The 41,800-nt window shown below is 73.1% G+C and carries 35 protein-coding genes, 1 tRNA gene, 1 pseudogene and 1 riboswitch (1 of these 38 running past the window's edge); of the genes and pseudogenes, 15 read left to right on the top strand and 22 right to left on the bottom strand.

Features of this window, described 5'->3' with window-relative positions; all coding sequences use genetic code 11:
* Window positions 1-1,063 precede the first annotated feature (1,063 nt).
* From ACFCZF_RS08205 to ACFCZF_RS08195, 3 genes are all read right to left on the bottom strand, one after another.
* Window positions 1,064-1,303 (bottom strand): hypothetical protein, encoded by a 240-nt coding sequence (locus ACFCZF_RS08205; protein WP_375910018.1) that lies wholly within the window; start codon window positions 1,301-1,303, stop codon window positions 1,064-1,066.
* 117 nt (window positions 1,304-1,420) lie between these two features.
* Window positions 1,421-2,536 carry a caspase family protein gene (locus tag ACFCZF_RS08200; RefSeq protein ID WP_376670955.1) on the bottom strand — a complete coding sequence of 372 codons (1,116 nt, stop codon included), beginning with the start codon at window positions 2,534-2,536 and terminating at the stop codon, window positions 1,421-1,423.
* Complete coding sequence (locus ACFCZF_RS08195) at window positions 2,533-3,693, bottom strand: hypothetical protein (RefSeq protein WP_376670954.1); 1,161 nt, start codon at window positions 3,691-3,693, stop codon at window positions 2,533-2,535. The genes ACFCZF_RS08200 and ACFCZF_RS08195 overlap by 4 nt, the downstream gene beginning before the upstream one ends.
* A gap of 179 nt (window positions 3,694-3,872) precedes the next feature.
* Between ACFCZF_RS08195 and ACFCZF_RS08190 the strand changes: the two genes are divergently transcribed.
* A complete protein-coding gene (locus ACFCZF_RS08190; RefSeq protein ID WP_376670953.1) occupies window positions 3,873-5,192 on the top strand; it encodes a cation:proton antiporter in 1,320 nt (439 codons plus the stop codon).
* Between the two features lie 189 nt (window positions 5,193-5,381).
* Here ACFCZF_RS08190 and fxsT read toward each other — a convergent pair whose 3' ends face one another.
* The 6 genes from fxsT to ACFCZF_RS08160 all read right to left on the bottom strand — a co-directional run bounded on the left by fxsT (window position 5,382) and on the right by ACFCZF_RS08160 (window position 17,996).
* Entirely contained in the window at window positions 5,382-10,046 is a 4,665-nt protein-coding gene (gene fxsT / locus ACFCZF_RS08185; RefSeq protein WP_376670952.1) for an FxSxx-COOH system tetratricopeptide repeat protein, read from the bottom strand.
* Window positions 10,047-11,171 carry an AAA family ATPase gene (locus ACFCZF_RS08180; protein ID WP_376670951.1) on the bottom strand — a complete coding sequence of 375 codons (1,125 nt, stop codon included), beginning with the start codon at window positions 11,169-11,171 and terminating at the stop codon, window positions 10,047-10,049.
* Window positions 11,168-12,718 (bottom strand): hypothetical protein, encoded by a 1,551-nt coding sequence (locus ACFCZF_RS08175; protein ID WP_376670950.1) that lies wholly within the window; start codon window positions 12,716-12,718, stop codon window positions 11,168-11,170. Before ACFCZF_RS08175 ends, ACFCZF_RS08180 begins: the two co-directional genes overlap by 4 nt.
* A gap of 162 nt (window positions 12,719-12,880) precedes the next feature.
* Window positions 12,881-15,448, bottom strand: a complete 2,568-nt coding sequence (locus ACFCZF_RS08170; protein ID WP_376670949.1) for a polynucleotide kinase-phosphatase — start codon at window positions 15,446-15,448, stop codon at window positions 12,881-12,883.
* A complete protein-coding gene (locus ACFCZF_RS08165) occupies window positions 15,445-16,914 on the bottom strand; it encodes a 3' terminal RNA ribose 2'-O-methyltransferase Hen1 (protein ID WP_376670948.1) in 1,470 nt (489 codons plus the stop codon). Before ACFCZF_RS08165 ends, ACFCZF_RS08170 begins: the two co-directional genes overlap by 4 nt.
* Window positions 16,915-17,072: 158 nt before the next feature.
* Window positions 17,073-17,996, bottom strand: a complete 924-nt coding sequence (locus ACFCZF_RS08160) for an LLM class F420-dependent oxidoreductase (RefSeq protein ID WP_376670947.1) — start codon at window positions 17,994-17,996, stop codon at window positions 17,073-17,075.
* Window positions 17,997-18,249: 253 nt separating this feature from the next.
* Here ACFCZF_RS08160 and ACFCZF_RS08155 point away from each other — a divergent pair, with 253 nt between their 5' ends.
* The gene (locus ACFCZF_RS08155; protein WP_376670946.1) at window positions 18,250-18,426 is read left to right on the top strand and encodes a hypothetical protein; all 177 of its coding nucleotides are present in this window, start codon (window positions 18,250-18,252) and stop codon (window positions 18,424-18,426) included.
* 89 nt (window positions 18,427-18,515) lie between these two features.
* On the opposite strand, the gene ACFCZF_RS08150 is transcribed toward ACFCZF_RS08155, so the two are convergent.
* The 4 genes from ACFCZF_RS08150 to ACFCZF_RS08135 all read right to left on the bottom strand — a co-directional run bounded on the left by ACFCZF_RS08150 (window position 18,516) and on the right by ACFCZF_RS08135 (window position 21,270).
* A complete protein-coding gene (locus ACFCZF_RS08150; protein ID WP_376670945.1) occupies window positions 18,516-18,986 on the bottom strand; it encodes a DUF6099 family protein in 471 nt (156 codons plus the stop codon).
* Window positions 18,987-19,189: 203 nt separating this feature from the next.
* Window positions 19,190-19,543 (bottom strand): nucleotide pyrophosphohydrolase, encoded by a 354-nt coding sequence (locus tag ACFCZF_RS08145; RefSeq protein WP_376670944.1) that lies wholly within the window; start codon window positions 19,541-19,543, stop codon window positions 19,190-19,192.
* Entirely contained in the window at window positions 19,540-20,703 is a 1,164-nt protein-coding gene (locus tag ACFCZF_RS08140; RefSeq protein ID WP_376670943.1) for an ATP-binding protein, read from the bottom strand. The genes ACFCZF_RS08145 and ACFCZF_RS08140 overlap by 4 nt, the downstream gene beginning before the upstream one ends.
* Before the next feature lie 174 nt (window positions 20,704-20,877).
* Complete coding sequence (locus ACFCZF_RS08135; RefSeq protein ID WP_375913983.1) at window positions 20,878-21,270, bottom strand: cell division protein SepF; 393 nt, start codon at window positions 21,268-21,270, stop codon at window positions 20,878-20,880.
* Between the two features lie 210 nt (window positions 21,271-21,480).
* On the opposite strand from ACFCZF_RS08135, the gene ACFCZF_RS08130 reads away from it, so the two are divergent.
* Entirely contained in the window at window positions 21,481-24,612 is a 3,132-nt protein-coding gene (locus ACFCZF_RS08130) for an FAD-binding and (Fe-S)-binding domain-containing protein (protein ID WP_376670942.1), read from the top strand.
* Window positions 24,613-24,663: 51 nt separating this feature from the next.
* On the opposite strand, the gene ACFCZF_RS08125 is transcribed toward ACFCZF_RS08130, so the two are convergent.
* Complete coding sequence (locus ACFCZF_RS08125) at window positions 24,664-25,113, bottom strand: hypothetical protein (RefSeq protein WP_376670941.1); 450 nt, start codon at window positions 25,111-25,113, stop codon at window positions 24,664-24,666.
* A 325-nt stretch (window positions 25,114-25,438) separates the two neighbouring features.
* On the opposite strand from ACFCZF_RS08125, the gene ACFCZF_RS08120 reads away from it, so the two are divergent.
* The 6 genes from ACFCZF_RS08120 to ACFCZF_RS08095 all read left to right on the top strand — a co-directional run bounded on the left by ACFCZF_RS08120 (window position 25,439) and on the right by ACFCZF_RS08095 (window position 30,301).
* A complete protein-coding gene (locus tag ACFCZF_RS08120) occupies window positions 25,439-26,773 on the top strand; it encodes a chloride channel protein (RefSeq protein WP_376670940.1) in 1,335 nt (444 codons plus the stop codon).
* Between the two features lie 89 nt (window positions 26,774-26,862).
* Entirely contained in the window at window positions 26,863-27,336 is a 474-nt protein-coding gene (locus ACFCZF_RS08115) for a potassium channel family protein (protein WP_376670977.1), read from the top strand.
* A gap of 104 nt (window positions 27,337-27,440) precedes the next feature.
* Window positions 27,441-27,625, top strand: a riboswitch (cobalamin riboswitch).
* Between the two features lie 29 nt (window positions 27,626-27,654).
* On the top strand, window positions 27,655-28,362 hold the full coding sequence (locus ACFCZF_RS08110) for an energy-coupling factor ABC transporter permease (protein ID WP_376670939.1): 708 nt from the start codon (window positions 27,655-27,657) through the stop codon (window positions 28,360-28,362).
* On the top strand, window positions 28,359-28,697 hold the full coding sequence (locus ACFCZF_RS08105; RefSeq protein ID WP_375913997.1) for an energy-coupling factor ABC transporter substrate-binding protein: 339 nt from the start codon (window positions 28,359-28,361) through the stop codon (window positions 28,695-28,697). The genes ACFCZF_RS08110 and ACFCZF_RS08105 overlap by 4 nt, the downstream gene beginning before the upstream one ends.
* Window positions 28,698-29,444: a cobalt ECF transporter T component CbiQ gene (gene cbiQ / locus ACFCZF_RS08100; protein ID WP_376670938.1), complete on the top strand. Its 747-nt coding sequence runs from the start codon at window positions 28,698-28,700 to the stop codon at window positions 29,442-29,444.
* Between the two features lie 20 nt (window positions 29,445-29,464).
* The gene (locus ACFCZF_RS08095) at window positions 29,465-30,301 is read left to right on the top strand and encodes an ATP-binding cassette domain-containing protein (RefSeq protein ID WP_376670976.1); all 837 of its coding nucleotides are present in this window, start codon (window positions 29,465-29,467) and stop codon (window positions 30,299-30,301) included.
* A gap of 579 nt (window positions 30,302-30,880) precedes the next feature.
* Here the strand turns inward: ACFCZF_RS08095 and ACFCZF_RS08090 are convergent.
* The 3 genes from ACFCZF_RS08090 to ACFCZF_RS08080 form a co-directional block, all read right to left on the bottom strand.
* Window positions 30,881-31,537, bottom strand: coding sequence for a TetR/AcrR family transcriptional regulator (locus ACFCZF_RS08090; RefSeq protein WP_376670937.1), 657 nt, complete (start codon window positions 31,535-31,537; stop codon window positions 30,881-30,883).
* Between the two features lie 197 nt (window positions 31,538-31,734).
* A complete protein-coding gene (locus tag ACFCZF_RS08085; RefSeq protein WP_376670936.1) occupies window positions 31,735-33,105 on the bottom strand; it encodes an APC family permease in 1,371 nt (456 codons plus the stop codon).
* A gap of 117 nt (window positions 33,106-33,222) precedes the next feature.
* Window positions 33,223-33,300, bottom strand: coding sequence for a 50S ribosomal protein bL37 (locus ACFCZF_RS08080; protein ID WP_370443954.1), 78 nt, complete (start codon window positions 33,298-33,300; stop codon window positions 33,223-33,225).
* A gap of 256 nt (window positions 33,301-33,556) precedes the next feature.
* Between ACFCZF_RS08080 and ACFCZF_RS08075 the strand changes: the two genes are divergently transcribed.
* Window positions 33,557-34,489, top strand: coding sequence for a MerR family transcriptional regulator (locus ACFCZF_RS08075; RefSeq protein ID WP_376670935.1), 933 nt, complete (start codon window positions 33,557-33,559; stop codon window positions 34,487-34,489).
* A 10-nt stretch (window positions 34,490-34,499) separates the two neighbouring features.
* Here the strand turns inward: ACFCZF_RS08075 and ACFCZF_RS08070 are convergent, their stop codons facing one another.
* The 3 genes from ACFCZF_RS08070 to ACFCZF_RS08060 all read right to left on the bottom strand — a co-directional run bounded on the left by ACFCZF_RS08070 (window position 34,500) and on the right by ACFCZF_RS08060 (window position 36,711).
* Window positions 34,500-35,078, bottom strand: coding sequence for a dihydrofolate reductase family protein (locus tag ACFCZF_RS08070; RefSeq protein WP_376670934.1), 579 nt, complete (start codon window positions 35,076-35,078; stop codon window positions 34,500-34,502).
* Window positions 35,079-35,185: 107 nt separating this feature from the next.
* Entirely contained in the window at window positions 35,186-36,127 is a 942-nt protein-coding gene (locus ACFCZF_RS08065) for an NAD-dependent epimerase/dehydratase family protein (RefSeq protein WP_376670933.1), read from the bottom strand.
* A complete protein-coding gene (locus ACFCZF_RS08060) occupies window positions 36,124-36,711 on the bottom strand; it encodes a ScbR family autoregulator-binding transcription factor (RefSeq protein WP_376670932.1) in 588 nt (195 codons plus the stop codon). The genes ACFCZF_RS08065 and ACFCZF_RS08060 overlap by 4 nt, the downstream gene beginning before the upstream one ends.
* A gap of 161 nt (window positions 36,712-36,872) precedes the next feature.
* Between ACFCZF_RS08060 and ACFCZF_RS08055 the strand changes: the two are divergent.
* The 3 genes and pseudogenes from ACFCZF_RS08055 to ACFCZF_RS08045 form a co-directional block, all read left to right on the top strand.
* Window positions 36,873-37,268: pseudogene (locus tag ACFCZF_RS08055) on the top strand (AfsA-related hotdog domain-containing protein); the annotation flags it as partial.
* Between the two features lie 11 nt (window positions 37,269-37,279).
* Window positions 37,280-37,861, top strand: coding sequence for an asparagine synthase-related protein (locus tag ACFCZF_RS08050; protein ID WP_376670931.1), 582 nt, complete (start codon window positions 37,280-37,282; stop codon window positions 37,859-37,861).
* A complete protein-coding gene (locus ACFCZF_RS08045; RefSeq protein ID WP_376670930.1) occupies window positions 37,774-38,715 on the top strand; it encodes an asparagine synthetase B family protein in 942 nt (313 codons plus the stop codon). The genes ACFCZF_RS08050 and ACFCZF_RS08045 overlap by 88 nt, the downstream gene beginning before the upstream one ends.
* A 64-nt stretch (window positions 38,716-38,779) precedes the next feature.
* On the opposite strand, the gene ACFCZF_RS08040 is transcribed toward ACFCZF_RS08045, so the two are convergent.
* A complete protein-coding gene (locus tag ACFCZF_RS08040) occupies window positions 38,780-39,121 on the bottom strand; it encodes an ArsR/SmtB family transcription factor (RefSeq protein WP_376670929.1) in 342 nt (113 codons plus the stop codon).
* Window positions 39,122-39,280: 159 nt separating this feature from the next.
* Between ACFCZF_RS08040 and ACFCZF_RS08035 the strand changes: the two genes are divergently transcribed.
* A complete protein-coding gene (locus ACFCZF_RS08035) occupies window positions 39,281-40,498 on the top strand; it encodes an MFS transporter (RefSeq protein ID WP_376670928.1) in 1,218 nt (405 codons plus the stop codon).
* Between the two features lie 49 nt (window positions 40,499-40,547).
* Window positions 40,548-40,633: transfer RNA gene (locus tag ACFCZF_RS08030), tRNA-Leu, on the top strand.
* A gap of 372 nt (window positions 40,634-41,005) precedes the next feature.
* Here ACFCZF_RS08030 and ACFCZF_RS08025 read toward each other — a convergent pair.
* Window positions 41,006-41,800, bottom strand: partial view of an SDR family NAD(P)-dependent oxidoreductase gene (locus ACFCZF_RS08025; RefSeq protein ID WP_376670927.1) — the 3' portion only. The gene runs 24 nt beyond the window's last position; only the last 795 of its 819 coding nucleotides appear in the window; the start codon falls outside the window, past its right edge — the gene reads right to left on this strand; the stop codon is at window positions 41,006-41,008.

The raw sequence follows: 41,800 nt of genomic DNA, 5'->3' as shown, positions 1-41,800 counted from the left end.
GGGGGGGGGGGGGGGGGGGGAACTGTGGGGGGGGGGGGGGAGGGGGAAAGCCCCCCCCCCCGGGGCACCTCCGACCGGGGCTCCACCGGCCGAGGCCCCTCCGATCGGGGCCCCACCGCCCGAGGCCCCTCCGACCCGGGCCCCTCCGACCGGGGCCCCGCCGCCCGAGATCCCTCCGGCCGAGGCCCCACCGCCCGAGGCCCCTCCGACCCGGGCCCCTCCGACCGGGGCCCCGCCGCCCGAGATCCCTCCGGCCGAGGCCCCACCGCCCAAGGCCCCACCGCCCGAGGCCCCTCCGACCCGGGCCCCTCCGACCGGGGCCCCGCCGCCCGAGATCCCTCCGGCCGAGGCCCCACCGCCCCCCGCCCGTCCGCCGGTGCCGTCGTCGGGTGGCATGTCACGGTGGGGTGGGAGCCGTCGTGGCCCGGGGGGCCGGTGAGGGTCAGTTCGCCTGCTCTCGTCGTCGCCCGTGCGACGGTCGGTCCCGGTGGCGTGGCCGGGAGGTGGAGCAGGCCCAGGTCCGGCAGGTGGAGACCGCCGTCGGTCAGTGGGACCGTGAGGGACGTGTCCGTACCGGCGTGCAGGGCCGCGGTGATCGCCAGGACGTTCAGCCGGCCCGCCTCCACCCACAGCGGCGGCCCGGTGGCGGTGCCGTGCACCCGGCGCAGCATGTGGGCGATCCAGCCACCGGTCGTCGGCGCGAGCAGCAGCCGGTCGACCGCCTCGGGCGCTCGCTCGGCGGCCTCCTTGAACGTGGCCCAGGCGTCGGCGACCGGCGTGAGGGGCGTGGGCAGCTCCGCGAGCCGGTCCAGCAGCGTCCGCAGCAGGAGCAGCCGCCGCGCCCGCTCCCCCCGTTCCAGGAAGGCGACGGCCTCCGCGGAACCGCCTCCGGCGGCCAGTTCCGCGAAGAGCCGGTCCGGCACGCGGAACGGGGCGGGGTGCGGCTCACTGGTCATGGGCGGGGACCTCCGGTCGGGGGCGGGCATGCGGGGGCCCCGGCGGGCGCGTGGCCTCGTCGGGGCTCCGTCGTCGGGGCGGCTCTGTCCTCGGGTGCGGGCGGCGGCTATTCGGCCCGGGCGCCGCCCCCGCCACCCTCGCCGCCGCCTCTGATGCTGCCGCGTGCGCGCAGGACCTCTTCGAGAAGGCGGGCGGTGGGGCGGAGCGGCGTGAGGCCGTCCACAGCGGTCAGGGGCAGCGCCGCGACGTCCGCCAGATCCGACTCCCAGACATCGGCACGCCCGAGGGCGACCGGCCGTTCTCGGGTGGCGGCTTCGGCATGGCGCAGAGCGGGCGGCTGGTCCAAGATGCTCCCCCTTCTCGCACGGTGGCACTCGATGCCCCGTGTCCTTTCCATCATGGCCATTCCGACCCATGTCGAAAACCGTACGATCACGCCACCCGATCTTCCCCGGGTGCGCGGTCACCCCTTAAGGTCGCCCAACTCCCGCAACGCGGCAGCGAGTTCGTCTCTTCTTTCCGGGTCGTCGTCGACGGACACCACGGCGTCGAACAGTTCCCACAATGCCTGCGGGCGGCGCCGGGCGAGCCCGTTGAGGATGCCGGTCGCGTCCGTACGTGCCTTGGTGTGACGGGGCAGTGTTCCGGTGACGCGAGGGTCCAGCGTGGCGACCACCGTCTGCCGCTCGGTCGGGTCGCTCATCAGCGGATAGGCGAGGAGGGCGTTCACGGCCCGCAGCAGCGGGGAGACCTGCCGTTCGCGGCCGTTCGGCGCCGCCGGGGCGAGGATCTCGGTGCGTTCGGGGCTCTGCAGCCGGATCTCGGGATACTGCAGAGTACGACCCGCGTCCCTGAGGGCAGCGATACATGCTCGTACGGCCGGAAACAGTTCCTCCGCATCGGTCGGGGCCGGCAGTACGGCCGCCCGGTCGGCCAGCAGGGCGAGCAGGACGTCGGAGAACAGGCCCGTGCCACGCACCGGGTCGTTGGCGGCGGCCCGGCCCCGTCCGGCGGCCCGGAGCAGGGTCTGCCGGTGTGCGGTGCTGCGCCGACCGACGGGCAGCGCGTCCGGCGGCAGCGGCTCCCGGAAGGCGAGCGCCTCCTCGAAGGTCTCGCAGGCGTCCACGATCCACAGCTGGTCGGCGAAACCGGGCACGGCGTCCCCGGCATACCGTTCGAGCGCGGAGTCCAGGTCGATGCCGAGCTTGTCGTCGGTGGTGGCGTCCGCGCAGAACAGCCGCAGGTGCCCGGACCGGTCGAGGACGCCGTGGCCGCCCCACCAGACCCAGAGCACATCGCCCCGGGCGACGGGGAGTTCACGGACCAGCACCCGGCGCAGCGTGGCGTGGTCGGCTGGTGCGTACGGGACTTCGGGGACGTACGGCGCCAACGGGGCCAGGTGCAGACGGATGTTGGCCTCCGGTACTCCGGCGGCGCGCAGCAGGCGGTGGAAGCGGACGGCGTCCCGGGCGGGCCCGGGCAGGTCCCAGCCGGTACCGGCGTCGTAGGCCTCGACGCCGACGACGAGCGCGTGCACGCGCACCGGGTCCACGCCCGGGGCGGGAAGCGGGCCGGTCACGGGAGCCGGTCCACGATGTGCCGGTACACGGCCGGGTTGGTCCAGTAGGCGCTGTGTGCGGCCGGGAACGGCTGACGGCTGTCGACCGCGATGTCGGTGACGCGGCCGGGGAAGAGGTCGGTGCCCAGGTAGCCGAGCAGGTCGCGGGGGTCGTACAGGTTCAGCCAGTCGGGGAAGTGGGCCGGTAGGGGCGCGGGGTGTTCGAGGGAGGGCAGGGACCCGGACTCGTACAGGAACGGCCCCTGGGAACCGGCGGTGACCAGCAGCCGGACCTGGGGCAGCGGAGCGAGGATCAGGGTGTCCAGGGCGATGATGCCGCCGAGGCTGTGGGCGACGATCGCGACGGGCGGCTCCAGCCCGGCCAGCAGGGTGCGCAGTCCCGCGCGCACCGCCTCGCCGCGGCTGAGGTAGCGCAGGACGTCCCCGGCGGCCGGGTGGGCGGCTTCGGTGAGGGCGCGGCGACGGCGTACGACGGCCCGGGAGGCGGCCGAGCCCGCGACCCTCAGTGCCAGCGAGCGCACGCCCCGCGCCGTGCCCGGAGCCGGTGCGCCGAGGGCGCGGGCGAGCCGGTCGGTGACGGCGTCCCGGGTCGCGCCGACCGGCACCAGGGGCGCGTCGGAGTCGAGGACGCCGGCGACGACCTGGGCGGTCAGGCTGCGGGCGACGAGGTCGGGAAGGTCGTCCGGGTCGAGGGCGGCGGCCGCGGCGCCGAGCAGCGGGTGGGCGGCCAGGTCGGTGGCGGCGCGGGCCAGTCGGGGGCCCAGGTCGGCCGCCGGTGCGTCGCCCTCGGCGGCGAGCGCGGCCAGCCGTGCCCGGATGCGCTGGTCCGGTGGCAGGGAGCCCGGTGGCAGCTCGGCCGCGGGGGCGGATCCGGCGGCGGCGAGGGCGAGTTCGGCGTACGGGTCGGCGTAGAGGGCGGCCCAGACGGCCGTGTCGTCGTCGGCGTCCGGCGCGGCGGGGCCCCGGCTGGTGCCGGTGGAAGGCGGGAGGCTCGCCCCGCCGGCGGCGAGCGTGGCCCCGTGCTCGCCGCCCCAGTAGTACGGCACGATGCGCAGTCCGCCGCGCAGGGCCGTCACTCCGGCGGAGAAGCGCCCCGCGAGCGCAGAGAAGCCCGGTTCGCGAACCCCTGTGCCGTGGATGAAGACGACCGCCGTCATGTGCCCCCCGTGACCCTGGTGAAAGTTCGTGTACGACTTTCGATGCACCGTCAAATAACTTCTATTCTAGGGACGTTGAAGCTCCACCGCGGCGGACGATCCGAACACGGAGCCGCCGAACAGGGGACCGTCGAACAGGCCTGCCACCGGATGACCACCGGACCAACGGGGGAGACACCATGAGCCCTGACGCGATGATCACGCACTTCGTGGGTGCCTCGGCTCTCGTCCTGGTGGTCGCCCACGCGGGCGGCTGGCTGGCCCGCCGGCTGAAACAGCCGTACATCGTGGGCCAGTTGTCGGCGGGTATCGCACTCGGCCCCTCCCTGCTCGGAGCGCTGGCACCGGACGCGTACGCGTCGCTGTTCCCGGAGGAGATCGGCCCGGCGCTGACCGGCTTCGCGCAGTTCGCGCTGGTGGTCTTCCTGTTCGCGGTGGGCTACGAACTGGATCTGAAGATCCTCGGTGACCGTGCCCGCACCTCGCTGACCGTGGCGCTGGCCTCGTTCGTGGTGCCGATGGCCGTGGGCTGCGGGGGCGCGCTGCTGTTCCGGGAGCAGCTGCACGGTCTGGGCATGCCGCGGGACCTGTCCCCCGCGATGGTGGTGTTCGCCGGGATCGCCCTGTCGATAACGGCGGTGCCCGTGCTGACGGCCATCGTGCGGGAGAACGAGCTGTCCCGCTCCGTACCGGGTGTGGTGGCGGTCTCCGCGGCCGGGGTGCTGGACGCGGTCTGCTGGACGGTGCTGGCCGGGGCACTGATGGACAGCGGCGGCTCCGGGACGGCGCTGGACTGGCCGTGGCGGGTGGCGCTCGCCGTCGGCTTCGTCACCGTGATGGCGGTCGCGGCCCGGCCGCTGCTGCGCCGGCTGCTGTGGCGGACGCGGCTGGAGCCCTCACTGCGGCTGGCGCTGCTGATCGGCTTCGCCCTGGGGTCGGCGTGGGTCACGCACTCCCTCGGGCTGCACGTCATCTTCGGTGCGCTGCTCGCCGGGGTGGTGGTCCCGCGCGAGGAGGGCGGCACGCTCGACCCGGACCTGCTGCGGCCGCTGCACGACGTCAGCTCGCTGCTGTTGCCGTTCTTCTTCGTGATCTCGGGTCAGTCCGTGGCGCTGCACAGCATGGACGGCACGGGCTGGACCGTCCTGCTGGTGGTGACCGTGCTCGCCGTCACGACGAAGATCGGCAGCGGGACCCTCGCGGCCCGGTTCGGCGGTCTGGACCGGCACGACGCGCGGACCGTCGGCGTACTGCTCAGCGCGCGCGGACTCACCGAGCTGATCGCCCTCAACGCGGGCCTGCAGGCGGGCCTGTTGAGCGCCCCGCTCTACACGGTGCTCGTCTTCATGGCCCTCGCCACGACCCTGTTCACCCAGCCGCTCCTGCTCCTCACCCGTCGCCTGGCCGAACGGGACCGGGCGTCACGCCCCTCCCCCGCCCCCGCCGCACCCCCGCCCTCCCAGGACGGGACGACGACGGCACCGGCGGACGTGGGCTAGGGGGGTGTCGGGGGGGCGGGGGTGTCGGGGTGTCGTTCGGCTCTTGGCGTGGTCGCGGGGCCTGGCCACGGACCGTGCCGCCGACGTCGGGCCGGCGCGCCCGTCGCGCCGATGAGGTGCCGTGATTCCGACACGACCGCCCCGCCCCGCCGGGCAAGGCGCCCACGCGCCCCGCCCGGCCGCCGGAGGCTACAGCGGCATCGGGGCCATGTCGCACTCGATGCGGCGGCGCTGGCGTGCCGCGGCGAGCCAGGGGTGGTCGGCGCGGACGGTGCCGGCGAAGCCCTCGACGGCCCTGCGCTGCAGCTCGTCCGCCTCCGCGCCGCGGCCCAGGCCGCGCAGGTCGAGGGAGAGGTTGGCGGTGCAGGACAGGGTGAGCGGGTGGTCCTCGCCGGCGACCTCCGCGAGCAGCGGCAGGTTGGCCTCGTCGATTTCCCGGGCCCGTTCGAAGTCCAGCCGGGCGTAGGCCGTGTTGGCCTGCCCGATGGCGGTGGTCAGCGTGGTCACGTGCCGCTCCCCCACCGTCTCGGCCAGGCGTCGCGCCGCCTCGTCCTCCTCTTCCTGTGCGCTGTCCAGCGCCCCGAGCGTGCGCAGTGTGGCCGCCAGGTTGGCCCGGGTCAGCAGGGTGTAGAGGTGGTTGGCGCCGAGCCGCTGCTCGTAGCGCCGCACGGTGTCCTCGGCCAGTTGCCGGGAGCTTTCGAGGTCCCCGGCCAGGCGCCGGTCGACCGCGAGGTTGGTCGCCGTCGCCAACGAGTCCGAGTGGTCGCTGTCATAGCGGTTGACGAAGCGCCGCAGCGTCTCCTCGGTGAGCTTGGCCGCCTCGGCGAGCGCGCCGTCGCGGCGCCGGCACACCGCGAGGTTGCGGGCGATGCGCAGGGTGAGCGGGTGCTCGTCGCCGAACGCGGTGCGTGCCCGGCGGTACACGTCCTCCTGGAAGTCGCGGGCGCCCGGGTAGTCACCGCTCTCCCGCATGTCGATGGCCAGGCCGTTGAGCGTGTTCAGGGTGAAGAAGCTCGCCGGGCCGAAGAGCAGGTCGCGCAGCCGGGCGTTCTCCTGGTCCAGCGGCAGGGCCTCGCGGAACTCGCCGACCAGTCTGAGGTCGACGCCCCACGAGTGCGTGGCACGCAGGGTGGCGGGGTCGTCGGAGCCGAACAGGGACCGGGCCAGCTCGGTGGCCTCCCGGCTCACGCTCCGCGCCTCCTCCATCCGGCCCTGGTAGCGGCGGGCGTCGGCCATCTCGCACAGGGAGTCGATCAGTTCCTCGGGTTCCACCTCCAGCCGACGGGAGGTCTCCAGCGCCTTCTCGATCAGCGGGATCGACTCGGACACCTGCCCGGTCTGCCGCAGCAGGAACGAGAAGCTCTTCGTCATGCGGATGACGTGGATGTCCTCCTCGCCGGAGGCCGCCAGCCAGCGGCTCCAGGCCTCCCGCGCGTAGTCCGCGGCGCCCTGGTGGTCGCCCCAGTAGTAGAGGAACCAGATGGTGTCGGCGACCAGGTCCCGCACCCAGGTGTCGGAGCTGGTCACGGACTGCGAGGCGAGTACGTGCGGCAGCAGCGCCTGGTAGTCGGGCCATTCCAGGGAGGAGCCGTAGGCACCCGGCTTGGCCGCCGACAGCAGCTGGTGCGCGGCGCCGCGCATCCGCTCGCGTTCACCCTCGCCCAGCTTGGCCAGGAGCACGGTCTGCAGCAGGCGGTGCATCTGCAGGGTGTCGGCGCGCGGGTCGACCCGGATCAGGGAGAACTGGCTCAGGTCGCGCACCGCGCGGTTCAGCCGGATCGACTGGCGCAGCAGCGGGTCGACCTCGGGCGTGATGCTCACGCCGCGGCTGCCCCGCAGGATCGAGCGCGGAATCGGCTCGGGGGCCATGCTGGCGCAGATGTCGAGGAGCTGCCGGGCGCCCGGGTTGTTCCGCTGGATGCGCTCCAGCGAGAGGTCCCACGCGGCGGCGACGGAGACCGGGTAGTCGGGCGTCGGGTCGAGTTCCAGGATCTCGGGGCTGCGCTGGGCGAGCAGGTCGAGGTACTCGTCGACGAGCATGCCGGTGACCGCGCGCCAGGCACCGGCCTGCTCGACGGCGAGCGGCAGGTCGCCGAGGGCGTCGGCGAGCCGGTCGGCGTCCTGGGTGCTCAGGTCGGGCGAGCGCCTCTGGAGCAGTTCGATGGACTCGGACCGCTCGAAGACGTTCACGGGCAGCGGGGTGGCCACTCGCTCCCAGGCCCGGTTCCGGGAGGTGACGATGACCTTGCCCGGCCCGTTGGTGGGGAAGTACTGGCGTACCGCCTCGACGTCCTCGGCGTTGTCGAAGACGAGCAGCCAGTCGTTGTACGGAGCGCCGTTGCGCAGCGCCTCCAGTACGGCGGGCACGGCGGTGTTGGCGGCGGGTGCGCCCAGGCGGTCCTGGCTGGAGGGCGCGACGCCGAGCTGGGCGGCGAGGGTGCCCAGCGCGGCCAGGATGAGGCTCTCCCGCTCGGCGGGGATCCAGCAGATCACCTTGTACTCGTGCTGGTGGGTGTAGATGTACTCCAGGGCGAGCTGGGACTTGCCGACGCCGCCCAGTCCGTGCAGCGCGTGCGGCAGCACCGCGGCCGTGTCCTGGGCACTCAGTTGCTCCTCCACGGCCCTCAGCAGCCCCTGCCGGCCGACGAACGAGGTGTTCCGCAGGGGAACGTTCACCAGTAGGGCGGGCGTCGCGGTCGTGGTGCTCTGCATGAGCTGCTCAGCCTCCGGGGCTTCGGGTGGGGTCGCGTCGGTTACCAGGGGCGGCACGTGGTCTCCAGGTTCGTCGGGGTTGCTCGACGCTGGATCACTGCCTTCTCGGCCGCCGGATGATCCCCCGCCGCCCGCAGGGTTCACCTCAGTGGGTGTACCCGCGGGCAAACCGGCGCCCACCCGTTCGGCCGCACCGGGCGGCACGCGCCCGGAGAGTTGGGGTTCGATGCGCCTGGCCCGTTCGGAGTAGGGACCCGAGAGGGCGCGCATCACGGCCAGTTCGCTGCGCACCCAGCCGCCTTCGGCCGGGTCGGGCAGGGCTGCTCCGGCCGGGTCGTGCAGGGCGGCGCGCAGGGCGACGCCCCGCCGTCCGGCGGCCGGCAGCTCGCCCACCATGCTGACCGTGCGCGCCAGTTGGCTGCGGGTCGTGGTGGCGAGCAGCGCCTCGCGGACTCCGTCGGCGAACTCGGGGCGGCCTTCGCCGCCGCTGTTCCAGTCGATCAGCCCGCCCATGAGGATCTCGGCGAGGTGGTCGGGGCCGGTCTCCGGCATGGTGCGCCGCCGCATCTGCTCCACGAGGTCGAACTCGAAGGGAATGGCCGCCAGTTGGGTGGCGAGCCGGCGCGCGGCGGGGGTGGCGAGGGTGAAGAAGCGGCGTACGGCGGCGGTGGCGGCGCGGGGCAGGCGCGGGGCGCGCAGACCGGGTGCGGGCGCGCCCTTGGCGAGGGCGCCGGCGAGGACGACGGGCAGGGACCGGCGCACGCCCCGCTCACCGGTGACGAGGTCGGCCCAGGTGCCGAGGGAGCCGGGCTTGAGGGACAGCACGGGCACCGGTACGGAGCCGTCACCGGCCTCGGGCAGCGGGCGCAGCGGGTCGGGGCCGCCGGGCGGCGCCCAGTGCCCGAGGCCGTCGTTGGGGGCGCCGAACCCGCCGGCCTCCAGGACCGCCTGGTACGGGTAGAGGGAGGTGCGGTGCCGCAGGTGCGGCGGCAGCAGGTGGACGAGTGCCGTGGGGCCGGCGTGGCCCAGCCGGCCGAGCAGGTCGTCGGCGGCCGGGGCCGCCCAGCCGTGGGCGAGCCCGTCGGTGACGACGAGGAAGACCCGGCCGCCCCGGCCGTCCAGGAGTTCGGCGGGGTCGGCGGCGGCGCGGTCGGCGGGACGGCGCAGGGTGGCGGTGCCGGTGCGCGGCACGTGCACCCGGACGGCCCGGACGCCGCGGAAGGCGCCGCTGTGCTCGGCGGCCTCGGTGAGGCGGGCACAGGTCTCCTGCCAGATCCGCATGGTCGGGGCGTCGTCGACGAGCAGGACGAGGTCGAACGCGGTCGCCCGGGCGGGCCGCAGGAAGGGCAGCCAGAGGCCGTCGGACACGCCCTGCTCGGCGGTGGCCTCCTCGTCCAGCTCCAGGGTGTGGCGGGAGGGGATGCGCCGGGCCAGTTGGTGCAGGGCCCGGGCGAGCAGCGCGGTGGTGCGGCCGGGGCCGGGCTGCGGGCGCTCCTCGGTGGGCAGCAGGGGCCGGCCGACGTGCAGCGCGAAGGTGCCCTCGGCGTCGGGTAACAACCGTCGGCGGGAGGCCTGTTCGGCGGGCGTGCCACCCGGTAGGTCGGTGGGCGTGGTCCGGTCCGCGGGGTCGTGCGGCGGTGCGGGCGCGGCGTGGGAGCCGGTGCCGGGGACGGTCGGGGCCGGCGCGGGATCGGCGGCGGGTGTGCCGTCGTCGGCCGAGGACGGTTCCGGCGACCGTGCGTCCCCGGCCTCGGTCTCCGCCCCGCTCTCCGTCCCGCTCTCCCTCTCGCCCTCCGCCTCGCTCCCCTGCTGCGTCTCGGTCGTGCGGGCGGGCCGCGGGTGCGCGGGGGCCGGGTCCTGCGCCGGTGCCGGGCGGCCGCTGCCGGGGCCGCCGTGACGGTCCCAGTACGCGGCGAGCCAGACCGCCTCGGCGACCTCCCGCCAGTGCGCGTCGGACGGCTCCGGACCGTCCGGCGGCGGCTGGTCGCGGGCGGTCGCTTCTTGGGCCGGGGCAGCGGTGACCGCCGCTCCGTACCCACTCGCGCCTTCGACGGACTCGGGAAACGCCGACGGAGGCGACGTCCCTGATACGGGATCACCGTCGCCCGGTCCGGATGCGCGCTCCCTGGGAAAGCCGGTCATTCAGCGGCCCTTCGCGAGGTCGCGGAGCAGCATTTCCACGAGCTTACGCCCGTCACCGTGCGCCTGGAAACCACCCGCGGTAGTCATCTGGACAGCATTGAGTAGCTGGTCCAGGGAGTGGGTGCCGCCGGACCGGATTCGCCCCACGAACTCGTCCACCAGACGCTCGGTGCCCTCGGGCCGGACGCCCAGGTGGCCCTCCACCAGGGCGAGCAACTGCTCGCGGCTGGGGGTGCGCAGCTCCAGCGGCAGGCAGCGCCGGCGGAAGGCGGCGGGGAACTCGCGTTCTCCGTTACTGGTGATCACCACGACCGGGAACTCCCGGCACTCGACGCGTCCGCCCCGCACCAGCGCCTGGCCGGCGGGGTCGCTGGTGTGGACGCGCGCGGTGTCCACGGCGTCGCGCACCAGTTCCGGGACGTCATAACTTCCGTTCTCCAGGACGTGCAGCAGGTCGTTCGGCAGGTCGATGTCGCTCTTGTCGAGTTCGTCGACAAGGAGCACCCGGGGACGATCGTAGGGCAGCAGGGCGGTGCCCAGGGCGCCGAGGGTGATGAAGTCTCCAAGAACGGGCGGGAGTTGACTGTGTGCTGATACGACCGCCGGGTTGACGTCGTCCGGTACGGGCGCCGCGCCCTCCTCGTGGGCCGTCGCCGGTTCGGTCCCGTCCGGTTCCCGGGCCGCGGTGCCGCGCAGTCCGGCCTGCCAGGCGGCGATGGCCTGGGCGCGGCCCATGGCGTCATGGACGTACAGCCCGTCCCGCAGCGTGGTCCGGCTGACGATGCTCCACTCCAGGACCCTGCCGAGGCCCAGCTCCCGGGAGATCACGTAGGCGAGCGTGGACTTGCCGATTCCGGGCGGTCCGGTGATCAGCAGCGGCCGGCGCAGCAGCAGTGCGGCGTTGACGGTGTCGATCTCGTCGGGGCCGAGCTGCGGGGTGACGTCGCCGGGGCCCAGCCGGCGTACCGCGGCCTCCGGCTCGTCCGGCGGGGCGGGCTGGGACGGTGCGCCGAGGAACCGGCGCCAGGGCGGCGCCTGGGGCAGCGGGGGCGGGACGACCGGCGGCCGGCCGGTGCCGTGGAACACGCGCCAGCCGTTCGGGGACGTCTGTTCCTGCGTGTTCATGCCGGTGCCTCCTCGCCGGCGAGATCGCCGGGGTCGCTTGTGTGCATGTCGACGATTCGGGTGGGATCATCCCAGAAGAATCCGATGTGCCGCCCCAGGAGCCGGCCCGGGCCCTGCTGGTTCAGTTCGGCGTTCTGGCGCAACCGGTGGATGGCGAGCGGGATCTGACCCGGTGTCGGGACGGCGGCGAACACGGCCGTCACCACCTCGCGCCGCTCCTCGGGGAAGGCTCCTCTGCGGTCCCACACCGCCAGCCCGATGCCTTCCGCTATGGCGGCCTTGAGTGCCTCCATGGCGGAGACCCGGGCCGGGGCGTCCAGCACCACGGCCGTGTGTCTGGTGTCCCCCGCGAGTGTCGCCTGCCATGCGTCGAGTCGCCGCGCGTCCGGCTCGCTCCAGCCGTGCACGCCGACCCCGTGCTGCCGCAGCGCGTGCCAGCGCTCCTGCCACTGGTGTCGCACCAGCGCGTCGTCGGTGCGCATCCGCTCCAGGCTCCGTAGGTGCACCCCGTACTTCAGCCCGAGCGGCAACGGTCGCCCGTCGCCGATCCGGTACGTCAAACTCGCCACATCGTGGTTGAGGAGGTCGTACGGAAGGACGAACTCCACGTACGCCGACGGCTGCCTGTGTCCACCGGAGGAGCCCGGCTCCCCCGGCCCGGCCCACAGCCGGGCGCCCTGCCGCAGCGCGTCGTCGACGGCCGGGCCGAGCGCGTCCAGGGTGGTCACGGCCGGTGCGCCGGGCTGCGGATCCCAGTGGCCCGGCACGGTGTTGAGCCAGGGGCGTACGACGACGTCGTCGGAGCCGTCCCGGGCGGGCTCGACGGCGACGATCAGGCAGCGCGGGATGTCGGGGTCCCACACGGCGTGGGCGCGGGTGTCCCGGCGCCGCTTCAGCTCGGTGGCGAGGCCGGCCCGTTTCGCCCAGTCGTCGGCCCAGTCGGTCAGGGCGGCGCGGTGGCCGCGCGTGGCGGCGAGCGGGGCCGCCCGGTCGAGCAGGAGGACGGCGGGCGGCAGCCCGTCCGGCTGGGCGTTCCACGCGAGGACGTGGAGGAAGAGCTGGTCGGGTAAGAGCCCGGTGGGCAGATCGAGGCCGTTGAGTTCCTCGGCGAGGTCGTCGCGCAGCCGGCCGGCGGGGAGTTCGCCCCTGGCGAGGACGGCGCGCGCGCCGGTCTCGTCGTCCCGGCCGAGCGGGCCCGGCGGTGCCTCGGGTGCGGCGGGCGGGTCGGGGGTGATCAGCCGGTCCAGTTCGTCGCCGGCGAGGGGCCCTTCGAGGATGCGCACCACTGCGACGAGTACGTGCTCCCCGCCCTCCACGTTCAGGGCGGTGCGGACCAGGGTGACCACGTCCTCGCGCTGTTTGACACCGCGCAGGTCGACGGGGCGGCCCAGCTGGTCCCCGAGCACCGCGGCGAACTGGCCCCGCCCCTGCGGGTCCTCCGTGCAGCTGAGTCCGCACAGCGCCTCGGTCAGCTCCAGCAGCAGTGCCAGCCCTCGCGCATGCCCGGAATCGCCCTCGGCTCCGCCGAATCCCGCGCCTGTCTCCACCGACTGTCCCCCATGAGTCGGTACGTCTGCCTGACCGACCTGCGAAGTTAGCACGGGAACTGACGGTTAACCAGGGACGTGTGGGGTGCCGGCACACGGAGTCCGGCCGAGTTGCCGTCCCGGGGGCAACTCGGCCGAAAACGTGCGCTGGGCACGCCACCCCTAGAGCCGCGGATCCACCGGCTCGGACTCCAGCGCGAGGACGCCGAACACCGCTTCGTGCACCCGCCAGAGCGGCTCACCGTCGGCCAGCCGGTCCAGGGCCTCCAGCCCGAGGGCGTACTCGCGGAGGGCCAGTGACCGCTTGTGGTTCAGGAACCGCCCGCGCAGCCTGGCGAGGTTGTCCGGGCGTGTGTACTCGGGGCCGTAGATGATCCGCAGGTACTCGCGCCCGCGGCACTTGATGCCGGGCTGCACCAGGCGGCCCTTGTCGTCGCGGACCAGGGCACCGATGGGCTTGACCACCATGCCCTCGCCGCCGCGGCCGGTCATCTCCAGCCACCAGTCGACGCCCGCCGCCACCGACTCGGGGTCGCCGGTGTCGACGTACAGCCTCCGGGTGGTCTGCAGCAGGCCGCTGCCGTCGTGCTCGACGAGCCGGTCGAGGAGGGCGAGCTGCTCGTCGTGGGGCAGTGCGGCCAGGCTGCGGCCCTGGGTGGCCAGGATCTGGAACGGGGCCAGGCGGACGCCGTCCAGGCCGTCGGTGGGCCAGCAGTACCGGCGGTAGGCGTCCGTGAACGCGGCGGCGTCGGTTGACCGGGCACGCTGGCGGTCGAGGAGGTCCCCGACCTCGACGCCGCGCGCCGCGGCGCCCTCCAGTGCCGCCAGCGCGCCCGGGAACACCGCGCCGGAGGCGGCGCCCACGGCGGCGTACTGGGAGCGCAGCAGGCCGGAGGCCTTGAGGGACCACGGCATCAGCTCGGCGTCCAGCAGCAGCCAGTCGGTGGCCAGTTCGTCCCACAGGCCGGCCTCGCCGATCGCGGTGCGCAGCCGGTCCAGGATCGCCTCCGAGACGCTCGCGTCGTCGAGGAACGGGCGGCCGGTACGGGTGTAGAGGGAGCCGGTGGGGCCTTCCACCCCGAAGCGGGCGCGTGCCGCCTCCGCGTCGCGGCAGACCAGCACCACCGCGCGCGAACCCATGTGCTTCTCCTCGCACACGACCCGTGCCACCCCGTCGGTCGCGTACTGCGCGAACGCCTCCTTCGGGTGCTCCAGGTAGCCGTCCACCCCCGAGGTGGCGGTCGGTGCCATGGTCGGCGGGAGGTACGGCAGCAGCCGGGGGTCGGTGGCGAAGCGGCTCATGACCTCCAGGGCGGCCGCACCGTTCTCCTCGCGTACGGTGATCCGGCCGGCGTGCCGGGTCTCCACCACCCGGCGTCCGTGCACGTCGGCCAGGTCCAGCGGGCGGCCGTCGTGTCCGCCGGGTGCCTCGGTGCGCAGCGGTTTGGCCGGCTCGTACCAGACCCGCTCGGCCGGTACGTCGACCAGTTCGCGCTCCGGCCAGCGCAGCGCGGTGAGCTTGCCGCCGAAGACGGCGCCGGTGTCCAGGCAGATGGTGTTGTTGAGCCAGGTGGCCTCGGGGACCGGGGTGTGGCCGTAGACGACGGCCGCGCGGCCCCGGTAGTCCTCGGCCCACGGGTAGCGCACCGGCAGCCCGAACTCGTCGGTCTCGCCGGTGGTGTCGCCGTACAGGGCGTGCGAGCGGACCCGGCCGGAGGTGCGGCCGTGGTACTTCTCGGGCAGGCCGGCGTGGCAGACCACGAGCCGGCCGCCGTCGAGGACGTAGTGGCTGACCAGGCCGTCGATGAACTCCCGTACCTCGGCGCGGAACTCCTCGCTCTCGCCGTCCATCTGCTCGACGGTCTCGGCGAGTCCGTGGGTGTGCTGGACCTTGCGGCCGCGCAGGTGGCGGCCGTACTTGTTCTCGTGGTTGCCGGGCACGCACAGGGCGTTGCCCGACTTCACCATCGACATCACGCGGCGCAGTACACCGGGGCTGTCCGGGCCGCGGTCGACCAGGTCGCCGACGAAGACGGCGGTGCGGCTCTCGGGGTGGGCGCCGTCGGTGTAGCCGAGCTTGCCGAGCAGGGTCTCCAGTTCGGCGGCGCAGCCGTGGATGTCGCCGATGATGTCGAAGGGGCCGGTGAGGTGGGTGAGGTCGTTGAACCGCTTCTCGGTGACGACGGTGGCGTGCTCGGTCTCCGCCACGCCGCGCAGCACGTGCACCTTGCGGAAGCCCTCGCGCTCCAGGTGGCGCAGGGAGCGGCGGAGTTCGCGGGTGTGGCGCTGGATGACCCGGCGGGGCATGTCGGCCCGGTCGGTGCGGGTGGCGTTGCGCTCGGCGCACACCTCCTCGGGGACGTCGAGGACGATGGCGATGGGCAGCACGTCGTGCTTCCTGGCCAGGTCGATCAGCTGACGCCGGGCGTCCTGCTGCACGTTGGTCGCGTCGACGACGGTGCGGCGGCCGGCGGCGAGCCGCTTGCCGGCGATGTAGTGCAGGACGTCGAAGGCGTCCCGGCTCGCGCTCTGGTCGTTCTCGTCGTCGGCCACCAGACCCCGGCAGAAGTCGGAGGAGATGACCTCGGTGGGCTTGAAGTGGCGCCGGGCGAAGGTGGACTTGCCGGAGCCGGAGGCGCCGATCAGCACGACGAGGGACAGGTCGGTGACCGGCAGGGCGCGGGCCCGCGCGGGGGTGCCTGTGGTGTCGGTGGTGCCGGTGGTGGTCATGCGGCCTTCGCCTCCTTCTCTGTCACGGTACTGATGGTGAACACGGCCATCTGGGTGGGCGGGCCCACCTCGGGGTCGTCGGGGCCGACGGGGCGGAACTCCACGCCGTACCCGTGCCGTTCGGCCACCGTCGCCGCCCAGGTGCGGAACTCCTCGCGGGTCCACTCGAAGCGGTGGTCGCGGTGGCGGACGTGGCCGGCCGGGAGGGTCTCCCAGCGCACGTTGTACTCGACGTTCGGCGTGGTGACGACGACGGTGCGGGGGCGGGCCGAACCGAAGACGGCGTACTCCAGGGCCGGCAGCCTGGGCAGGTCGAGGTGCTCGATCACCTCGCTGAGCACGGCGGCGTCGTAGCCCCCCAGTCGCTTGTCGGTGTAGGCGAGGGAGCCCTGGAAGAGGTTCACGCGCGCGGCCTGCCGCTCGCCCATGCGGTCCAGCTTGAGGCGCCGGGAGGCGATGGTGAGCGCGCGCACCGACACGTCCACGCCGGCGATCTCGGTGAACCGCGGCTCCTTGAGCAGTTCCCGCACCAGGTGCCCCTCGCCGCAGCCGAGGTCGAGGACGCGGGCGGCGGCGTTGTCCCGGAGCGCGGTGAGGATCGCCTCGCGGCGGTGCACGGCGAGCGGGGTCGGCTTCGCCTCCTGCTCGGCCTCCGCCTCGACGGCGTTGTCGATCTCCTCGACGTCGCTGTCGTCGGTCTCGGCCAGCCGGATCAGCTCCAGCCGTTCCATCGCGTCACGGGTCAGGGACCAGCGGCGGGACAGGTAGCGGCTGGTGATCAGCTTCTGCTCCGGATGGCCGGGCAGCCAGCCCTCGCCGGCCCGCATCAGCTTGTCGACCTCGTCCGGGGAGACCCAGTAGTGCTTGGCGTCGTCGAGCACCGGGAGGAGGACGTAGAGGTGGCGCAGGGCCTCGGCGAGGGTGCGGGTCGCGGACTCCAGTTCGAGGCGGACGTAGCGCGAGTCGCCCCACTCGGGGAACTCGGTGTCCAGCGGGACGGCCTCGACGATGACCGTCCAGCCGAGCGGCTCGAAGAGGCGGCGTACGAGGTCGGGGCCGCCGCGGGCGGGCAGCGCCGGGACCTCGACGCGCAGCGGCAGCGGCTCGGCCGCGCGCTCGGGGCGGCCCTTGCACACGCCGCGCATCGCGCTGGAGAAGACGTTGCTCAGCGCGACGGCGAGGAGTGAGGAGGCCGCGTAGGGGCGGTCGTTGACGTACTGCGCGAGGGCCGCGTCCGGGGCGCCGCCCCGGCCCTTGCCCTTGCCGCGCCTGACCAGCGCCACCGCGTCGACCTCCAGCAGCAGCGCCGCGGTGCAGCGCTGTTCCGCCGCCTCCGGGTAGAGCACGTGGGCCGTGCCGAAGGAGGTGGAGAACGCCTGCGCCTTGTCGGGATGCTTGTGCAGCAGGAAACCGAGGTCGGTCGCGGGGCGCTCGGGGGTACCGGTGGTGGTGATGGTGAGGAACATGCGGAGGGCCTCTCCGGCCGGCGGATGCTGACGAGGTGCCGTACGCGCGGGAGCCCCCAGGGCGGTTGATCCCGGGGGGCTCCGGCAGGACGACGGTCACACCATCGCACAGGGCGGGTGACCGGCGCCTTTGGTTATTCGAGGGCGGCGTCAGCGCGTCACGACAGCTGCGACTGGACCTGGGAGGAGATCAGCTCCAGGTGGTCCAGGTCGTCGAGGTCGAGGATCTGGAGGTAGATCCGCTGCGCGCCGGCCTCGGCGTAGCGGCCGATCTTCTGGACGACCTCGGCCGGGGAGCCGGCCAGGCCGTTGGCCTTCAGCTCCTCGACCTCGCGGCCGATCACGGCGGCCCGGCGGGCGACGTCGGCGTCGTCCTTGCCGACGCAGGCGACGAGGGCGTTGGAGTAGGTCAGCGCGTCCGCCCCGCGGCCGGCCTCCTCGGCGGCGGCCCGGACCCGGCCGAACTGCCGCTCGGTGTCCTCGACCGAGGCGAACGGCATATTGAACTCGTCGGCGTACTGGCCGGCCAGGCGCGGGGTGCGGGTGGCCCCGTGGCCGCCGATGAGAACGGGCACCTTCGGCTGCGCGGGCTTGGGCAGCGCGGGCGAGTCGGTGAGGTCGTAGAACTTGCCGTGGAAGTCGAAGGTCTTGCCGGCCTCGGTGGCCCACAGACCGGTGACGATGGCCAGTTGCTCCTCCAGGCGGCCGAGCTTCTCCTTCGGGAAGGGAATGCCGTACGCCTTGTGCTCCTCCTCGAACCAGCCGGCGCCCAGGCCCAGCTCGACCCGGCCGCCCGACATCTGGTCGACCTGGGCGACCTGGATGGCGAGGACGCCGGGCAGCCGGAAGGTGCCGGCGGTCATGAGGGTGCCGAGCCGGATGCGCTTGGTCTCGCGGGCGAGGCCGGCGAGGGTGACCCAGGCGTCGGTGGGTCCGGGGAGGCCGTCCACGGAGCCCATGCGGAGATAGTGGTCGCTGCGGAAGAAGGCGTCGAAGCCGAGGTCCTCGGTGGCCTTGGCCACGGTGAGCAAGGTGTCGTATGTGGCCCCCTGCTGGGGCTCGGTGAAGATACGGAGATCCATGTCCCCATCCTGCCTGCTCGGCGAGGGGGCGTCGGACAGGCTCCGCCCGTCGGCCCGGCGCGTTCCCGGCCTTCGGCGGGTGAATTCGCGTCAATCCCGGGCCCGGTGGGGGGTCGGTCCAGTGACCGGTCCGGACAGTGATCGTTTGCCGGGGCGGAGCCGGATCGCCCGGCGTCCGCGCCGAGCGGTGTGCGCCGGTGCGTCACCGGTGTCGGCCTCCCCGGTGGGGGGCCTCGGGGCCGAGGAGGCCGTCATGTCCGAAGAGACCGTGCCGCAGGCGGGCGGGGCGGATGCCCGGCCGAAAGGGCTGCTCCAGCAGATGGAGGAACTCATGGCGGCGCTGAACGCGGACCTGTCGGCTCTGGACGCCGACCTCCAGTCGGCCGGGGGCCAGGGGCGGCAGGCGGGGGTGGAAGGGCACGCCGACTGAGGCGTGCGGGGGGATGCCGGGGGGGATGCCGGGGGGGATGCCGGGGGGATGCGGGGGGGGGGATGCGGTCGGCGGCTCGCGGGTCATGGCTAGCCGGCCTCCCGCTCCGGTAACTCCGCGTCGCGGTCCGCCAGTTTGCGCAGCATCTCCATGACCCGGTCCCGCGACTCGTCCGCCGCGTCGATCGCCTCCATGCACTGCCAGTACGTGGCCTCGTCGTCCGCGGCGCAGGCGATGCCGACGAGGGCGATACCGGTCTCGCCCAGCAGGGTGCCGAGGCGCATCAGGGCCTGGCGGGCGTCGCCCAGTTCGGTGAGCTGGGCGGCGCGCAGTTCACCCGGGGCCAGGTCGGGGGTGTGCAGCACTCCGCAGCCGCGGCCCGCCAGCTCGGTCAGTCCCAGTGCCTCGCCGCGCAGTTCGGGTGGTCCGGAGACCGCCAGCCGGCTGCCGATCGCCTGCGCCAGGGCCTGCACCTGCCACACCTCGGTCAGGATGTCCGGCACCTCGCCGCCGGCTGCCAGGGCGCGTCCACTCGTCACGATGAGCCGCACAGCGTCCATGCGCTGCCCCCGTCTGTTTCCGACGCGCTCAGGGCGCGTCCGCCCGAACTCCGTACTCCACTACCCAGAGTGAGGGCGTGTGGGACGAAAAGCCAGAGGAAGACGGAAATCTTCGGACAACAAATTGATTTCTGGCCTGTTCTCAACTGCGGAGAGTGATAACGGAGCGAATGGCTCCTCTCTCCGCGCTTCCCGACCCCCGCTCAGCCCTCCCGGTCTTCGCGCACCGGGAACCGGAGCTCGTTCCGATCGATCTTCGCCTCCAGCGCGGCCAGCGGGTCGACGTCGAGCACCTCGCAGAACTGGAGCAGATACGCCAGCACGTCGGCGACCTCGTCCCGGACCCGGTGCGCGGTGTCCGGGTCGGCCATGACGCGGGCCGACTGCTCGGGCGTCAACCACTGGAAGATCTCGACGAGTTCGGACGCCTCCACGCTGAGCGCGGCGACGAGGTTCTTGGGCGTGTGGTACGGCTGCCAGTGCCGCGCCGCCGCGAACTCGGCCAGCCTGCGCTGCAACGCCACGAGGTCCCGGGCGGGGTGAGGGTGATCGGTCACGGGACCAGGTCTACCACCGTGACGCCGTCCGCCCCGGCCACCCAGGTGGCGTCGGCGACCGCCGCGACGAGGCGGATGTGCCCGCGGTCGCACATCCGGGCCGCCAGCCGGAGCAGTTCCGCCCGCTGCCGCACGTCCAGGCCGCGGTCGAAGCCGTCGGCGAGGACGGTGAGCGTCTGCAACGCCGCGGGCACCTCGCCGGCCGGGTCGACCTCCAGCACACCGGGGCCGGTGAACAGCACCAGGGCGAGGGCGAGGTAACGCAGTTCGCCGTAGCCGAGGCGCGCGAGGCCGGTGCGGGTGCCGTCGCCCCGGTCCAGCAGCGCGCGCACCACGCCGCCGACGACGGGCTCGGCCAGGACGTCCGCGACGGGGCCCGCGCATCCGGCGTCCACCGCCGCGACGAACTGCGCGTGCCGCCTCCCGCACTCGGCGCGGATGCGCCACAGCACGTCGGCGAGGTTGTCGCAGCCGCCGAGCAGGCGCCCGGAGCCGGTGGGCACGGGCTCCCGCATCCGGCCGGGCAGCGGATCGCAGGCGAAGACGGAACGCAGGGCGACGACCATCTGCTCGGCCGCGGCCAGCACCCTGCGCTGCCCGTCCGTCTTGCCGGCCACTCGCAGCGGCAGCAGCGGGGTGCCGAGCCGGTCGTCCGGCAGCGGAGCGCGGGTCACGGGCGCGGACCCGGCCGTGTGCCAGGCCGCCTGCACGGCACGCCGGCCGGGGTCGCGCAGGGCCGTCTGCAGCAGTACGACGCCGTCCGCAGTCAACCGCTCTCCCACGATGCGCAGTTCTGGTTCGGCCTGTACGGCGACGTCCAGGTGCACCGGGCCCGCGGCGCCGTCGGCCGTGCAGCCGATGCGGAAGCCGCGGCGGTGCTGGGCGTCGGGCCGGGCACGCTCGGGCACGCAGGCGACCGGGTCGGGGAACACCGCGCCGAGCTGGGCGCCGCCCCCGAGCCGCGCCAGCGCGTCGTACGCCCCGAGCGCACTGGTCTTGCCGCAGCCGCTGGGCCCGGCGAGCACGGTGAGCGGCCCGAGCCGCAGTACGGCGCGCCGGTGCCCGGCGAAGGCGGACAGCCGCAGCTCCGTGATGCGGGGCCGGTCCGGATGGGGCGGGGTGGGAGTGGCGGACACCGTTGACGCAGTTGACGCGGCCATATGCGGACCGTAGAAGTCCGGCTCCTGGCGAACCGTTCCGCCCGGAGGACGTTCCTACGATCGGGGGACGGGACCGTCAGGGCCGGGGGCGCCTGTCACACCTGTGGGGTTCAGGATCTGTGGGGTCCAGGAGGTGTCCGCGACGATCGGCGCCGCGCGTACCCGTCGGCCCCGTCACCTCCCGGGAACCTCCGCCGCGCCCTCCATCAGCCCGTTCACCTCGGTCCCGGCCGGGGTCAGCAGGAAGACGTTGCGGTCGACGCGGTGCATGCCGCTGGCCAGGCCGAAGACGACGCCCGTACTGAAGTCCAGTACCCGCTTGGCGACCTCGGTCTCGGCGCTGGTCAGGTCCAGCAGGACCGGAATGCCCGCCATGAGGATCTCGGCGACCTCGCGGGCGTCCGCGAACACATTGACCCGTAGAACGACGAAACGGCGACGCGTCTCCGTCTCCGCCTCCGGCATCGCCCGGTGGCCGACCGCGGACGGCCATGCGTCGCGCCCGCGCAACGGAACGACCTGGGCGAGCCCTTCCCACTGCTCATCGGTGACGTCGTGGCTGTTCACCGGCTCCCCCGATTTCACTCGCCTTCATTGCCTGCACCAGCCAATTCTTACGCCAAGTCACCCGTTCGGCCCAACAGCGACACGGTCCGCGACGCTCCGTGTCCGGTGATTGCCACCGCGGCCACCGGGGTACTCAGCGACGGCCGCGCTCGCCGGCCGTCCGCCGCACGCGCGGGCGCCCTAGTCGTGCCGACACCCGAAGGAGAGCCCATGGGTGCGCTGGACCTGCCCGAACCCGTCACTCGCGAGGGGGCGCCGCCGCCGGTCGACACCGTCTCGCTCCAAGCCGCCCTGCGCGAACGGGTCGACGGTGAGGTCCGCTTCGACGCCGGGAGCCGGGCGGCGTACTCCACGGACGCCTCGAACTTCCGGCAGACGCCCATCGGCGTGGTCGTCCCGCGCACCCCGGAGGCCGGCGCGGAGGCGGTGGCCGTGGCCCGGGAGCACGGTGCGCCCGTGCTGTCGCGCGGCGGCGGGACGAGCCTGGCCGGGCAGTGCACCAACGCCGGTGTGGTGCTCGACTGGTCGAAGTACTGCACGCGCGTGGAGTCGGTGGACACCGACGCCCGCACCTGCGTCGTGCAGCCGGGGATCGTGCTGGACGACCTCAACCGGCAGCTCGGGCCGTACGGCCTGCGCTACGGGCCCGAGCCCGCCACCCACGCCAACTGCACCATCGGCGGCATGATCGGCAACAACTCCTGCGGCGCCACCGCACAGGCGCACGGCAAGGTCGTCGACAACATCGCCCGCCTGGAGGTGCTGCTCTACGACGGCACCCGCTTCTGGTGCGGCGAGACGAGCGACGAGGAGTACGCCGAGATCGAGCGCCAGGGGGATCTGCGGGCGACCGTCTACCGGCGGCTGCGCGCCCTGCGCGACACCTACGCGGACGAGATCCGCCGCCGGTTCCCGGACGTCCCGCGCCGGGTCTCCGGCTACAACCTGGACTCACTGCTGCCGGAGTACGGCTTCGACGTGGCCGGGCTGCTGGTGGGCAGCGAGTCGACGCTGGTCACCGTTCTGCGGGCGGAGCTGGAGCTGGTGCCGGTGGTGAAGGAGCGCACCTTGGTCGTGCTGGGCTTCGACATCATCGACAAGGCCGCCGACGCGGTGCCCGACATCCTGCCGCACGAGCCGATCGCGCTGGAGGGCGTCGACGCCCGGCTGGTCCGCGACGAGCGGATCAAGCACCTCAACGAGAAGGCCCTCGCCGAGATGCCCGACGGGAACGCCTACCTGATGGTGCAGTTCGGCGGCGACACCGTCGAGGAGGCGGACGCGCGGGCCCACCGGATGCTCGACGCGGTGCACCGCTCCGAGCACGACGCGGACTGCGCCTTCCTGGACGACCCGGCGAACGAGCAGGCCCTGTGGCAGGTCCGCGAGGCCGGTCTCGGCGCCACCGCGCACATCCCGGGCAAGCCCGACACGTTCGAGGGCTGGGAGGACTCGGCGGTCGCCCCGGAGAAGCTGGGCGACTATCTGCGGCGGCTGCGCGCGCTGTTCGAGGAGTTCGGCTATCTGAGTGAGACGGGGCCCAGCCTGTACGGGCACTTCGGGCAGGGCTGCGTGCACACCCGGATCCCCTTCGACCTGTACACCGCGGACGGGGTGGCGACGTACCGGAGGTTCATGGAGCGGGCGGCCGACCTCGTCGTCGAGTTCGGGGGTTCGCTGTCCGGTGAGCACGGGGACGGGCAGAGCCGGGGCGAGCTGCTGCCGCGGATGTTCGGGGACGGTCTCGTCGAGGCGTTCGGTCGGCTGAAGGCCGTCTTCGACCCGCTGGACCGGATGAACCCGGGGAAGGTCGTCGCGCCGTACGGGCTGGACGAGAACCTGCGCCTGGGCGGTGACTGGGCCCCGTACGAGCCCCGCGACCTGCGCTTCCGGTTCCCGCACGACGGCGGGTCGTTCTCCCAGGCGGCCAACCGGTGCGTGGGCGTCGGGAAGTGCCGGCAGCACACCAGTGACGGCACGGTGATGTGTCCGTCGTACCAGGTGACGCGGGAGGAGGAGCACTCCACCCGGGGCCGGGCCAGGCTGCTGTTCGAGATGCTCGACGGGCACGGGGACGGCGCGATCGAGGACGGCTGGCGCTCGGAGGCGGTGCGGGACGCCCTCGATCTGTGCCTGGCCTGCAAGGGGTGCAAGAAGGACTGTCCGGCGGACGTGGACATGGCCACGTACAAGGCGGAGTTCCTGTCCCACCACTACGAGGGGCGACCGTGGCGCAGGCCGCGCTCCGACTGGTCGATGGGCTGGCTGCCGGCGCTCGCCCAGGTCGTGGGCCGCACCCGGCTCGCGCCGGTCGTCAACGCGCTCACCCACGCCCCGCTGCTGTCGAAGGCCGCCGTGCTGGTCGCGGGGGTGGCGGACCGGGAGGTACCGCTGTTCGCGGAGCAGACGTTCGAGCAGTGGTTCGCCCGCCACGCGCCGGAGGGCGACGGGCGCCGCGGGTCGGTGCTGCTCTGGCCGGACACCTTCACCAACCATTTCCACCCGCACATCGGACGCGCGGCGGTACGGGTGCTGGAACAGGCCGGCTGGCGGGTGGAACTGCCGGCCGAGCCGCTGTGCTGCGGGCTGACCTGGATCTCCACCGGGCAGCTCGGGACGGCGCAGAAGGTTCTCGGCCGGACCGTGCGGGGCCTGGCGGAGCACGTGCGGGCGGGCGGTCTGGTGGTGGCGCTGGAGCCGAGCTGCACGGCCGTGTTCCGTGCGGACGCGGGCGAGATGTTCCCCGGCGACCAGGACGTGCGCCGACTGGCGGAGCAGACGGTGACGCTGTCCGAGCTGCTGACCGAGCACTCCCCTGGCTACGAGCCGCCGCAGGTGCCCGACCGGTCCGCGACGGCGCTGGCCCAGGTGCACTGCCACCAGCACGCGATCATGGGCTGGGACGCCGACCGGGAACTGCTGCGCCGGGCCGGGGTGGACGCCGAGCGGCTGGACTCCGGCTGCTGCGGGCTGGCCGGCAACTTCGGCTTCGAGCGCGGCCACCTGGATGTCAGCGAGGCGTGCGCGGAGCGGGTGCTGCTGCCGCGGCTGCGGGACGAGGACGAGGCGACCGTCGTACTCGCCGACGGCTTCAGCTGCCGCACGCAGATCCACGAGTTCGACAGCGGCGGCCACGAGGGCGTGCACCTGGCGGAGCTGCTGGCCTCGGCGCTCCCCGGCGCCGCGGGCGACACGGACGTCCCCGGCAGCGCGTACGGCACGGCGCCGGGCGCCCGGCCGGTGGCCCCGGGGCGCCGGGCCAAGGCCCTGGCCCTCGCGGGCACGGGGCTGGCCGCCGTCGGCGCGGCGGCGGCGCTGGCGCGAGGCCTGCACCGGCGCTGAGTCCTCACGTGCCGGGCGACGGGGCGCCCGGCCGCGGGGGTTCAGGCGGGTTCAGGCGGCCTGCTCCTGGCTGCTGGCCAGCGCCCAGATCACGAACACGTCGATCGCCATCATGATCACGGCCCAGACGGGTGCGTACGGCAGGAAGAGGAACTGGGCGACCAGGCTCAGCGAGGCCAGGAAGATGCCCGCGAAGCGCGCCCAGGCCATGCCCTTGAGCAGGCCGTAGCCGGTGACGAGCACCACCGCGCCCAGGATGACGTGGATGATGCCCCAGCCGGTGAGGCTGAGTTCGTAGACGTAGCTGCCGACGCGGGCGTAGACGTCGTCCTCGGCGATGGCCGCGATGCCCTGGAGGACGGCGAGGGCGCCGTTCAGCAGCATCAGTACGCCCGCGAAGACGACGCCGCCGGTCACCCAGCCGCTGGTGCGGTCCGTCGGCCGCGGGGCGTCGGCGCCGTGCGTCGGGCTGCCGGGAGAAGGTGCGGCGTGCTGGCTCATGAGCGGAGTCCTTTCCGGTGTTCCCCGTACGGGCCTGCCCCCGCCGGCACCGCGAGGCGCCGACAGGTCACTTCGAGCCTGCGGGCACCCGCCCCGCGCGGCCATGCGGGTCCGCCGCACGGGTGAACCGGGTCCGACCGCGCCGCGCCGCCCGGTCCCCGGAACGGAACCGTGCGCATGCGGCCCTCCCCCGCCTCGCGTTTACTGAAGCGCACACTCGCGTTTACTGAAGCGCACCTGCGAACGCGCGCGACGGACCGTCGGACCAGACGGACCGTCGGACCAGGAGGGCCCGTGACGACTCAGCCCGCCCCGGCGAAACGCGGTGCCGGCCCGGGCCGAGCAGTCCCTGCGGCGCACCCTGCTCAGCCCCGGCTATCTGCGGCTGTTGCTGCTGTGCGTGCTGCTGGGCGTTCCCATCGCGCTGGCCTGTTTCTTCTTCGTCGGCCTCCAGCACGAGTTCCAGCACTGGGTGTGGTCGTCGCTGCCCGAGGCCGCCGGGTACGACGCCCCGCCCTGGTGGTGGCCGCTGCCCGCCCTGGTGCTCGCCGGGCTGATCCTGGCGCCGATCGTGACCCGGATGCCGGGCGGCGGCGGCCATCTGCCGGTGAACGGGCTGGGCGGCGCGCCCGTCGGCCCCCGCGCGCTGCCCGGCGCCGTCCTGGCGGCGCTCGCCACGCTGCCGCTCGGCGTGGTGCTGGGCCCGGAGGCCCCGCTGATGGCCGTCGGCAGCGGGCTCGCCCTGCTGGCGGTGCGGCGGGCGGGGGCGGCGGGAGACCCGAGGGCGCGCGCGATCCTGGCCACGGCCGGCTCCACCGCCGCGATCTCCACCATCCTCGGCGGGCCGGTGGTCGCGGCCGTCCTGCTCATCGAGGGGGCAGGGCTCGGCGGCGCCCAGCTGGTCGCCCTGCTGCTGCCCTGTCTGCTGGCCAGCGCGGCGGGCGCCCTGGTCTTCACCGGATTCGGGGAGTGGACCGGCCTGAAGATCGGCGCGCTGGCCCTGCACGACGTGCCGCCGGGCGCCAACCCGGACGCGGGCGACTTTTTGTGGGGCGTGCCGACGGCGGCGCTGATCGCGGTGCTGATCACGCTGGCCCGCGAGCTGGGCCACCGGACCGTCTCCTGGACGCGGCACCGCACGGCCCTGCGCACCGTCGCCTGCGCCACGGCGGTCGGCGTCTGCCTCACCGCGTACGCCCTGATCACCGGCCGTTCCCCGGCGGAGGCGGCGCTGTCCGGTCAGGCGACCCTCGCCCAGCTCGCCGCGCACCCGCACGCCTGGTCGGTGGGCGCGCTGGTCGCGCTCGTCGCCTGCAAGGGGCTGGCCTGGGGCATCGCGCTGGGCAGTCTGCGCGGCGGCCCGATCTTCCCGGCCGTACTGCTGGGCACGGCGACGGCCATGGCCTGCTCCGGCCTGCCCGGCTTCGGCGCGACCCCGGCCCTCGCCCTCGGCATCTCCGCCGCGGCGGCCGCGGTGACCGGGCTGCCGCTGGCCAGCGCGGTGCTGGCGGTGCTGCTGGTGGGCGGGGACGCGTACGACCAGATGCCGCTGATCGTCACCGCGTCGGTGGTCGCCTTCGTCGTCACCCAGCTGGTACGCCGGACAGAACCGGGCGCGGGAGCGGAACCGCCGAAGGCGGCGCCGGAGACGGCACGGTGACGGAGCGCCGGGCCACCACCGCGCGGACGGACGGCGCCCGATGGCGTACCGCCTGGCGCACGGCCCGGCCCTGGCTCGCGCGGGCCGGCATCGTGGTGGGCACGGTCGTGGCCTACTTCCTCCTCCCCCTCGACCATCTCGGCCCCGGGCGTCCGGTACTGAGCTGGCTGCTGTTCGCCCTGTTGCTGACCTTCGTGGCCGTGCTGCTGCTCCGCCAGATCCGCCACGTCCTCATCGACCGCCCGGAGACCCGGCCCGGTGTGGTCATCCCCCTGCTGATCATCCTGTCCGTGCACGTCTTCTCGGCCACCTACTACGCCCTCGCCAAGCAGCCGGGCGAGTTCACGGGCCTGCGCACCCGCGTCGACGCGCTGTACTTCACCGTGGTGACACTCGCCACCGTCGGCTACGGGGACATCACCCCGCGGGGCCAGGCCGCGCGGGTCGTGACCGTTCTGCAGATCGCCTACAGCTTCGTGTTCCTCACCGCCGCCGCGACCGCGCTGAGCACACGGGCACGCGCCATGGTGGTCCGGCGCACCGAGCGGGACCGGCCCGACTGACGGCGGCCGAAGGCGCGGCGCCGGCGGCTGTTTCCGCAGCCCCGGGGCCTGTTCGCCGGACCGGCCGGACCGGAGGCCCGCTTGTCACCACCCCTGTGGGAGCACTACTGTCGCCACGCCTTGGTGAACGGGAAATCCGGTGTGATGCCGGTGCGGCCCTCGCCACTGTGAATCGGGAAGTCCGGCTCCGGCCCCAACAGGCAGCCACTGGGTTCTAGGACCCGGGAAGGCGGAGCACGGGCGGTGGTACCCGTAAGCCAGGAGACCGGCCAAGGCGCGTCGTCCATCCACGAGGTGCTGGAGAGGGTCTGCTGAGCCATGCACATAGCCGAGGGCTTTCTGCCACCGGCGCACGCGATCGCCTGGGGTGTCGCGTCCGCGCCGTTCGTCGTCCACGGAGTACGGTCACTCACCCGTGAGGTCAGGGAGCACCCGGAGAGCACCTTGCTCCTCGGTGCCTCCGGAGCCTTCACGTTCGTTCTGTCTGCCCTGAAACTGCCGTCCGTCACCGGCAGTTGCTCACACCCGACCGGCACCGGTCTGGGTGCCATTCTCTTCCGTCCGCCGATCATGGCGGTGCTGGGCACCATCACCCTGCTCTTCCAGGCGCTGCTGCTGGCGCACGGCGGGCTTACCACGCTCGGCGCCAACGTCTTCTCGATGGCGATCGTGGGCCCGTGGGCCGGCTACGCCGTCTACCGGCTGCTGCGCCGCTACGACGTGCCGCTGATGGTCGCGGTGTTCTTCGGGGCGTTCGTCGCCGACCTGTCGACCTACTGCGTCACCAGCGTGCAGCTGGCGCTGGCGTTCCCGGACCCGAGCAGCGGGTTCCTGGGCGCGCTCGGCAAGTTCGGGTCCATCTTCGCCGTCACGCAGATCCCGCTCGCGGTGAGCGAGGGCCTGCTCACGGTCATCGTGATGCGGCTGCTGGTGCAGTCCAGCAAGGGCGAACTGACCCGGCTGGGCGTGCTGTTGACCAAGGCCGGCAAGACCAGCACCGACGAGCCGGAGGCGGTGGCCCGATGAGCCGCAACGCGAAGATCAACGCCCTGCTGCTGCTCGCCGTGGCCGCGCTCGCGGTGCTGCCGCTGGTCCTGGGTCTCGGCGACCACAAGGAGGAGCCGTTCGCCGGTGCCGACGCCGAGGCGGAGACGGCGATCACGGAGATCGAGCCGGACTACGAGCCGTGGTTCTCACCGCTGTACGAGCCGCCGTCCGGGGAGATCGAGTCGGCGCTGTTCGCCGTGCAGGCCGCGATCGGCGCGGGCGTGCTGGCCTACTACTTCGGGCTGCGTCGGGGCCGGCGGCAGGGCGAGGAGCGGGCTGCCGCGGCGCCGCGGGGCGTCCCCGAAGGGGACTGAGTGCTGCCGATCGACGCGGCGGCGCACAGCAGTCGCTGGCGCCGCCGCCATCCCGTGGACAAGGCCGTGCTCGGGCTGGGGCTGACCGTGCTCGCGATCTCGCTGCCGCCCTGGCCGGGCGCGGCGCTGGTGCTGGTGACGGCGCTCGCCGTGCTGCTCGGCCCGGCGGGTGTGCCCGGGCGCCGGCTGTGGCGGGCGTACCGCGTGCCGCTGGGCTTCTGCGTGACCGGGGCGCTGCCGCTGCTGGTGCAGGTCGGGGGCCCGGACGGGTTCCTGACGGCGGCGGACGGCGGGCCGGTGCGCGCCGGTGAGCTGCTGCTGCGCACCTCGGCGGCCTCCCTCGGGGTGCTGCTCTTCGCGTTCACCACACCGATGTCCGACCTGCTGCCCCGTCTGGTGCGGGCCGGCGTGCCCGCGCCGGTGGTCGACGTGGCGCTGGTGACGTACCGCATGAGCTTCCTGCTGCTGGACTCCGTGCGCCGGGTGCGGGAGGCGCAGGCCGCGCGGCTGGGCCACACCACCCGGGCCGCCGCCTGGCGTTCGCTCGGCGGGCTCGGCGCCACGGCGTTCGTGCGGGCCTTCGACCGGGCGGCGCGGCTCCAGTCGGGGCTCGCCGGGCGCGGCTACGACGGCACCCTGCGCGTCCTGGTGCCCGAGGCCCGCGTCTCCGTGCCCTTCACGGCGGCGAGCGTCGCGCTGCTGGCGGCGCTGGCCGCCCTCACCCTCGTACTGGAGAGGCCGCTGTAGTGAGCGAGACGATCGAGAGGATGGAGTCGGCCGCGTCGTCCCTGGTCGCCCTGCGGGGCGTGTCCTTCGCGTACGAGGAGGGCCCGGACGTGCTCGCCGGCCTGGACTTCGCGGTGCGCGAGGGGCGTGCGCTCGCGCTGCTGGGCCGCAACGGCAGCGGCAAGACCACGCTGATGCGGCTGCTCAGCGGCGGACTGAGGCCGCGCGCGGGGACGTTGACGGTCGACGGGGAGCCGGTGACGTACGGCCGCAAGGGACTGACCCGGCTGCGGACCACGGTGCAGCTGGTGGTGCAGGACCCGGACGACCAGCTGTTCGCGGCGTCGGTGGCACAGGACGTGTCCTTCGGGCCGCTGAACCTGGGCCTGTCCGACGCGGAGGTCCGCTCCCGGGTCGAGGAGTCGCTCACCGCGCTGGACATCGCCGCACTCGCCGACCGGCCCACCCACCTGCTGTCCTACGGGCAGCGCAAGCGGACCGCGATCGCCGGGGCCGTCGCGATGCGGCCCCGGGTGCTGATCCTCGACGAGCCGACCGCCGGGCTCGACCCGGACGGCCAGGAGCGGCTGCTCGCCACCCTGGACCGGCTCCGCGCGGGCGGCACCACCGTGGTGATGGCCACCCACGACGTCGACCTCGCCCTGCGCTGGTCCGACGACGCCGCCCTGCTCACCCCGGCCGGCGTGCACACCGGCCCGACGGCCGCGACGCTGGCCCGCGCCGAGCTGTTGCGGCAGGCCGGGCTGCGTCTGCCGTGGGGCGTCGCGGCGGCCCGGCTGCTGCGCGCGCAGGGCCTGTTGACGGACTCGGCGGCGGGCCCCCGTACGGCGGAGGAACTGGCCGCCCTGACCGACTGACGGAGTTGCCGGGCGGGGCGACTCGCCCACTACGACACGCTCATCGCCCTCGCCCAGCCCTCGTCCAGCCCTCGCCCTCGCTTTCGCCCTCCACCGTAGCCTTGAACCGGAGGGGGTGAGCGCGGTCCTCGGACCCGAGGGGGTGAGCGCGACCCTCGGACCGGTACGGGTGAGCGCAAGCCTCGGACCCGAGAGGGTGAGCGCGACCCTCGGACCGGTAGGAGTGAGCGCAAGCCACGGACCCGAGAGGGTGAGCGCGACCCTCGGACCGGTAGGAGTGAGCGCAAGCCTCGGACCCGAGAGGGTGAGCGCGCCCCTCGGACCGGTAGGAGTGAGCGCAAGCCACGGACCCGAGAGGGTGAGCGCGACCCTCGGACCGGTACGGGTGAGCGCAAGCCTCGGAATGGTTAGGGGCGAGCGCGAGCCTCGCCCCGGCCCGTGGCAGGCCCGCCGCGGATGCTCGTCTGCGGCCGGGGGCGGGCGTCTGCCACATCGCCGTGCCGGCCGGTGTGCTCGGCGCGGCGCCGGAAAGGCACCTGCTGTGTGGGCGGCGGCCCGTACGGGGATACGGGCCGCGGCTCACTCGTCCGCGGCGTCCGCCGCGGTCGCCGTCGGGGCCACGTCCGCGACCACCGCCCGGGCCCGCTCCTCCGGTACGCCGGCCGCGATGAGCTGGGCGGCCGCGACGCGGGTGCCGTCGTCCTCCAGCGCGCCGGTGTTGACCTGCTCCAGCAGCGCGACCGTCATCGCCTCCAGCCCGGCGCTCAGCACGGCGGGCGGCAGGTGGCCGGGGAAGACGCCGTCCCGTTGCCCCCGCTCCAGGATGGCGGTGACCTCGGCGCGGGCCGGGGCCAGGATCTCGGCCACGCGCTCCACGCCCAGGTCGTGCCGGGCCAGCGCCAGCAGCATCCGGTAGCGGTCGCCCACGGGCCACATCAGCAGCACGAAGTGCGCGAGCGCACGCTCGGCCGGCTCGGCCGGCCCGATCCGCTCCGCCCCGGCGGCCATCGCGCTCCGCAGTACCTCGGACGCCTCCTCGGCGAGGGCCTCCAGCAGCGCCGCGCGCCCCGGGAAGTGGCCGAACAGGGTCCGCCGTACGACACCGGCGGCACGGGCCAGTTCCTCAAGGGTGGTTTCCGGGTTCCGCCCCAGTTCACGGCGGGCCGTGGCCAGGATGCGCGCCCGGTTGGACCGCGCGTTGCGTCGCTGCGGCTCACGGGCGACGGACTTGGTCACGGGGAACCTCTGGGGCGGGAAAGTGGGGCTGCTGGGGCGTCCATTCTGGCACGGGGCCCCCGGGCCCGGCCCGACCGGTGGCGTGCCGTCCCGCGCGCCGCAGTGACACTCTCGTGGCCGACGACCGCGCGGTCGTCGGCTCCGCTACCGGTTGCCCGCGCCCGGGGCGCCCCCCGCCCCCCAGTCCGAACCGTGCGCTACCGGTTACCCGCCCCCGGGTCGCTTCCGCCCGAACCGTCCGCACCCCTGGACCCCCGCCGTGCGGCCGCGAGCGCGGCGAGCACCGTCCCCACCGCCACGACCAGCAGCCCGCGCAGCCACACCTCGGCCTCGATCTGCGTGGCGAGCGCCACGCAGGACAGGGCGCCGAGCACGGGGAGCACGGTCGGAGCACGGAAGTGGTCGGCCTCGCCCGGATCGCGGCGCAGCACGAGTACGGCCGTGTTGACCATGAGGAAGACCACGAGCAGCAGCAGGACCAGGGTGGACGCGAGGGTGGCGACACTGCCGGTGAGCGCCAGGAGCATCGACAGCAGGGTCGTGACCGCGATCGCGGCCCACGGTGTGCGGCGGCCGGGCAGCACCTTGGTCAGCGCGGCGGGCAGCAGCCCGTCCCGGGCCATGCCGTAGGCCAGGCGGGAGGACATGATGCCGGTGAGCAGCGCGCCGTTCGCCACGGCGACGAGCGCGATGGCGCTGAACAGCCGGGTCGGGACGCCGCCGGCCGCCTCGACGACCTCCAGCAGCGGCCCGCTCGACCCGGCCAGCCGGGCGGTCGGCACGGCCACGGACGCGGCGAGGCCCACCAGCACGTACACGGCGCCCGCGGTGGCGAGGGCCCCGAACAGGGCGCGTGGGTAGGAGCGCCGGGGGTCGCGGGTCTCCTCGGCGACGTTCACGGACGTCTCGAACCCGACGAAGGAGTAGTACGCCAGTACGGACCCGCTCAGTACGGCCGCCGCGGCCCCCTTCTCCGGCGTGCCGAGCTGCCCGAGCCGCGCCACGTCGCCGTCGCCGCGCAGCAGCAGCCAGCCGCCGAGGGCGACGATGACGAGGAGCCCGGCGACCTCGACGACGGTGGCGGCGACGTTGGCGCGGGTCGACTCCTTGATGCCCCGCGCGTTGACCAGCGCGAGCAGGGCGAGGAACAGCACGGCGACAAGCCCGACCGGGAGCGTCACGAAGGCGGAGAGGTAGTCGCCCCCGAACCCGCGGGCGAGCGCGGCCACGGAGACGATGCCGGCGGCGAGCATGCAGAAGCCCGCGACGAAGCCGGCGAACGGCCCGAAGGCGCGGGTGGTGTAGTGGGAGGCGCCGCCCGCCCGCGGGTACTTCGTGGCCAGCTCGGCGTAGGAGGCGGCGGTCAGCATCGCCAGCAGCAGGGCGACGACCAGCGGCACCCACACCGCTCCCCCGGCGTCGGCGGCCACCTGCCCCACCAGGACGTAGACCCCGGCGCCGAGCACGTCGCCCAGGATGAAGAAGTACAGCAACGGTGTGGTCAGCGCGCGCTTGAGCGCCGGGCCGTCCTGCGGGTCCGCGGGCCGTTGCTTTCCGAGTCTCGCCATGGCGTCTCAGGTTTCCCGCAGTACGGGAAACACGCCATGATCTTTCCGCTCACCGCGCCGGGAAAGCGCTCGGGTGGGTGGCATGTGCCACCCACCCGATGCGTCGACGCGCCGCCTTCAGCTCTGCGGACGGCTGCCGTGGTTCGCGCCGTTCTTGCGGCGGGCCTTCTTCTTACGACGTCGCTTCGAGGACATCGAACTCTCCTCTCCCTTGGCTTTCACGTACTATCCACCGGTTTGTCGCGGTGGTGGATCACAGAGCCCCTTTCCCGTCGACGCGGTGGCAAACACCCCGGCGCGAGATGCACACGGGTGGCTCATGTCACGGCTGTGAAGTCGGGGGTCCCAAGCGGCCTGGTGCGGCCGCGCCCGCGACAACCGGACCTGCGGCTCCCCGCCCCTCCCCCGACGCCTTGACTCTCCAGTAAATGGAGACATCAGAGTAGGAGACATGGACGGCACGACTCTCTACTCGATCGGGGAACTCTCCCGGCGCACCGGTTTGTCGGTGAAGACGATCCGGTTCTACTCCGACGCGAACGTGGTCGCGCCGACCGGTCGCACCCCCGCCGGATACCGGCTCTACGACCTCGACGCGTTGTTTCGTCTGGAACTCGTGCGCACACTGCGCGAGTTGGGGATCGACCTCCCCACGATCCAACGGGTACTGAACCGTGAACTCTCGGTGGCGGAAGTCGCCTCGGCGCATGCCGATGCCCTGGACGTCCAGATCCAGACGCTGCAACTGCGTCGGAGCGTCCTGCGAGCCGCGGCCAAGTCCGGATCCAGTCACAAGGAGACCAAGCTCATGCACAGGCTCACGCAACTGTCCGGCGAGGAGCGCCGCCGTCTGATCGACGATTTCATCGACGGCACGTTCGGCACGGAGAACGCCGACCCGAATGCGGCGGCCATGGTCCGCGCAGCCACTCCTGACCTGCCGGACGAACCATCCACCGAGCAGGTCGCCGCCTGGGTGGAGCTCGCCGAGATGATCGGCGACGACGACTTCCGGGCCCGCATGCGCCGGGTGGCCGGCCACCAGGCCAATGGACTCACGCTCGGCATCGAGACCGAAGCCGGTGACGAACTGATGGAGTTCACCCGTCGGAGACTCGCCGAGACCAGGACCGTCGGCATCGACCCGCTCAGCGATGAGGCCGTACCCGTCGTCGACGATCTCGTGCGGCGCTTCGCGGAGGTGTTCACCCGCGCCCCTGACGAGGAATTCCGGGACTGGATGGCCCAGCAGTTCGAAGTGGCGCACGACCCTCGCGTGGATGAGTACTGGCGGCTGGTGTGGATCGTCAACGACTGGCAGGTCGTACCGAACCTGATCCCCGTGTATCCCTGGCTCGTCCAGGCCTTGCGGAGGAATCGCTGACCGCGCGCCACTAAGAATTCGGCGACCTGCCCGCCACGCGGTGGCGGAGGTAGACGACTCTCGAGTTGAAGGTGCGGGTCTCGACGAGTTCGAGATCCACCCGGCGATCGTGCCGGGGGAAGTACGGAATGCCACCGCCGACCAGCACCGGGTAGACGATGGTCCGGTACTCGTCGATCAGACCCGACGCGGCCGCCTCGGCTGCGAGCACCGCGCCTCCGATCGCGATGTCGCCCTCCCCCGGCTCGGCCCGCAACCGCTCGATCTCCTCCGCCAGACCACCGGAAGCCAGGCGGGCATTGCCCCGCACCGCCGACAGGGTGGTGGAGAACACCACCTTCGGGAGCGGATTCCAGAGCGCGGCCCATTCGCGCCCGGCGTCGTCGAGCGACGGATCCTGGTCGGCGGTCTCCCAGTACAGCATCGTCTCGTACAGCCGTCGTCCCAACAGGTGGACGCCGACCTCTCGGATCTCGTCGATCCAGAAGCGAAAGACGTCGTCGCCCGGTGCCGTCCAGTCGAAGTCACCGTCCGGCCCGACGATGTAGCCGTCCAGTGAGACGCTCATCGAATAGGTCACGCTGCGCATCGGAAGCCCTCCTCAGCCATCCTCGGTGGCAGGTCGACAGTACGACCGCCGAACACCGCGAAACCATCGCGGCTCGCGGGGTTCCCGGACCGAGTCGCCTCACGAGGTCATTCGACGAGAAAGCCTCGGTACCACTCCGCCGCCCCTGCCAGCCGTGCCAGTGGGCCGGGGCCGGGGTCGCACGCGGCGCGCCGCCAGATGGAGTCGCTCCGGTACCAGTGGTCCTGGGCCAGCAGGTGGAACTGGCGGGCGCTCAGGCCGCCCGGGTCGGCCGCGAAGAGTTCCAGGCACTCGTCCCAGGTACGTGCTTCGCTGGGCCAGGGCGGGAGGACCTTGAGTTCCGCGAGGGTCTCCATGAGGTCGCCGACACGTACCGGCCGGGGGTGGCTGGCGTGGACGACCTGGGGCCCGGGAACGAGGGGTGCCAGCGTGGCGCGTGCGATCAGGCGAACGAGATCCGACACGTCCACGAGAGAGAGCTCGGCGTCGCCTCCGGCCCAGCGGTAGGGGACGGATGCCAGGAGCCGGGCGAGCGCCGGGACCACCCAGCGGTCACCGGCACCGAGCACCAGTCCGGCGCGCAGGACGAGACCACCGGCCCGGAGCGTGTGTTGTTCGCCGGCGAGCCGTGTGGTGCTCGCGGCCGAGACCGGGGCGGGCACCAGGTCCTCGACGTCCTGGCCGGAGTGCGGGCCTGCCCCGTAGACCGCGGAGGTGGAGAGGTGCACGAGGCGCCGGACGCCTGCGGCGGTCGCGTCCTGCACCAGGGCGGCCGTGCCCTCCTCGTTCACCTTCCGGCACTGTTCGGACGTACCGGAGACGAGCGAGGCGAGGTGCACCACGACATCGGCGTCGCGGCACACTCCGCGCAACGACGCGGGATCGGTGAGGTCCGCCGGCGTCCAGCGCACGCGGGCGTCGGCGGTGCCGGCCGGCCTGGTGCGGCCCACCAGGCGCAGCTCGACCCCGGGGTGTTCCAGAAGTTCTCCGACGGTCCGGCTCCCCACGAATCCGGTGGCGCCGGTCAGCACGACGCGTACCGGATTCACGAGTGCTTCCCCCTGCTCGCGAGGGCGCCGTCGAGGGTGAGGCGGGCCTGGACGTCGGGTGGGGCGAGGGCGGGCAGGAGGTAGCGCCACAGGGCGGTGACGCGCTCCGTGAGGTCGGCGCGACCCGTGGTGATCTCGGACATCACCTGGGTGCCGGTGAACGCCCCCACCAGCGTCCGGGCGAAGTCCTTCTCGTCGACCTCCGGGCGCAGTTCACCCGTGTCTCGGGCGACACGTAGCTCTCTTTCGAACAGCTCGGCCCACCAGGCGTAGATCGAGTCGTCGTGGCGGGCCGGGCCGCCCGGGTCCACCGCCAGCCGGACCCCCGCACGGAGCATCCTGTTGTGCTGCAACTCGACCGCCAGCATGCGCGTCACGTCCACCAACTGCTGGAGGCCCTGGGGTGCTTCGGGCAGGTTCAGGTCGGAAGCCTGTTCCAGCATCACTGCGCGGGCGAGGTCCTCCTTCGACTTGAAGTGGAAGTACATCGCGCCATGGGTCAGCCCCGCCTTCTCCAGGATGCGGGTGACGCCCGCGCCTGAGTAGCCGGCCTCGTCGAAGACTTCGGCCGCGGCGCAGATCAACGCTCTCCGGGTACGAACCGCGCGCTCCTGTGTGCTCCGAGTCACGTTCAAGATCACCAAGCTCTCTCGACAAGAAACAGATCGATCTCTATGTTATTTGGTGATCAGACATCGCTCAACTACTGCGGCGATGAGAACCCCAACGGAGGAGAACGGATCTCGTGCCCCCACACGAAACTGTCGGCAACTGCATCGCCGAGCCCGTCAGTGGCCGGGTGCCACAGCACTACGTCCACAAAACGAATGCCTCCGAGGTCTACCTCAGGAGCTGGACCGGGTTCGGCGAGGACCAATTCCGAATAGACGCGCTGTGGCCGGACGCCCACCCGTTCTACCGGGTGGCGGACACCCTCGACCCGCTGCTCCTCTCCGAGACGATCCGGCAGACGTTCCCCCTGCTGTGCCACGCCGCGTACGGGGTGCCGCTCGGCGACCAGCTCATCTGGGAGCGGTTCTCCTACCTGATGCTCGAAACCGCCGACGCTCCCGTGAGCGGACCGGACGTCGAGCTGCACGTGCGGTGCTACGACATCACCTACCGCGGCAGCCGCCCCACCGCGCTGTCGATGTGGGTGACCGTCACGCGGGGCGGCGTCCGGGCGTCAAGCCGCTCTACTACTTCCCCACCGCCGACGGCGTGGTGTTCGGGTCGGAGCCCAAGGCCCTTCTCGCCCACCCCTCGGTGCCCCGCCGGGTCGGCCAGGACGGTCTGCGCGAGGTTCTGGAGATGGTGAAGACCCCCGAGCAGGGGATCTTCAGCGGCATGAACGAGGTGCGTCCCGGCCAGTTGGTGCGGGTCGACCGCTCGGGCCTGACGAAGCGCACGTACTGGGCGCTGGAGGCCCGCGAGCACACCGACGACCTGGCGACGACGGTGGACACGGTCCGGGGCCTGCTCGAGGACATCGTCGAGCGCCAGACCGTCTCGGACGTGCCGCTGTGCTCGCTGCTCTCGGGCGGCCTGGACTCCTCCGTGATCACCGCGCTGGCCTCGCGGGCCGGGGCGAGGGCCCCGTCCGCTCCTTCTCGGTCGACTTCGAGGAGCACGGCGCGGAGTTCGTCGTGGACCCGGTGCGCGGCTCCTCCGACACCCCGTTCGTGCACGACCTGGTCAAGCACGTGGGCGCGGATCACAGCGAGATCATCATGAACAGCAGCGAGCTGGCGGACCCCGCGCTGCGGGCCAAGGTCCTCCAGGCACTGGACCTGCCGCCCGCGTACTGGGGCGACATGTGGCCCTCCCTGTACCGCCTCTTCCAGTCGGTCAGGGAACGCTCCACCGTCGCGCTCTCCGGCGAGTCCGCCGACGAGGTGTTCGGCGGCTACCGGTGGTTCTTCGACAACGAGGCGGTCGGCGCGGACACGTTCCCCTGGCTGACCTCCGCGACGGGCAAGTACTTCGACGGCAAGTCGCTGTTCGACCCCGGTCTCATCCAGAAGCTGGACATGCCGGGCTTCCTCAGGGACAGCTACGCGCAGGCGATCTCGGAGACGCCCGAGCTGACCGGCGAGGACGCCGTCAACCGCCGTATGCGGCAGATGAGTTACGTGAACCTCACCCGCTTCGTGCAGACGCTCCTGGACCGCAAGGACCGCATGAGCATGGCGGTCGGCCTGGAGGTGCGCGTCCCGTTCTGCGACCACCGGCTCGTCGAGTACGTCTTCAACACCCCCTGGGAGATGAAGTCGTTCGACGGACGCGAGAAGAGCCTGCTGCGCGCCGCCACCAAGGACCTCCTGCCCGAGTCGATCGTGCAGCGGGTGAAGAGCCCCTACCCGACCACCCAGGACCCGGCGTACGAGCTCGGCCTGCGCGCGTCCCTCCACGAGGTGCTCGCCGACTCCTCGTCCCCGGTGCTGCCGCTGCTCGACAACGCCGCGACCAAGGCCCTGCTGGACCGTCCGGTCGGGGACATGAGCGCGCAGTACGACCGTTCGGGTCTGGAGATGGCGCTGGGACTCAACTCCTGGCTCTCCGCCTACGACATCGAACTGACCCTCTGACCTGAGGCTCCGCCTGCCGCACGGCACCCACAGCCCCGGCGCCCGCCCCCGCGCGAGCCCCCCGTCAGTCGCGGGGGCGGGCGTCGGCCGAGGTGTAGCCGCACTTCACGGCGAAGCCGAGGAGCTGGTCCAGCAGGCCGGGAAACCGTGCCTCCAGCTCCTCCAGGCGCAGCGAGTTGTAGCAGCGCGTGCCCTCGGACCGCACCCGCAGCGTGCCCGCCTCGCGCAGCACCTTGAGGTGGTGGGTCATCGTCGACTTGGCCAGGGAGCCACCGAGTTCACCCGCGGTGCGCTCGGCGCCGTCCGCGAGCGCGACGGCGATGCCCAGACGGGTGGCGTCGCTCAGCGCGAACAGCACGTCGGGCAGGCAGACGTCCTCGATCTCCGGGTGGAAGTAGTGGCGCACCCCTCAAGAATCGCACAACCGCTCACCCCACCTTCCTGCTCCCGTCCTTGCCCTCCCGTCCTTGCCGCACGTGGCCGGAATCCATCGTTCCCGTTTGCCCTGCCGCGTCCGACCGCGCAATGTACCGATGTATCAGAAGTTTCGAACAATGGGGAATCAGTGAAACTCGTCTACCTGCTCGGCCTGGGCGCCTTCGCGCTCGGGCTCGACGCCTACGTCACCGCGGGTCTGCTGCCCTCCATCGCGGCAGACTTCGACGCCACCGTCTCTTCCACCGGCCAGATGGTCACCGCCTTCACCCTGGCGTACGCCATCGCCTCCCCGATCTTCGCCACCCTGCTCTCCGCCTCTCGCGTACGCACCGGACTGCTGGCCTCCCTGGCCGTCTTCTCCCTGGCCAACGCGGGCTCGGCGCTCGCTACTTCGCTCCCCGTGCTGCTGATCACCCGCGCCTTCGCGGGCGTCGGCGCGGGTCTCTACCTCGCGCTCGCCGCGGCGGCCGCCGCCTCGCTCGTCGAGCGCGAGCGCCGGGGCCGCGCCCTCGCCGTGATCATGGGAGGCATGAGCTCGGGCACCGTCCTCGGCGTGCCCGCCGGCGTCTACATCGCCCAGCACACCAGTTGGCGCGCCACTCTGTGGCTGGTCACCGGCATCGGCGTCGTCTCCCTCGTCGGACTGCTGCTGCGACTCCCGCAGCTCCCCGCCACCGAGACGGTGAGCCTGCGCCAGCGCGCCCAGGTGGTCACCGACCCCCGTGTCGCCTCGGTCGTGGGAGTCTCCCTGCTCGCCGCCATCGCCAGCCTCGGCCTCTACACGTACTTCGTCCCGGTCATGGCCACCGGCGCGATGGGAAGCGTCGACAACATCACCCCGTACCTCTGGGCCTGGGGCATCGGCGGCGTACTCGGCAGCATCCTCATCGGATCCCTCGTCGACAAGGTCCGCCGGCCCGCCACTCTGGTCGTCGGCATCCTGGTGATCCTCACCCTCTCCCTGCTCGCCTTCCGGCTCACCGCCTCCGTCACCCCGCTGCTCGCGCTGATCCCCATCGCGGTCTGGGGCGCGGTCGGCTGGGCACTCCAGGTCCCCCAGCAGAACGACCTCCTCGCGGCGCGCGGGGAACGCGGCGGCCCGGTCGCCGTCGCCCTCAACGAGTCCGCCCTCTACCTCGGCAGCGCCATCGGCTCCGGCCTCGGCGGCGCGGCCTTCGCCTTCGGCTGGAGCGGCTCCGTACTCCCGCTCTGGGCGGCGGGCTTCGCGGCGGCCGCACTGCTGCTCCAGCTCACCGCCGTACGCGCCGCGGCGAAGAAGACCACGGCCTCCGCCGAACCGGGCACCGCGCTCGCGGCGACGTCCGCGACGTCCGCGACGGACTGAGCACACCGACGCCTCCCTCCTCACGGGGAGGCGTCGGCCGCCCTCTCCGGCCCGGGTGGTGGAATCGGTCAGACACGGGGACCTTAAAAGTCTCTGGCCTCCAGGGCCGTGCGGGTTCGAATCCCGCCCCGGGCACTGCGGACACAGTGGACAACCGAGTCGATCCACAAGCACGACCCCCACCGATTCACCGCCCCTGGTTATCCTGGGCCAACGCCATGTACGCCGAACTCGTTCTGGACATCGCCGGACTCGGCAACCGGCCCCTGTGGGCCTCGGATGGCACGACACCTTGCGCGACCGCGGCTACCCGGGAACGTCAACCAGTCCGTGAACGCCATGAACCGCCCACCCTTCGGCCGTCCCGCGCGCCTGTCTTCATACCCTCGAAGCGATGGGCGGCCTCCGTGCGGACATTCTGTCCTGGGCAAGGTCGTTGGTGCCGACGGAGGCAGAAATGATCTCGTCGGGAATCGCCGCTGCCGGGACCGCGGAGGACTCATGAACTCATGCCGCGTACTCCCTCGGCTGCGCGGCCGCGCCCGAGGCGGTGAGCACCTTGCGGGTGACGCGCTCGGCGATGGCCGCGACCAGGGTGCGCGGCCGGCGCGGCAGTAGATGGGCGGCCAGGGCGTTGCCGAGTCCGGGGGTGACATAGCCGCGGTCGCGGTCGAGTGCGCGCAGAGCGGCGCGCACAACCGGCTCCGGTGTGGTCATCGAGCCGTTGACGGCGGCCTTGCGGGTGCCGATGGCATCGAAGAAGGGCGTGTCGACCGGGCCGGGGCACAGAGTGAGCACGCGGATGCCACGCCTGCGGTACTCCTGGCGCAGGGCGAGCCCGAAGTTCAGTACGAAGCCCTTGGCCGCGCTGTAGACGGCGAAGTACGGGGACGGCTGGAAGCCCGCGGTGGAAGCGACGTTCACGACCGCGCCCGTGCCGCGCTCCAGCATGCCGGGGAGCAGGGCGTGGGTGAGGTCGACGAGTGCGACGACGTTGACCATCAGCTGGTCGTGGTCCCGGTCCGCGGCGATGTCCTCGAAGCGACCGCACGTGCCGAACCCGGCATTGTTGACCAGCAGGTCGACGCTCAGGCCACGGGCCGCGAGCCGACCGGCGACCTGCCGGGCGGCATCGGGCTCGGCGAGGTCCTGGACCAGGACGTGGGCGCGGATACCGTGCTCCGCGATCAGCCGCTCGGCGAGGGCCGTGAGCCTGTCCTCGGAGCGCGCCACCAGGATCAGATCGTGCCCGCGGGCAGCGAGCTGCGCGGCGAACTCAGCGCCGAGACCGGACGAGGCGCC

It is taken from the genome of Streptomyces sp. NPDC056296 (genome assembly GCF_042268605.1).
Taxonomy (GTDB): domain Bacteria; phylum Actinomycetota; class Actinomycetes; order Streptomycetales; family Streptomycetaceae; genus Streptomyces.
The sequence above is the reverse complement of the archived record's forward strand: the minus strand, read 5'-3'. Positions and strand labels throughout refer to the sequence as shown.

Bases quoted from the DNA above. Each gene is read 5' to 3' on its own strand.
- ACFCZF_RS08160 (WP_376670947.1), bottom strand. From the start codon at position 17,996: ATGGATCTCCGTATCTTCACCGAGCCCCAGCAGGGGGCCACATACGAC.
- ACFCZF_RS08190 (WP_376670953.1), top strand. From the start codon at position 3,873: ATGAGCCCTGACGCGATGATCACGCACTTCGTGGGTGCCTCGGCTCTC.
- ACFCZF_RS08155 (WP_376670946.1), top strand. From the start codon at position 18,250: ATGTCCGAAGAGACCGTGCCGCAGGCGGGCGGGGCGGATGCCCGGCCG.
- ACFCZF_RS08070 (WP_376670934.1), bottom strand. From the start codon at position 35,078: ATGCGCAGCGTGACCTATTCGATGAGCGTCTCACTGGACGGCTACATC.
- ACFCZF_RS08165 (WP_376670948.1), bottom strand. From the start codon at position 16,914: ATGTTCCTCACCATCACCACCACCGGTACCCCCGAGCGCCCCGCGACC.
- ACFCZF_RS08075 (WP_376670935.1), top strand. From the start codon at position 33,557: ATGGACGGCACGACTCTCTACTCGATCGGGGAACTCTCCCGGCGCACC.
- ACFCZF_RS08110 (WP_376670939.1), top strand. From the start codon at position 27,655: ATGCACATAGCCGAGGGCTTTCTGCCACCGGCGCACGCGATCGCCTGG.
- ACFCZF_RS08140 (WP_376670943.1), bottom strand. From the start codon at position 20,703: ATGGCCGCGTCAACTGCGTCAACGGTGTCCGCCACTCCCACCCCGCCC.
- ACFCZF_RS08180 (WP_376670951.1), bottom strand. From the start codon at position 11,171: ATGAACACGCAGGAACAGACGTCCCCGAACGGCTGGCGCGTGTTCCAC.
- ACFCZF_RS08150 (WP_376670945.1), bottom strand. From the start codon at position 18,986: ATGGACGCTGTGCGGCTCATCGTGACGAGTGGACGCGCCCTGGCAGCC.
- ACFCZF_RS08195 (WP_376670954.1), bottom strand. From the start codon at position 3,693: ATGACGGCGGTCGTCTTCATCCACGGCACAGGGGTTCGCGAACCGGGC.
- ACFCZF_RS08130 (WP_376670942.1), top strand. From the start codon at position 21,481: ATGGGTGCGCTGGACCTGCCCGAACCCGTCACTCGCGAGGGGGCGCCG.
- ACFCZF_RS08085 (WP_376670936.1), bottom strand. From the start codon at position 33,105: ATGGCGAGACTCGGAAAGCAACGGCCCGCGGACCCGCAGGACGGCCCG.
- fxsT (WP_376670952.1), bottom strand. From the start codon at position 10,046: ATGACCGGCTTTCCCAGGGAGCGCGCATCCGGACCGGGCGACGGTGAT.
- ACFCZF_RS08125 (WP_376670941.1), bottom strand. From the start codon at position 25,113: ATGAGCCAGCACGCCGCACCTTCTCCCGGCAGCCCGACGCACGGCGCC.
- ACFCZF_RS08080 (WP_370443954.1), bottom strand. From the start codon at position 33,300: ATGTCCTCGAAGCGACGTCGTAAGAAGAAGGCCCGCCGCAAGAACGGC.
- ACFCZF_RS08095 (WP_376670976.1), top strand. From the start codon at position 29,465: ATGGAGTCGGCCGCGTCGTCCCTGGTCGCCCTGCGGGGCGTGTCCTTC.
- ACFCZF_RS08170 (WP_376670949.1), bottom strand. From the start codon at position 15,448: ATGACCACCACCGGCACCACCGACACCACAGGCACCCCCGCGCGGGCC.
- ACFCZF_RS08105 (WP_375913997.1), top strand. From the start codon at position 28,359: ATGAGCCGCAACGCGAAGATCAACGCCCTGCTGCTGCTCGCCGTGGCC.